Raw genomic sequence first — 57,671 nt, 5'->3', positions numbered from 1 at the left:
GCCAAACGTTGACTACACCACGTGGAAAAAGTTTCTTACTGGTACTGTCCGACGGGACTAAAGTGTGGATAAATGCTGAAAGTAGCCTGCGCTATCCTGTCGCATTCAACGGGAAGGAACGACGGGTAGAGCTGAAAGGAGAAGCCTGTTTTGAAGTGGCAAAGGATGAAAAATGTCCCTTTATCGTAAGTGCCGACGGCATGGATACCCATGTGCTGGGTACTAAATTCAATGTACGTTCATACACAACAGAAGACCGCCACGTGACATTGGTGCAGGGAAAAGTGCAAGTGACCAACACGAACAGCCTTTCATCCGTAGTACTTCAACCCGGACAGGACTTGACTTATACGGAAACCGGAGAAGAGAAAATATCGCGTGTCAACATAGCTACCTATACGGCATGGACAGAAGGAATGTTCTATTTTGAAGATTCGTCACTGGAAGAAATTATGAGTTCTCTGGGCAGATGGTACAACGTGAACGTCGACTTTGAACGGGTGGAACTATACAATATCCGCCTGAACTTTTGGGCGAACCGCAACGCTCATTTGGACGAGGCGGTGGAACTTCTGAATAAACTGGAAAAAGTACGTGTAGAATATCAGGACGGGACTATTACGATTAAACATATATAACTTTACAAATACAACTCTTATGAAAAAGCAACAAATTACATTGTCTCGCAAAAAGGCAATGAGAAAGGTCGTATGGATGAAAGCCGCCTTCTTATTGCTGATGTTTGTAATTGCCCTGCATGGACGGGCACAAAATACGGACAGCAAATTGATTTCTTTGGAACTAAAGGAAGCGCCATTGGGAGAGGCTTTGAAGCAGTTTAGCAATGTGTCCGGCTATAAGGTGAATTTTCCTAGTGAAGATGTCGGAGCGTACCGGGTAAGCGTAAGCATACATCAGTTGGCACCTTTGGCGGCACTCCAGAAAATACTGGAAGGGAAACCTTTTGAATATGAGGTGAAACAACATTTTATCACTGTCCGTAAAGTGAAGCCTGCATCGACTACTCGTAAAGTCAGGAACATCGAAGGGCGGGTAGTGGATGAAAAAGGGGAACCGTTGCCAGGTGCGAATATCCGGGGAATCGACAGCCCGTTTGGAGCTATTTCCGATATCAAAGGAAATTTCACTTGTAAAGTGATGGAGGAAACTCACACATTGGAAGTTTCTTTTGTCGGTATGCAAACTGAAAAGGTATCTATTAAAGGGCGTACTCATGTCAATGTGATTATGCATGAAGATAAACAGCAATTGGGAGATGTTGTAGTGACGGGTTATCAGCGCATTAGCCGTGAACGCTCTACTGCCTCTTTCGGCTTTATAGATTCCGAACAACTGACAAGGCAGATGCATACTGACCTGGCGTCATCTCTGGAAGGACAAATAGCTGGCCTGCGTATGGATATCAATCCGAATAACGGGGATATGAGCCCTATCCTTCGCGGTAGAGGTACGTTCTCGAATGATGTAGGCTCACATCCGCTAATCGTAGTGGATGATATGCCGACTGACTTGACCCTGAGTGAGATAAATCCCTATAATGTAGAGAGTATTACTGTCTTGAAGGATGCGGCGGCAGCCAGTATTTATGGTGCTTTGGCTGCAAACGGCATTATTGTGGTAGTTACCAAACAGGCTAAAGAAGAGGGTGCGCATGTGAATATCAATGCTGATTGGTTCATCACCAGCAAACCGAATTTCAATAGTTTGAACCTGGCTTCTACAAGCGACATTATTGATTATCAAACAGATGTGTTTGATGCGAATGTAGCCGAATCAGGCAGTGCGTCCGGTTTTTTGTCCAGCTATAAGGCAGGCTACTATAATCCGTTGTTCCAACTTTATCTGGATCGGGAGAATGGTACACTAAGTAATAATGAAGTCGAAGCTACATTGAATCAGTGGCGTAATAATGACTATTATAAAGAATATCGTGACAATGCTTGGCGCACGGCTGTAACTCAGCGTTATAATGTGTCCGTATCGCAGAAAGTCGGAAAAAACAATCACTTCCTTTCGTTCAATTATGAAAATGACAAGGGGCGTACGATAAATGATAAAAGGAATAAATTCTCCTTGTATTATAAGTCGAACTATGCCATAACCAGTTGGTTGAATGTGAATGCCGGGGTGGACGCCCGTCTGGGAAGTAGCGATACACCGAATACCCTGTTTACCAGTTACACTATGCAACAACGTTATGAAAGAATAATGGATGCCGATGGTAACCGTTATAATTCTCCTTATGTGAATGTAAGCGGATATTCGGGTGGAGCTTACAATGGCAGTGTCGTGAGCAAGGCGGAAGGTGTTTCACCTTATAAAACATTTGGTTTCAATGTGCTTGACGCATTGGGTGAAGGCGGTACCAAATCACGCAATGTCAGCATCCGCCCGTTTGTCAGTTTGCAGGCACGATTCCTGAAGATGTTTAAATATAACTTCATGTATCAGTATGAATGGAATCATAGCAAGAGTGAAGTGTTTGATGCGGAGGACTCCTATTTGATGCGTATGACGTACAATTCTATGATTGATACGAATGGAAATTCGGCAATGCCGAAAGGCGGACGGTTCTTTCAAAATGAGTTGAGCAGTAACCGTTATACTGTACGTAATCAGATAGACTTTGACAAAAGTTGGAAGAACCATGCAGTAACCGCCATTGCCGGACTTGAATTCAGGGAAAATAAGATTCCGAAACCTACCCGGCAATTAATGTATGGATACGATCCTCAGACACTGACTTCTGACATTATAGATTGGCAGGCATACCGTGACGGTGTAGGAACCAGTGCACTTTCCGGCAATACGATTACTTTGAGTGGCCTGTCGCCTACGTTGCAAGAATCACGCCATCGTTATGCATCTTTTTATGCCAATGCAAGCTATTCTTATCTGTCCCGTTATAATGTATCCGGAAGTATCCGCTGGGATCAGGCGGACTTGTTCGGACTTGATATCCGTAACCAGCGTCATCCCCTGTGGTCTGTCGGTGCGTCCTGGATTATGTCGGAAGAGTCATTTATGAAAGATATTGTTTGGCTCGACTTCCTGAAAGCACGTATGACCTATGGTATCAACGGTAATGTGGATCAGAGTTCGACTACCTATTTTGTAGTAAAGCAGAAGACCCAGAGCAATCCGATCAAGACGACATACCTGACTTATGATGATGATGATCTTCCGAACCCGAAACTCCGTTGGGAGAAAACAGCCACTTATAATGTGGGACTGGATTTCCGTCTTTTCAATAATTTAGTCAATGGTAGCTTGGAGTATTACAACCGCCACTCATCTGATTTGCTTGTACGCCGCTACATGGATCCTACATTGGGAGCTAAATCACGTGTAGTGAACAACGGTGAGATGCGTAACCGGGGTATCGAATTTTCTCTTACTGCCAATCTCATCAGGAAGAAGGACTGGAACTTTGCCGTTGATTTCAACTTTGCCCATAACAAGAACAAGATGTTAAAGGTGGATCATAGTGATTCGGACACTTCGACAAGTTTCATTATGAGCCCGCAGAACTACTTTATGGAAGGAACCAGTTATAATACGCTTTGGGCTTACCGTATCGACCGCATTGAAAATGGATATCCGGTAGCGGTGGACAAAGATGGGAATGACCTGGTGACGTTCAACGAGGATGGTACGGTTGCCAATATTACTACCGGATCGTCACTGAAAGGTACTGAGAATCTTGTAAATCTTGGCTCGCTGACTCCGAAATTCAATGGAGCAGTGTCCTTGAGACTTAGCTACAAGGGAATTGCCTTGAATGCTTTCTTTGTGTATGCAGGCGGTAACAAACTGCGTAATAGTGTGGTAAGTATGAGTGACCAGGTGGGAAGCCAGACGTTGAAAGACATAACCAACCGTTGGAGTGCGGATGCGCCGGATGCAAATGTACGTATGTATATTGATATGCCCACAAAGGTTAAAACTTACGCAAGTACTTTCCAGGATTGGTGGCAATATGGTGATATCAATGTGAAAGATGCTGGTTATGTGAAATTGCGTAGCTTGAGTCTGGGGTATAGTTTGCCGTCTGGTATCTGCCGTCAAATCCGGCTTAATTCATTGAATTTGAAGTTGCAAGTGAACAACCTGTTTACCTGGTGTAAGGCAGGAAGCGACATTGATCCGGAAAGCTACGGATTGAACAGCGGCACACGCGGCATGGCTTCACCCAAGACTTATTCTATCGGATTATCAACAAGTTTCTAATTTATTAAAAAGAATATAGGATATGCGTAAATTGCTTTATATATTGTCGGTTCTGCTTATCTTGGGATTTGCAGCTTGCGAGAATTACGTGGATATTACCCCTACAGGAAAGAAGACTGTGGACTCTACCGAGACTTATTATGAATTGGTGGCTTTGCCGAACCGGAGTTATTATCCGTCGTCTTTTGCTTTGTTGAGTGATAATGTCTGGTCAAAAGAATCGAATATTATCGGCAAGGAATATCTTTCCTCTGATGGAATCAATATGACTTTTAATGAGGATGCCGATCGTAAAGAATTAAGTGATAATAATCTGTATGCCAACTGTTATCAATACATCTTACGCTCTAACATCGTGATTTCATTGGTAGATCATAGTACAGGTGACAAGGATGTGAAGGAACTGGCTAAAGCGGAAGCAAAAATTATGCGTGCGTGGGATCATTTTATTCTGGTGAATACATTCGCTAAAGCCTACAATCCGGAGACAGCAGCCACTGACGGTGGTATTGCTATTGTCAGCGAATATGACTTGGAAGCGACTCCTACCAAAGCTACTGTTGCCCAAGTCTATGACTTTATCATCAAGGATATCGAGGATGCGTTACCTTATCTGCAGGAAGAACCGGTGAATGTATATCATCCGTCGAAAGCATTCGGCTATGCATTGGCGGCACGCGTTTACTTGTTCCACCGTGACTGGAAAAAGGCTAAGGATGCGGCGGAGGAATCTTTGAAACGGAACAATGCCTTGATAGATTATATAGCTTTGGATGCCGTCGGGGGACCGACTAAGGTTTCAACTTATGCCAAAGGTGGCAATCCGGAAGTGTTGAATTATGCTTATATGGGTAGTTATTCTGAAAACCCGTCTATTGCTTATGGTATGATTAGTCCGGAGTTAGTACAACTTTTCGGAGATAATGATGAACGGATGAATTTGTTTTTTAAAACGACTGGTAATTTTGACTATAACTTTGACGAGGGTTCTGGAGCTGCTTTATGGAACACTGCCCTTACCTATTCTAAGTTTCAATACATGGCTGTAGGTATGCGTACAGCCGAAGTTTATTTGATTTTGGCAGAGGCGATGGCACGTTTAAACGATTTGTCCGGATCCGTTGAAGTGTTGAATCAGTTACGTGAAAAACGAATCAAAGGAAGTGAAGCTGTGCTTCCGGAACCGGCTACACAGCGTGAGATGATGCAGGAAATCATTAACGAGCGTCGTAAAGAGTTGCTCTTCGGATTCAGCCGTTTCTGGGATTTGAAACGGTTCAATACGGAAGCCGACTATGCAAAGACGATTACCCGTACTTTTCCGCTGGTAACTACGACCGTAGAACAGAAAATATATACATTGAAACCGGATTCACGTTTGTACATCATCCCGTTCCCAGTAGCTGCCCGTGAGAAGAATCCCAATTTGACACTAAATACTAACGAATAAAATAGATAGAAAAGCGATGCGAAAAATTTTAATGATGGCGGCATACATACTCCTTACACTCCAATGTGTTGGAGTGTATGCCGGTGGTAAACTTCCGCTGGAGTATGGAACCAAAAATCTGGTAGTTCATGAAGATACGGTCAAGAAAGACACTGTCAAGAAGGCTACCGCTTACGAGAAACTGTTGAAAGATGGAGGAAGTGAATGTGAGGGTATGTTCACGATCCGTCACATCAAAGATGACTGGTATTTTGAAGTACCGGATTCTTTATTGGGACGATTGTTATTGGTTGTTACCCGCTTTAAAGCTGTTCCGCAAGGATTTAAAATGCTTAGTGGAGAAGAAGTGAACCGAAGTGTGGTTTACTGGGAACAACATAATGATAAAACTCTCTTCTTACGTGAATATGTACAGTCGCAGTTTGCCCGCCCGGGTGATAAGATAGCAGAGGCGTTGAAGCAGTCTACTGTAGATCCGGTTATCGGTAAGTTTGATGTTATCGGTAGAAATCCGGAGACCCGGGCACAGCTTGTCAACGTCTCCAAGTTCCTTTTAAGTGATAACAAGACCTGTGGCTTTACATCAAGTGACCGTTCTATTCTTGGTATTGGTTCTTTAGTTCAGGATCGTACATTTATGGATACTATAAAGACCTATCCTATTAATGTGGAAGTAGTAACTTTGCGTACTTACAACATAACTTCCGGCAAACTGCCGGCTGCGGCAACAGGATCAGTGACTGTGAAACTGAATACCAGTATGGTAATGTTGCCTAAAGAGCCGATGCAGCCGAGACTGGCAGATGAACGGGTCGGCTTTTTTCAGAATCCGGTGACAGAATTCTCTGATGAACAGCAAGTCACATCGCGTGGAGCTATCATTCAGCGTTATCGGTTGGAACCGAAAGACCCGGAACGTTATCGTCGGGGACAACTCACTGAACCGAAACGCCCTATTGTATACTATATAGACCCGGCGACACCCAAGAAATGGATCCCTTATCTTAAAGCCGGTGTGAACGATTGGAATGTTGCTTTTGAAGCAGCCGGATTTAAAAATGCCATTATCGCCAAAGAGTGGCCGGACGATCCCACAATGAGCTTGGATGATGCACGTTATAGCGTATTGCGTTATTTGCCTTCGGAAACAGAGAATGCCTACGGACCGCGTATTGTAGACCCGCGTAGCGGAGAAATAATGGAAAGTCATATCTGTTGGTATCATAACGTGATGAACCTACTTAAGAAATGGTATATGGTGCAGTGCGGACCTTTGGATAAACGTGCGCAGTCAATGACCTTTGATGACAAATTAATGGGAACTCTGATCCAGTTTGTCTCCTCGCATGAAGTAGGACACACACTCGGTTTGCGTCACAATATGGCTGCCAGTTCAGCTACTCCGGTAGAGAAGTTACGTGATAAAGCCTGGGTGGAAGCCAACGGTCATACGGTATCAATCATGGACTATGCACGATTCAATTATGTGGCACAGCCTGAAGACCGGATTTCAGAAAAAGGACTTTTCCCTCGCATTGGCGATTATGATAAATGGGCTATAAAATGGGGATATCAATATCGTCCGGAATTTAAAGACCCCTTTAAAGAGAAAGCGGCATTACGTGCCGAAGTTACCAAGAAACTGAAAGGAGACCATCGTTTATTGTTTATCGGTGATGAAGGAAAAGGCTCTGACCCGCGCAGCCAAAGCGAAGATTTGGGCGACAATAATATGAAGGCTAATGAATATGGTATCAAGAATCTGAAAAGAGTGATGGAGAATATTCTGACTTGGACGGCGCAACCCGACGGTCAGTATGACGACTTGAATACTATCTATAATTCAGTTCGCGTCCAATACCTGAAGTATACGCTGCAAGTACAGAAAAACCTCGGAGGCCGTTATACCAAAAATGTGCCGGATAGCAAAGGGCGTGATTATGTGCCGCGTAGTATACAAAAAGAGGTTGTTGAATGGTTGGGACGTAACTTGTTCGTAGCTCCCCTCTGGCTCTATCCGGACGAAGTGGTAAGTCGTGTAGGCCTGAAAGCGGTAGATGAAATTAGCGACCGTCAGAGTTCTGCGTTAGCTTTGTTGCTTGCGCCGGGAATGCTTCACAATATCTATTCAACTTCCTTCAGCGTACCCGAACCGTATTCACTGGACGAGTATTTGAATGACGTATTTGTCGCTGTATGGAAACCGTTGAACGATCCTAATGAGTTGGAGAACAATTTCCGTCGTCAAACACACCGGACTTATCTGTCGTTTGTAGGGCGTGTGATTAAACCTAATGAGAAAGATAATACAAGTTTGAATATGACAGTCACCCGTTCTGATATTCAACTCTTTATGGAGAAACATCTGGACAAGATTGAAGAGCATGTAAAGGAACAGTTGGCAGCTTGTAAGGAAGGAGATATGAACTATCGCCACTATTCATCTTTGCTGCGAAACATCAAAAAAACGAAAGAAACCTATTATGGAAAAAATGCTGATGTGTAGACTTCAACAGTGGAACTTTTTAAAAAGAACAGAAAAGTAGAACAGATTTTCTTGTATATATAAACTCTCTCTTTTTTACTTTAACAGACTTACTCTTCTCTAATGATAACCTTGCTTTGATGAATCATCATCCATAATGCAAGCTTAGAATTAGAGGAGGGTATTTTTTTATGTCCCTGATTACTGCATCCCGCTTCTTTGCAGAAAGAATCATTATTTCTAGGTATTGATAACTATTTGTTTTCTAGTGAACTTTGTGAAGAAACAATCTGTTGTATATATAAAAAGAAGAAAGGAGAATTTTAGAAATGAAAAAGATAGTATTACTTCGTCACGGAGAGAGTGCATGGAATAAAGAAAACCGCTTCACGGGCTGGACAGATGTCGATCTGACAGAAAAGGGAGTTGCCGAAGCTGAAAAAGCCGGAGAGACATTGAAAGAATATGGTTTCAATTTCGATAAGGCTTATACTTCCTATTTGAAGCGTGCGGTGAAAACCTTGAACTGTGTTCTCGATAAGATGAATCTGGACTGGATACCTGTAGAGAAAAACTGGCGCCTGAATGAAAAGCATTATGGTGAATTGCAGGGATTGAATAAAGCCGAGACTGCCGAGAAATATGGAGAAGAACAAGTGCTTGTGTGGCGTCGTAGCTATGATATAGCTCCCAATCCGCTTTCGGAGAGTGATTTGAGAAACCCGCGTTTTGATTACCGTTATCACGAAGTGCCCGACGCCGAGTTACCTCGTACCGAATCATTGAAAGATACCATTGAACGTATCATGCCTTACTGGGAAAGTGATATATTCCCCAGCCTGAAAACGGCCCATACTTTATTGGTTGTGGCTCATGGTAATAGCCTGCGGGGTATCATAAAACATTTGAAAAATATCTCCGATGAAGATATCATAAAACTGAATCTGCCTACTGCTGTGCCTTACGTTTTTGAGTTTGATGAAAACCTGAACGTGGCCAACGACTATTTCCTGGGAAACCCGGAAGAGATCAAAAAACTGATGGAAGCAGTAGCCAATCAGGGAAAGAAAAAATAGAAAAGTTACACATTAAAAAATGAAGTTATGAGTAAAGTAGTAGAATTATTAAGAGATAAGGCCTGTTATTACCTGGACCACACTTGCGAAACCATTGATAAATCACTGATTCACGTTCCGTCTCCCGATACAATAGATAAAGTATGGATTGATTCGGACCGGAATATCAGAGTATTGAACAGTCTGCAAACGTTGTTGGGACATGGTCGCCTGGCAAATACCGGTTATGTATCCATACTTCCTGTCGATCAGGACATCGAACATACTGCCGGAGCATCATTTGCTCCCAATCCGATCTATTTCGATCCGGAGAATATCGTGAAACTGGCTATTGAAGGAGGTTGTAATGGAGTCGCTTCTACCTTTGGTATCCTTGGTTCCGTAGCACGTAAATATGCCCATAAAATACCTTTCATCGTCAAGTTAAATCACAATGAACTACTTTCTTATCCCAACACTTTCGACCAAGTACTGTTTGGTACAGTCAAAGAGGCCTGGAATATGGGAGCAGTAGCGGTAGGAGCCACCATCTATTTTGGTTCGGAACAGAGCCGCCGTCAGCTCGTGGAGATTGCCAATGCTTTTGAATATGCTCACGAACTGGGGATGGCAACCATTCTTTGGTGTTACCTGCGTAATAATGATTTCAAGAAAGGTGCTGTCGATTATCATGCGGCTGCCGATTTAACAGGACAGGCCGACCGTCTGGGAGTGACTATTAAAGCTGATATCGTAAAACAGAAACTTCCTACTAACAATGGTGGTTTTAAAGCCATCGGCTTCGGCAAGGTAGACGAACGTATGTATACCGAACTGGCTTCCGAACACCCGATTGACCTTTGCCGTTATCAGGTTGCCAATGGCTATATGGGACGCGTTGGTTTGATTAACTCCGGTGGAGAATCTCACGGAGAATCAGATTTGCGTGATGCTGTCATTACAGCCGTTGTCAACAAACGTGCCGGTGGTATGGGATTGATTAGCGGACGTAAGGCGTTCCAGAAACCAATGAACGAAGGGGTGGAATTATTGAATACCATTCAGGATGTATATCTTGATTCGTCAATTACGATTGCTTAATCAGGGATGAATAAAAATAAATTCTTATCTTTGACTATTAGATCGTTAACCATTAAAAATTAAGAGTATGAAGTTTTTTATTGACACAGCTAATTTGGAGCAAATCCAGGAGGCTTATGACCTCGGAGTACTTGACGGAGTGACTACCAACCCTTCGCTGATGGCGAAAGAAGGTATCAAAGGAACGCAGAATCAGCGTGAGCATTATATTAAAATATGCGAGATCGTCAACGGAGATGTAAGTGCCGAAGTGATAGCAACCGATTATGAAGGAATGATTCGTGAAGGCGAAGAACTTGCCGAGCTCAATCCGCATATTGTAGTAAAAGTTCCCTGTATTGCCGATGGCATTAAAGCTATCAAACATTTCACGGAAAAGGGAATCCGCACGAACTGTACATTAGTCTTTTCAGTAGGGCAGGCATTGCTGGCAGCTAAAGCCGGAGCTACGTATGTTTCACCTTTTGTCGGCCGTCTGGACGATATTTGTGAAGATGGAGTAAGGCTTGTGGGAGATATCGTACGTATGTATCGTACGTATGACTATAAAACACAGGTATTGGCTGCTTCCATCCGTAATACGAAACACATTATCGAATGTGTAGAAGTAGGAGCCGACGTTGCTACTTGCCCGCTGAGCGCTATTAAAGGATTGCTCAATCATCCGCTGACTGACTCGGGATTGAAGAAGTTCCTGGAAGACTATAAAAAAGTCAATGGTTGAGTAAGCAATGAAACTTGCAATATATTAAAATATTAGGCACGAATTACATGGATTTCACGGTTTTTAAAATGATAGTTATCATAAAACAACTATAAAAAGAAGTGAAATCTGTGTAATCCGTGCCTAAAAAATATTTATTTTCCGGGTAGCTTCTTATTGCTCTTTTTTTCTTTCCTGTTTCTGCTTTTCTTTGTATTGAGTCGGCGTTTCTCCGGTATATTGTTTGAAAGCCGTACTGAAATAGCGTGAAGTAGTAAAACCGACCTTCTCGGCAATTTCCGTGAACGACAGGTCAGTACTGGTGATTAAGGTGATCGCTTTCTCCATCCGGAATTTATTAATGTAATCATTGGCTCCCATATCGGTCAGAGCTTTCAGCTTATTGTAAAGGGAGGCTCTGCTCATACCTATCTCTTTACAAATAAAAGTGACATCCAGATGACTGCTATCCAAATGCTCCAGGATAATTTTATTCAGTTTCAACAGGAATGTTTCATCTGCCTGGCTAAAGGTGCTCTCTTCCGGCGCAGGGACTAACCCTGTATTCAAATATCTCTTCTTGATAGATTCGCGGTTCTTCAACCGGTTGCGAATGATTTCCATCAGCATTTCTATCTCAAAAGGTTTAGTCAGATAAGCATCCGCCCCGTTCTTGTAACCACTCAACTGGCTTTGTTTATCATCTCTTGCTGTCAGCAGAACGATAGGAATGTGACTGATCGTAATATCTTCCTTTATATTTTTGCATAGTTCATATCCATTCATTCTCGGCATCATCACGTCGCTGATGATAATATCCGGGGCATGGCTTTTGGTCAGTTGAAGGGCTTCCACACCATCCGAAGCAATCACTACCCGTTTGAAATATTCTCCCAGTGACTTTTTCAGGAAGTCCGTCAAGTCCGGATTATCATCCACTACTAAAACACTGTAAGGACTCGTGTCGAAATTATCTTCCTCCGGTTGTTGTTCTTTACTATCGTCACTCATTAATTCGTTCAAATATGCTTTCGGTTGGCAGATAATCTCTTCCGATTGTTGTCTTAAGGGCAGTTCAAAGAAGAATGTCGCACCGGCATCCTGATTATCTTGTGCACCAATGGAACCTCCGTGTAGTTCTACCAGAATCTTGGAATAAGACAGTCCGATCCCTGTGCCGCTCTGCTCTCCTGTACCCTGATAGAAACGGGTGAAGAGTTTCTGTGTATTTACTTGTTTCAATCCGTTTCCCCGGTCAATGATGGAGATACGTACGCTATTTCTTTCGGAAAGCAACTCCGACATAATTGTTATTTCTGCATCCTGCGGACTGTGTTTCAAGGCATTGATAAGCAGATTACTTAGAATAATCTCACACTTATCTTTATCAAAACTTACAGTATCGATATGTGGATCAAGCTGATAACGGATATGGACGTTCTTTGCTTCCCCTTCACTGATGAAATCTTGGGATACATGTTCAATCCATTGATTGAGAGCATACGGTTGTATCTGTAATTTGCTTTCGCCAACCTCCATCTTGCGTACATCGAGTACCATATTAATAAGGTTTTTCATTCGCTGCGCTTGACGGTAGATCGCTTTTATTGGCAAATACTGTGTATCTTCGGTAGAAAGGGATTTCAACATCCGGTTAAGTGGTGCGTATATTAACGTTAAAGGTGTACGCAACTCATGACTGATATTAATAAGAAAACGTACTTTTTCTTCATATACCTGTTGCTCATGTTCTTTCATTGCCCACTTTAACTTCTCTTCTTTACGTTTCCATGCTCTTCGGAAAGCTTCGATAATAGCGGCAGCAATAAAAACGGCGCAACAAAGAATAAACCACCATGTCCGATACCAGGGAGGAAGGATGGTCAATTCCAGTACTTCCTGACTGGGAATCCAATTACCATCCTTGGCGGTACAGGATGCCATGATTTTATAACTTCCCGGAGGAAGTGAACGTATGGCCAGTTCGGGATTGTATGATTCGATTTGCTGGTCATTCAGCCCCTCTATCTGGTATCTGTACACTTTCTGTCGAAAAATATCTTTCTCTTTCGACATGATTCGAATAGTGATATTACTATTCCAGGGAGCAGAAATCCCTGTTGGATGATTCGTTAATTCGTTATTTACTGACTCTCCATTAATGATGACATCTGATAATTGGAGTTGGGGAAGTTCGGAAGTGGTTAATGGTATTTTGCTGTTAATATGCAGTAACCCTTTCACTCCACCCATGTAGATGTCTCCCCGCATACTTAATAGACGAGGTTTGGAAAGATATTCGTTTTGGATTACACCGTCTGATTCACCGAATAGAACGAATTTTTTCTCTTTGATGAGCCAGGCGAAAAGCATACTGTCGGCTCCTATCCATACTTTTCCTTGCTGGTCGCATGCGATCAATGTGATTTCACTAAATAGAGAGGTCGGGATTGGTGTCTGTATTTTGGTGGCAGGATTGTAGTGTACCAATCCGTAGTTGTTTCCAATCCAGAAATTTCCCTCTTCGTCTCGTGCAACAGAGTTGATCGTTGTATCTTTCCAACATCTGTATAGGGCTTTCAGCCGGTTGGTATGGTTGTCCAGTTCATATATGTGCTTCGTATCATTTAGATAAGTGATATTCTTATAATTGTCGATAGGTAAGAGAGCACCGATAATTTCCTGCTCTTCTTGTTCTATAACGGTACTGAAAGTACGTGTATTCAAATCATATATATAGATATGTTCTCCAAGGAACAGAATATTGTGATGAGTGTTTCGAAGTAGATTTACAGCCTTGCCTCGATTGCACAAGAGTGCTGTCGTTTTAGCGTCAACAATGGTGAAAGGCTGTTTTTCTCCTGTTGCCGGATTGAAAATAAATACTCCCTGTGAGAAAAGAGAAATTAATAATTTGCCGGGAGTAAACTGGCAGATAGAGGCTACTTTGTCTTCCCAGGTGGAAGGGTAATGGATAAATTTCTCTGTGAGTGGGTTAAAGCTGTTGATGCCTCCTCCGTCTGTACCGACCCAAATTTGGTCTTGGGATTCTTGGAAAAGACTTAGAACGGTATTGTTGCTTAGTCCGCGGTCGTTGCCGGGAGGTACATCTGTATACGTTTTCATGGAAACTTCCCGGATGCTGATTAGTCCGTTACGGATGCTACCTGCCCACATATTATTGTTGCAGTCGTTGTATAGACATAAAATAGAGTTAGCGGGGAGTGAGTAGTTGTCACTTCCGGGCATATGCTCCAACAGCGAAAAACGTCTTGTTTCCGGGTCGAGAATATTAATGCCTCCTCCGTCTGTTCCAATCCAGATTTCTCCTTCCCGTTCGGCGAGGCTTAGTATGACATTGTTGCTTAAAGAGGAGTTGTGGGTAGTATATGTAGCCAGTAGTTTACCGTCGCGTGTCAGACAGTTCAGCCCTCCATTGTAGGGAGCTACCCAGATTCTTTTTTGTGAGTCTATGAGTACATTCATAATTTCTTTTCCGCAATCGAAAGGAGGACGTCGGCATTTTCCGGTATTCAGGTCGAGCAGGAGTAGTCCTTGCCACCGGCTGCAACAGAGTAATGTGTGTTTATCCCATAGATTTAGTAGAGTCACATTATAATTGGGTTCTAAGTCAAATGTTTGTAGGAGGCGTAAAGAGGTATCCTGATAATTATAGAAAAAGATTTTATTTTTCGAACCGAATAACACTCCGTTATCAGTCAGGCAGGCGGAGTAGGCGATGATATTATTTCCTGTCTCATCAGTCGGTATAAAAAAGTCATCGCTTTGCCTCTGATAACGTGCCACTCCTTTGTCTGTCAGAATCCAGATATTGTTTTGTTCGTCTTCTATCATCTGGTAGATTAAATTGTGAGGAATGGAATGAGGGTTATTTGCCTGATGAATATATTTTTTAAGTTCGTGTCCGTCATATCTCCCTAATCCGGAACGGGTTCCAATCCATACAAATCCTTGTTTGTCCGTTAAAATACATCTCACGGTAGAGGGAAGACCATCTTTTAGGGAGATTTGCTTATAGTAATAATGACCGGCTTGAAGAGTGGAAACGCCGATAAACAGTGTGATAAATGCAATGCATAGTAGTAAAAAGGTTTTTGTTCTCATGAGATCAGGTCAGTTAAACTGAAACAAAGATAGTCTATTCGGATGAATATTAGTTAAATCCCCTCTCTTATTTTTTAGTTTTTATGCTTATCTTTGCTCGAAAATATACGACTATGATTACCGAAGAACTACAGAAACTTTATCAGTCATATACGGGCGTTCCCGCTGAAAACATAACAGAATTACCGTCTTCCGGTTCCAACCGCCGTTATTTTCGGCTGACGGGTATAGAAACATTGATTGGAGTCTACGGGGCTTCTATTGATGAGAATGAGGCATTTCTTTATATGGCAGGACACTTCCGCAAATGTGGACTGCCTGTTCCCGAAGTGCGCATTGCCTCGGAAGATAAAACCTATTATTTGCAGGAAGATTTGGGCGATACTCTGTTGTTCCATGCCATAGAGAAAGGACGTGCTACCAGTGTTTTTTCAGAAGAGGAAAAAGAGTTGCTTCGCAAAACGATCCGTCTGCTTCCTGCTATTCAATTTGCCGGGGCGGATGGATTTGATTTTTCCCGTTGTTATCCTCAACCGGAGTTCAACCAACGCTCCATTCTGTGGGATTTGAATTACTTCAAATATTGCTTCCTGAAAGCTACCGGTATGGAGTTTCAGGAAGACAAACTGGAAGATGATTTCCAGAAAATGAGCGATGTCCTGCTCCGCAGTTCTTCCGCTACTTTCATGTATCGTGATTTTCAAAGTCGTAATGTGATGATAAAAGACGGGGAACCGTGGTTTATCGACTTTCAGGGCGGACGCAAAGGCCCGTTCTATTATGACATAGCCTCTTTCCTGTGGCAAGCGAAAGCGAAATATCCTGATAGCCTCCGTAAAGAACTGCTGCAAGAATATATGGAAGCTCTTCGCAAATACCAACCGATTGACGAATCCTATTTTTATAGCCAGCTTCGCCACTTTGTCCTTTTCCGTACGCTGCAAGTGCTGGGAGCCTACGGTTTCCGTGGTTACTTTGAAAAGAAACCGCATTTTATCCAAAGCGTTCCTTATGCCATCGAAAACCTGCGTGAACTGTTGAAAGAAGAATATCCGGAATATCCGTATCTCTGTAACGTTTTGCGGGAGCTTACCGGACTGAAACAATTTACGGACGACCTGAAAAAGCGGCAGCTAACCGTCAAAGTAATGAGCTTTGCCTATAAGAAAGGAATTCCTGATGACTCTACCGGCAATGGAGGAGGTTATGTATTCGACTGCCGTGCCGTGAATAATCCCGGCAAGTATGAGCGTTACAAACCTTTCACCGGACTGGATGAACCTGTAATCACTTTCTTGGAAGAAGATGGCGAAATACTTCGTTTCCTCGATCATGTCTATGCTTTGGTAGATGCCTCCGTGAAACGTTATATGGAACGCGGATTCAGCAATTTGTCCGTCTGCTTCGGTTGCACCGGCGGACAGCATCGTTCTGTTTATTCAGCCCAGCACCTGGCAGAGCACCTGAATCAGAAATTTGGTGTGAAAGTCGAACTGGTGCATCGGGAACAGAACATCGAACATACGTTTGAGGCAACAATCTAAGAAGAGTAAATATAAAGAAGAAAGTAACCGAAAGAATGAAAGCAATGATATTTGCAGCCGGTTTGGGTAGCCGGCTGAAGCCACTCACCGATACCATGCCGAAGGCTTTAGTTCCCATAGCCGGACGTCCGATGTTGGAACATGTGATTTTAAAACTGAAAGCTGCCGGATTTACAGAAATAGTGATTAACATCCACCATTTTGGCGAACAGATACTTGACTTCCTGAAAGCCAATGAGAATTTTGGACTCATCATACATATTTCCGACGAACGCGACCTGTTGCTCGACACCGGTGGGGGAGTTAAGAAAGCCCGTTCTTTCTTTGAAAATTCCGATGAGCCTTTCCTGATACACAATGTCGATATTCTTTCAGACGTGAGTCTGAAAGAATTATATGACTACCATTTACGAAGCGGTGCTGTTGCCACTTTACTGGCCAGCCAACGTAAAACCTCCCGCTATCTTCTTTTTGATACAGATAAGAGACTTTGCGGATGGATAAACAAGGATACGGAACAAGTGAAACCGGAAGGTTTTCAGTATGATTCTTCCCTTTATCAAGAATATGCATTCAGTGGCATCCATGTACTTTCGCCCGCCATTTTTCAATGGATGACCTCTCCCTCATGGGATGGAAAATTCTCTATCATGGATTTCTATCTTGCCACTTGCCGGCAAGTAAACTATGGTGGTTACTTGACAGAAAAGTTGCATCTGATTGATATAGGCAAACCGGAAACATTAGCGAAAGCAGAAGGCTTCTTATACCAAAATGCGAAATAAAGATACTGAAAGAGGCTAAAAGGCCTCTTTCTTTCTATGTAACAAAATATTAAAGTAATTCTGGAAGATTTTTATAACCACTTTATTAGCAAGCAGTTCTGAGGATAAGGTAAAAATGAGGTAATGATTTGGCAACCCTGTCTATTTCTACGTTCTGCTGTGAGTTGCTGTCAATGTCTCTCGTCTTGGTACAAAAGTAGCAATAAAAATCGGATACACATCAAAATGTCCCATGATTTTTATCACAGGACGTTTTTTATCTTCGCTGAATAATCCGGTTTAACCGTTACTTCTATTTTCGGCAAGTTGCGGGCTATGATTGCTGAAATTTATACTTTAATCCATACTCTTCCAACTTGCTATACAGCGTTGTACGTCCGATTCCGAGCAATTCGGCGGCAACCTTGCGGTTTCCGTTTGCCTGCTTCAACGCGCGTAAGATGCGTTCCTTGTCCTCCGCATCGTTTCGCAAGGCGAAGATGACAGGTGAGGTCGGTTTCGTTACGGCAAGTTCCAGATGCTCTTTCATGACAACTCCCGTCTGTGCCTGCAACACCGCGCCCATTATCTTCTGCCGAAGCTCACGGACATTACCCGGCCACGGATGGGTCAGCAATGTCTTACGGGCTTCCGCATCGAACCCAGTCACGCTACATTCCAATTCATTGTTGGCAATCTCACGGAAGAACTCCGCCAACGGCATGATGTCCTCCTGACAGTCACGCAAGGGCGGAACAGTTATCTCGAAGTCGTGCAAACGGTACAGCAAATCCTGTCGGAAACGTTTTTCAATGACCGCTTTCTCCAGATCCTCGTTGGTGGCGGCGATGATGCGGACATTGAAGCTCTTGTCCGTCTTGTCACCTATAGGGCGGTATCTCCGTTCCTGTATGGCACGGAGTAACATCTGCTGGGTTTCCAATGCGAGATTGCCTACCTCATCCAAGAACAATGTGCCACCCTCTGCCTCATTGAAGTATCCTTTCTTTGTGCTGTCCGCACCCGTAAACGCGCCTTTGACATGTCCGAAGAATGCCGAGGGCGCAAGGTCTTTGGAGAGTGAACCGCAGTCCACAGGCACAAACGGTTTCCCTGCCCTTTTGCTCTTATCATGCAGATGGTGGGCGATATGCTCCTTGCCCGTGCCGTTCTCTCCGAATATCAGCACGCTCATATCAGTAGGGGCAACTAATCTTATCTGTTGCATGATTTTCTGAAAGGCGGAACTGTCACGGGCAAAAACGGGCATACGATTTCGTCCGATACTCCGTTCTTTCAGGATGGTATGAAGCAGAGGCATAAGTTTATCCTCCACAAGCTGCTTGGGGATATAGTCCAGCGAGCCGAGTTTCATACTTTCGACTGCCGTATGCACTTCGGCATAGTTGGTCATGATGATTAACGGTTGTGTCATGCCTTCCTTGCGCATCCATCGTAATAGGTCGATGCCGTCACCGTCGGGTAGTCGTAGGTCAGAAACCACGATGTCCCCGTCTGAGGCTTGTTGCAGAAGTTTCTTCGCGGTCGAGAGGTGGTAAGCCTGCACGGTACGGAATCCTTCCCGTGCCAGCAGGTTGCAGACAAACTCGCAATACACGATATTGTCCTCCACCACGATGATTCTTGTTTTATCCATTTTCGTATTTTTCCTTTCTTCTTTTGCCTGCCGGATAATTTCAGCACCTTTATCCAGCACAGCCGGTCACCGCTTTGCATATCGCTTCGTCATCTGGAGTGGCACTTCCATGAAGTTGGGCGTAAAGTTCCCTCAATGGCTGGTCGGCACGGAGAATCTGCCATGAACTTCGCAGATGGTGTGTAAGTGTGTCCAGTTCTTGGAGGTCTTTACGCTGTTCTGCATCCTTGACCGCCTGCATTTCCTTTTCGGTTTCCGCTATCAGTTTGTCCAGCATGACGGATTCATTGCCATAAGATAGCAGAGTGGAAAAATCCGGCTTTTCATCCAATATGCTGCTTAATGCGCATTTATCCGTAATCTCCATCAGTTCGGATATGGAGAACGGCTTGAACAGGCATCCGGCAAATCCACGCCCTATAAGTTCCTCCTTGCTGCAACTGCCCGAAGCGGTTGTCACGACTATGGGAATACTCTTCGAGTTGCCTACATTGGATGAGCGCAACAGTTCCAGCAGTTCAAAACCGCTTATCTCAGGCATATTCAGATCCGTCAGAAGCAGGCTGTATTCCTTTTTTCGTATCAGCTCCATCAGTACCGAAACATTGGTACAGGTATCGCAGTGCATCCCTTCATGGGCATACATTTCTTTCAACATAAGGAGAAGTACCTCGTCATTGTCGATGGCAATCACATCATGGCAGATATGATTATGGCGCATTTGCGCTTGAATTGTCTGTTCCGGCAGTTCCTCGGCTGTCTGCATGGGAATTTCCACCGTGAAGCGGCTCCCTTTGCCTTTCTCGCTTTCCAAGCGTATAGTTCCACCGAGCATCGCCACAATACGCTGCACGATGGACAATCCTAATCCGAAGCCGTCTTTTGCGGCGGCATTTGAAAGACGTTCAAATGCACCGAATACTCGTTGTTGCTCATCTTCGGTCATGCCCGTACCGGTATCTTCAACGATAAGTTTCAGCAAACCGTTATCATAATCCGCTGCCAATGATACACTACCGTTATCCGTGAACTTGATGGCGTTTGACAACAAGTTGTTGCCGATTTGCAGGATACGTTCCTTGTCGGTCAAAACCACCGCATCGGTGTGGCTCTCCACTATCAAAGTCAGCCCCTTGTTCATGGCAATGGGCATGAACTCCGTTTCAAGAATATGCGTGATTGCGGAAATCCTGCAAGGGGAAAGGTTGGGTTGCTCCTTGCCGTTGTCCAGACGGAAGAAATCCAGCAGCGTGTTGAGCATCTCCCGCATACGCTCGGAAGATTGCCGGATATTATCCACATACATGGTGCTTTTATCCGCGCTACAACTTTTCTGCATCAGTCCGGCATAGCCTCATTTTGTCAATCGTATTTTTTCGTGGTAGAAGTAGTTTACGATGACAGGTTTGCCTTTTTCCGAGCGTCCGTATGGCAGATCGTTTATACGATACGGGAAGCCCTGCTCCTTGGCGTAATTTGAAATGTCCTGCTCCAATGCCTGCCAGTATTCAAGCCTTTTTTTATTGTAAATTTCCTCGTAAAGCGGTATGAGGTCAGGATACTTCTCACGGATATACGTCATTATCCCGCCTTTGAACTGCCCGCGTAAATTCAGGTTTTCAAGCCAGATTAAATCAGCATAATCTTTTACCTCCTCTATTATTGCCTTTACGTCTGTTATTCTGGGGAATATGGGCGAGACGAAGCATACGGTGCGGATACCTGCCTCGTATGTCTGACGCATCGCTTTCAGACGGCGTTCAATGCTTACGGCGTTGTCCATATCTGCGCAGAACTGCTCGTCGAGCGTATTGACAGACCATGACACAGTCACTTTGGGAAAACTCTTCAACAGGTCGAGATCGCGAAGGACAAGATCGGACTTTGTGCATATCATAATCTCGGCATCGCTTCCTCGCAGCTCTTCGAGCAGCCTTCGGGTACGGTGGAATTCTTCTTCATACGGATTGTAACCGTCCGTCACAGACCCTATTACAACACGTTCACCGTCGTATTTATGAGGATTCGTTATCGGCTTCCAGTTTTTTACATCTAAAAACGTACCCCACGGCTCGGTGTGCCCGGTGAACCGTTTCATGAACGATGCGTAGCAATACCTGCAGGCGTGGGGACACCCTACATAAGGGTTGACCGAATATCCTCCCACCGGCAGAGAGGATTTGGTCATTACACTCTTTACATCTATTTCCTTTATTGTATCCATATTCATTGTATTCGTCTGGTAAATTGTTCCGGCAATTCCTGAATCATTCTTTCGTCGCCCATAATCGGCAGCAAATCCTCTTTCATGAACACCGGTATGCCATGAGCCTTTGCCTGTTCTGCAATGCTAAGCACCCATTCGGGGCGCGAATATGACTTTCCTTTTCGGTTTCCGGTCTCTGTGCCTATGACAATCCAGTCAATTCCCTCGAAATCAATCTCGCCGATATCATCGAAGAGAGGTTCAAACGTGACATGGTAGTGTCGTGCTTTGATATTCTTTTTCAAATCATCAATCCTCCTTTTCTCGGAACTGCGCGTAACGGTCACGCCCATCCATACGTTCTCGTCGTCAGAGGAGAAACTGATTTTGTCAGGGCGCTTCGTCAGAAAGATATAGGCGTGCTGGGGATTGCTGCTGATCCGCTCGAAAATTTCTGCGTTCCATTCAGGCTTCCAATCGGAGAAATCGCTCATTCCTGTCATGAGCCACACATGAGGACGGGACGTATCGATGATGCGCAGTTTTCGTTCCATGTATTCAGGCACGGAAAAGTCGTCGGTAATGTGGAAACGGCGGCAGTTGTTACGGGCATAGCAGTAAGGGCATCCTATAGTGCACCCTACCACTATGTTCATGTTTTTTATCAGGGATTTAATGCAGACACTCATAACACAACTGTTTCTCCGTCCTCCGGGATAATCAGCCGGCTCATGTCGGCTTCGTGATGCGTTGCCTCATTGCGCAGAATTGCACGGGTGGTCTGGCAATGGTCGATGGCATCCATGTGTACGGCTATCAGCTTGATATGCGAAGGCAATTCGTCAAGTATCTGCATCACTTCGTTCTCGTCGGGGATGATAGGACCGTCCGTTTTGGAAAATTCGGGAAAGATTGCACCTCCGGAGTTTACCACGATATAGTCAGGATTGAACCGTTCCACGGTGTCTCGGATACATGCTTCCCATCGGCAGTCACCCATTATATAAACGGTCGGGAAGCCCTCGGCTTTTAGCACATAACCTGATACAGGTCCCATCATCTGCCCGATCTGCCCGAAACCATGATGTCCGGTCGTGCGGTAAATGGATATGCCGTCTATTGTTTTTATTTCTTCGATGGGTATCACATTTGTAAATCCGTCGTTTCTGATGGCGTCCGCGTCCTGGGGCTGAACGTAGAAAGGAATTTCTTTGGGCAAATGTGTGGGGACACTCGGCTCGTAATGGTCGATGTGATTGTGGGTCAGGAGCACCATGTCCACGCCTCCGATAATATCCTGAATAGGAATGGTGAGGTGTACCCTCGGTGTTTTATTCACACCGAGGGCCGATATCAAAGTGCCTTTGTCGGCTAAAACGGGGTCAATTAGCATGGTGTGTCCCGCATACCTGATTTTCAAGGTGGCATTGCGCACCAATTGTACTGTAGATGTCTTTTTCATGACTATATGTCTTGTTATTGATTACGGGTGCAAAGTTCGGAAGAATCCGGCGAAACATCTATGCCTGAAAAAACGGTAATTATGCCATTTTGATAAATGAAATTATTATCTTTGCAAAAACGACAAGGATATGGACGAGATAATCAACCCTGATCGACTGGTCAGCGTACCGTTCAACAAGACACGCTGCGGCGTGGATTTTTACATCAATACTGCCATAAACAAGGACATCGGACTTGTGCTGACAGAAAACAAGCGGTTTAAGACAGACTTCTTCAGCTTCTACTTTTTCCGTAAGGCAAACGGATATTTGCTACTGAACTTCCGCAAGATTGAACTGCGCGACGGCATGGTTCTCCTGCTTTCACCCCATCAGCAACAAGAGTGGCATGTAGATGAGACGGCGTTGGATTACACGTTCCTTATATTCCGCGAAGATTTCATGCGTACTTTTATCGCCGACAAGTTCTTCGTTTTTCGCCTTTTGTATTGTTACCAGACAGATACGCCGCCTTACATCAATGCCACACATGACGAAATGAAGGAATATATGCGGCTGCTCGGAAAGATTAAGTATGAGCTGATGAATCCAGTGTCCGATACGTACAATATCATTGTTTCCTTACTATATTATCTTTTGCTGATTATCAATCGTACATACGCTGCCGCCTATTGCTTGCCCGCTGAAATTGCTAAAAACAATTTCGCTTTTCGGTTCAAGGACTTGTTGGAACAGAATATCCGCACCCACCAGCGGGTGCAGGAATATGCAGACATGCTTCATGTCAGTCGCATCACACTCAATAACTCAGTAAAAGCCCAATTCGGAGTATCAGCTACCCATTTGATAAAACAACGTCTGCTTGAGGAACTGAAGAACGAATTGCTATTCTCCAACCGCACTGTCAGTGAAATGGCGGATGATTTCAATTTCTCTGATCCGAGCCATCTCATGCGCTTCTTCAAACAGCAAACAGGCAAAACATTTACTCAGTACATGACGGATTACAATAAAGGCATATACGAATAACTTCTTAATATAGTCGATAGCGGCTATCGAAATATGGTTGTTGATGTTCAGGCGTTTTTGTACTGCATGAACCATTTTACGATTTCTGGATCTTCGTGCGAGCCGAGTAAGAAAGGCTTGTCGGTATCCAGCGTCTTTATCCGTGCCATGTCGTCGGCCGACAGGGTGAAGTCTAATATGTCGAGATTCTGCTTCATGCGTTCCGGTTTCACAGACTTAGGAATAATTATGCACACTGATATTTATCGCGCCCGGACAGGTGTTCGGTGCGGAAGATGACGGCATGCAGTTCCAACCAGATGGCTACCTGCTTATGTTCCATCCCGACCTGCTGCGGAATACACCTCTCGGGCGGATAATGCGTGAATATTCGTTCTTTTCCTACGAGACAAACGAGGCATTGCACCTTAGTGTGGAAGAACGGCAAATCATCATGGATTGCTTCCACAAGATTCAATATGAATTGAACCATCCGATACACCGTCACAGCAAGAACCTCATCACAGACAGCATCAAGACGTTCCTTGATTACTGCACACGTTTCTATGACCGTCAGTTCATCACACGCGACAACCAAAACCGAGACATCCTCGCAAGATTTGAGCGGTTGCTTGACGAATACTTCCATGATGGGGCTGCTAAACGGATAGGCTTGCCCACTGTACAGTATTGTGCAGACAAGCTCTGCCTCTCGCCCAACTATTTCAGTGATTTATTGAAAAAAGAAACAGGTTCAACCGCCCTGCATTTCATTCATGACAAGTCTATTGAAATAGCCAAGACGGAACTTGCATCTACAGACGACACCGTTAATGAAATCGCCTATAATCTCGGTTTTCAGTACCCGCAACATTTTACCCGACTGTTCAAGAAAGAGGTAGGTTACACTCCGAATGAATATAGAGCGCAAGTGTCGTGAGAATTGGATTAGTACAGAATATTAGAACCCAACACCTCTCTTGCGCTTAACTTTCTTCCTTCTGCGAAGTATATCCACCATTTCCTGATTGGCTTCCGCATCAGCAGCGTTATAAGATGAGCCACTGCTTTTTAGCAATCCCCAAGAGCCGTTGAACAACTCGCTTTGTGCCGTGCCGGACGGTGCGCTTGGTGTAGCCGTTTCATATATTCCGGCTGTTATTCCCATACGTTCCCTGCATCTGTTGTGCTGCAAAGCCGCGTCAATCTTGGAATAACTGAAACGCCTGTCCACTTTGGAGCCGTTGAAATGGTAGCCATTCATGGAGAATACAACACCCTGCACCTCGCTGGTCTGCCCCTTATGCTTGAAATGTACTTCCACTCCCTGCCGTTTCAGGTTGGCGATAAGCACGTTCCAGTTGCCGCATCTGCCGACTTCCATTTTGATGATGTCGTAAAGCGCATATTTCGTCCTGTCTGGCTCTTTCAGGCGGTTGCGTTTGACATTGTCCTTTCCGCCAGCCATATGCAAGCCGTATTTCAAGGTCAATTCCTTGCAGATGCGGGTACTGCGCAGACGCTCGTGCCTGTCCGATATGGTATTGCCGTTGTTGTCTATGCGGTTGAAAGCAATATGCACGTGCGGATGCTCCTTGTCGAAATGCTGGGCGATGAAGAACTGCGTATTCTTGATTCCCATCCGTTCCATATATTCAAGCGCGATGCCTGCCATGATACGGTTCGTCAGCCGTAACTCATCCTCTTTGGAAAAACTCAACGCGATATGTCCGACAGGTTTTGTCACCTTATCGTTCATCCGTGACTGGGCATTGAAACTCATGGCGATAGTTTCCAGATTTTCCATAAACAAGCCTTCGCTTGCTACTATCTGCGTATCCTTCTTCTTGTCGATGATGTAATCCACCACACCCTTGAAGTCGCTTCCTTTTACGATTTTCGCCATCATATCCCTATCTTGGTTATAAGTTCATGAATCCTTGCCACTGCCACCTTGCAGTCCCACCGTTCATCGTGGAAGCCTCCGGCGTTTGCCTTACGCGCAAGCTGGTTGAGATTGTTAGCCATGCCGCAGAGTTGGCGGATGTATCCGGCATGTTCCTCCGACAGCCGTTCTTTCACATGACCGTTACGGAAACATTCCCTCATGTACTCGCTTGGTGATACGCCCGCCTCATGCGATCGTGTCAGCAGGCGGAAGTAGTCGGCTGCCGTCATTTTCACTGCGATACGGTATTTCAGTTTCTCGGTTGCTTCCTTCTTGGGGCGACCTCCCTTGTTGCGTTCCTTGTGTTCCTTTGTCTGTTCCATATTTTATTCCTTTTAATTCGGTTACTGATTCAACTGTATAGACCGACGGGATGCCACCTCCTGCAATTTGGATGGTGGGTGGCAAGCGGTTTCGGTACACCCGAAACACAAACTTGCTACCTCCCAATCCTTAAGGAATGAGTTTCGGGCATCTCCCGTTTTTCTCATTCGGGATGTCATAATCCCAACCCTTTCTTCTTGGGTTTTACGATAGTTCTTGGCGGTGGACTAACGGCTAATTTCTGCCGGATTCCACGCAGGTAATCGTTCAGGTCTTTATGCCCTTTGTAGTTGTCGGAGAAGTCGCGGATGCGTCCGGCGAACTTCCTTTCCAATTCCCGATACGCCTTTCTTCCCGCCTCGTCATTGTCGAGCATGCAGTGGATACGTCCATACCCGTGCAGCACATCTATAGCTTTGGAAACATTGGCGGTCGAATTGAGGATGACGTAATCCTGCCTGTCAAGGTCGGGCAAGTTCGAGCAGTTCCTCTTCCGCAACGTGAGGAATGAAAGATAGTCCATCATGCCCTCGAATACAAGGCATTTCTCTCTCGCTTCTCCCTGTTGCCGAATATGGCTGATGTCTTTGGGTGCGACACAGCCTTTGAAAAAACGGTTACGCACTTCAAATCCTCCCGCCACATTCGGAAAACCGATGGCGAAATAGGGCTTGCCGTTATGGGTGAAGTGGAGCTCTTTACATTGCGCCTTTGCCAAAGCGATGTTTATGCCCCGTTCCTGCAAGTATCGGAGCAATGCCGGATGGGTGAGTTCGCCCACCTCCAAATGTTGGAAACTCGGTTCGGATGCCTGCTGGCGAAAAGAGAAAGATATGGGACGGATGTGTGGTGCCTGTTCCGCTATCTTGCCAAGCAGATAAGGCACATGGTCGGATGCGTACAGTACCCCTGCAAGTGCGATGATGTTACCACCTCTTCCCAGTCCATAATCGAACCACAGGTTGCGGCCGGTGTTCACCTTGAACGAGGCTTCCGTTTCCTGACGGAACGGGGATTTATACCACAGGCAGTTTCCCTGTTGCTTTACGGGCGAATAACCCAAACTTTGCAGATAGTCCGCAATTTTGATTTGTTTTGCTTCTTGGATGTTCATGATATAATTTCTATGGATTTGATGATGACTGTAAAAACGTTGATTTGATGAATGAGATATGTATTGTCCTATACGTTAATGCTTTATATTCTCAACATCTTCTCAACAAACCACTCACAAATAGAGAATCCAACAAACTGATGCTGTTTCCCTCTCAACTTTTCTTTTCGATTGTTGAGAATTTGTTGAGAGTGTATGCTGTTTATTATCAGTATGGTTATATCATTATTCATCAATTCAACAAAAAAAGAATAGTATTACAGGGATTCAAGTTGTTCCCTTGTGACGGTGTAGAAACGACCGACTCTTTTTATCGGCTCATATCGGCACTCCCGATTGTAATTGAATTGGTAAGTGGTATATGTAAGCCCGTTAGAGGCAGGAGTAAGTTTCCAACATTCCTGCAATACCTTTCTGACTTGGTGCTTCTCCACCTTTACCTGCGAATGTACCAGCAAAAGAAGAATGTCGTTGTGGCAGAACGAGAATGTGTCCGTGCCGACACTTTCCATAATGTCAAGGATAAGTTCGCACATCTCTATCTCCAATCGGTTGCGGTTGCTGCGGATAATCTTCTGCAAGGCTTCGGTATGCAGCAAAGAGGGCGCAAACCACATACGGCTTTCCTTTTCGGTGGAAAGTTGTCTGTATTGCAGGTAATACAGAAAGGCAGGTATCTCAGCTTTCAGCTTTTGCAGGAAGTCTGTGTCATCGGATTGCAGACGGTCTATCTTGCGCACCCAATAGCGTGTTTCACCTGCATCAATGATAACAGGCAGATACTCGTTGTTGGAGCATAGCACGAACTTGGCAAAGAACGCTATCTCGTCACGGTCTTTGCCTTTGGCTTCCACCTTGTAGGAAAGTGTGGTGCTGAGGTTCTTCAACCGCTCGCTGTCCTCCCTGCGGTTGAGCAATACCTCGTCCACCACGATGAGCAGTTTTCCTGCCCAGTCGGAATTGAACTGGCTGCGGAAGTCCTCGTTGGTATTGAAAGTGACATTGTTTTGAAACACAGCTTTCAGGAAGTTCAGGAATGTACTCTTGCCCGTGTTGCGTTCTTCTGATACCAACAGCAGGATAGGCAGTTTCTGCACGGGTTGCAGGTAGAGCAATTGAAGATAGTCCATGCCCAATTCATACTGTTCACCGAAGATATGGCGCACCAATGACCGGATACAGGGAAACTCGCCTTGTTGCGGACGGTGTCCTATCGGCTCGTAGAGGTTCAGGAACTTGTCCACCACGGGACGGTAGTCCACATGGTCGGGGACGGTGCAGAAGCCGTCGTACTTCGGCACGGTGGCGAGATAGTCCTTGCCGTAGTCCTGCCGCAGTGTTTCGTTGTTCCACACGATGCGCTTCTTCACATAGCCTCCGTTCAGACGGGGCTGGTTCACTAACTTGTAGAGGGTAGTACCCACACGGATAAACTCCTCATTTTCAAAGTTGCCTTGTTTCATTAGCACTTCATTTTTTTGTTTAATCAGTGCAAAACTCGGCAATTAGCGCAGAACGGATTAACAACTCACGCATACCTCACGTAAGATTTTCTTGGATTTGGCTTTATGACATACAACAAAAGCCCGAAGAAATGCCATTCTAATGGATTTTTCTTCGGGTTTGTCGTAATCGTACGTATGAATGGCAATACACCTATTCACATACTCGTATAAATACATTGTTGGCAATGGGAATACGCATAGGTCTCACTACTTCATGTCGTCATATCATTAGAACTTATGCCTGATAATTAGACATATCCCAACCATTTATACCCAGCGAAAAGAAGATATTTGTTTTCTCTTTTCGCAAGTACAGCCTTTTAAATATGGCATTGCGCACCTGTTCCGCACCGAAGCTGTCAATGCGGAAAGCAAGTGCGACTATCATCGGAAAGCTGAACACATCGGCATGATACCCGTTCTCCTGCCGAACATACTTCTGTACCTCGTATTCTTTTAATGCTCCACTGTTATAGATGTTTCTGATGGCAGAACGAAGTGTCGGAGCAATTACTCCGAACAGTTCCACCAATTCCGGCTCGCTCATCCAAATGTTTGAGACATTCTCCGGCATGATGATATTGCCGGATTCATTCACTGTTATGCTGTTTCTTCTCATACTCATGACATCGTTATTCCGTTAAACGTCTTACTCAGTTTGTCGCCGAACATGGTCAGGTCGTTGTCGAGCTTCTGCGTGGTTATCTTTGCGTAGAGTTGGGTCGTGACTATATTCGTATGTCCCAACACACGGCTTACGCTTTCAATGGGCATCCCCTTGCTCAAAGCTAATGTTGCGAAGCCATGACGACTGCAATGAAATGATATTGACTTGGTTATGCCACATTCCCTTATCATCCGTTTCAACGGTTTGCAGATAGACCAATAGTTCAAGCCGGGGAATATACGATTGTCTTTCTGCATCGGTCGGTAGCGTTCGACTATCTGCAAGGGTATATCCAGCAGCTTCACTTGGAAGGCGACTTTTGTCTTGTGGCGTTTGGACAATATCCACTTCTCGCCGTTCACCTCCACGATGTTGTCATTCGTCAGTTCCTGAATGTCCACGAATGACAAGGCGGTGAAACTGGCAAAGATGAAAATGTCACGGATGTATGCGAGCTTGCTGTCTGCAAACTCATGTGTCATGACCGCTTTCAGTTCATCCTCCGTCAGATATTCCCGTTCTTTCACATTGGGGCTGATATGAAACTGGATGAAAGGATTGCGCGGTATCAACCCGTTATAATGCGCTTTCATGACCACGCCTTTCAGCCACATACAGTTTGCCCATATCGAACCGTTCCGCAATCCGGCTTCAGTCGAGAGGTATGCGGCGAACTCCTTGATGAAATCGGGAGTAAGTTCCAACATGGACATATCGCTGCGTCTGTAAAACGACTTGATAAAGGCGGCTACATGGTTTCTTGCCCGTACACGTGCCCGATAGGTAGCCATTACCCTGTCTTTGCCTACCCGTTTCTTGAACACTTCGTTCTCACGGTCGAATGCTTTTAGCAGCGTCTCATACTCGCTGCCGATTCCCTGATAGGCGTTGCGCACCATCTCAGCCGTAACAAATGCCTCGCGGTCTGAAATGCGCTGGTAATGTTTGATGATTTGCGCCTTGATGTTGTCAAGGGCAAGGTTGATGTCTCGTGCCTCGCGGCTCTTGCCTTTCGCCTTGTTTCCTTTCACGTCCCAAAGCGTTTTCGGGATGTTCTGCTTACAACTGAACTGCGCCACAGTCCCGTTGATTGTCACTCGTCCCATGATGGGGACAATACCGTTTTTCTCCTTGCTGCCGTTCACGTAGAACAGAACCTTGAATGTGCTTCTTGCCATACTCGTTTTTTGTTTGCAAAGTTATTACTCAACGAGTTAGACCTTGATATGCCAACCTGTGCCACAAGCTGCCAAATACAACACGGTGTGTTAAAAATCACCATTCGGCGGGTAATGATTTGGAGACCGTTCTTCTTCATAAATCCGCTTTCCTTTACGTTACCTCGATTTTTCGCCTGTCCTCATTTGTCTTCGCAAACGCCTTATTGACAGGCATTACGAAGACATTTGTCCCTTTTTATTCGTCTTTTCCAGAGATTTAAAGTAACTTTGCTTGGATAAACAATCAATATTGTAATACTATACAAATTTTGCTGCATGGAACAGACTTTGGTAAATGGGATAGCTGATAACTTATTGCATAATATCTTTAATGACTTGTCTGTAGGCTTGGAATTGTATGATAAGGACGGTCTCATGATAGATGTCAATTATTCACGGTTGAGATCAATGGGGATAAAAGACAAAAAGGATATTTTGGGCTATAATCTATTCAACTACACCAGTTTCTCTGATGAAATCAAGGAACAGATCAGAAAAGGAGAAACAGTGCGTTTCATGGCAAAATATGATTTTGATGACTTGTGCCGTCTTTTTCCTACTAATCTGTCCGGTATAAAATTCTTCGAGATTACCGTTTCTTTTGTACATAATGATAAGTCTGAAATTACCAATTATATGGTGATAACTCAAGATATCACCGAACGTGTTTTGTGGCAAAACAAATATGACAATCTTTACGAAGAGGTTGTGCGTTCGAAAAAAGAACTTCTTGAGAGCGAACAAAGAATGATCCATTTGATTCGTCAGAATGAATTGGTATTGAACAATATTAATTCGGGATTGGCATATATTGCGAACGACTATATCGTACAATGGGAGAATATCTCGCTTTGTAGTAAAAGCCTTTCTTATGAGGCTTACAAAAAAGGAGAACCTTGCTATCTGACAGCCCATAATCGCACCACTCCTTGTGAGAATTGTGTGATGCAACGTGCCCGGAAATCCGGTCAGGTAGAGTCTATCTTGTTTAATCTGGATAACAAGCATGTCATAGAAGTCTTTGCTACTCCCATATTTAATGAACAGGGAGATGTTGACGGTGTCGTGATTCGTGTAGATGATGTTACCGAGCGGCAGCACATGATTGGTGAACTTGAAAAGGCAAGGAGCCGCGCTGAACAATCCGATAAGTTGAAATCCGCCTTTCTGGCAAATATGAGCCATGAAATTCGTACACCGTTAAATGCTATCGTTGGTTTTTCCGACTTATTGATGGTGACGGAAGATCAAGAAGAAAAAGAAGAATTTATTCAGATTATCAATGCCAACAATGAGTTGCTTTTGAAACTGATTAACGACATACTGGATCTTTCGAAAATAGAAGCCGGCTCGGTAGAACTGAAATACGAAGATTTTGATTTGGCTGTTTATTTCAACGAATTAGCTGCTTCGATGCATCGTCGTGTAGTAAATCCGCAGGTTCGGTTAGTTCCCGTGAATCCTTATGAAACCTGTACCGTTCGTTTGGATAAAAACCGGTTAGCGCAGATTCTCACTAACTTTGTAACTAATGCTATCAAATATACCTCCAAAGGAACTATTGAAATGGGGTATGAAAAGATAGACGGAGATATTCGTCTTTACGTTCGTGATACAGGTATTGGTATACCGGAAGATAAAAAAGACAAGGTGTTCCATCGTTTTGAGAAACTGGATGAATTTGCACAGGGAACCGGACTGGGACTGTCTATTTGTAAAGCCATCGTTGAGGCTTGCAGGGGAGAGATAGGCTTTGAGTCGGAATTTGATAAAGGATCTTTATTTTGGGCGGTTTTGCCATGCCTGTTTGATTCGGTTGACAGCGAGCCGACTTCTTCACGTCGGAATAATGAGAAGGATGCAGATAATGAAAGCATTCTTGACTCCGAAGAAACAAAGAAAGTACCTAAAAGAGTGCTGGTCGTTGAGGATATTCAAAGTAACTTCTTTTTGGTATCTTCTATTTTGAAAAACAAATGCCAGTTGTTACACGCACCGAATGGACTGGAGGCAGTTGAGATTGTTCGTACCCAACCGGTGGATTTGGTACTGATGGATATGAAGATGCCTGTTATGGACGGGCGTACTGCAACCTCGGAGATCCGGAAGTTTAATGCTGAAATTCCGATTATCGCCCTGACTGCTCATGCCTTTGATGCCGACCGGGTAGCTGCGTTGAAAGCCGGTTGTGATGATTATCTGGTGAAGCCGATCAATGGTGCGAAGTTGATGCAGACTCTGAAAGAGTATGGTTGTTGAAAGGAGGGGATTAAAAATGTGCTGATCTGAAAAAGGGTATATTCTATTCTTTCTGTTTTTAATATATCGGTCACTTGTTTGTGGTGAAGGAAAAAACGCTCTGCATTTTGGATGAAAGAATGTAGGGTTGTTTGTTATCCTGGATAATTCCTGTCTAAAAATAAATAATTTCTCTGTATTGCTATCTATATGCTTACTATTTGCCCGTATGTAGTTTGCTTTATCATTTTTCTTTTGTGCGCTTGTGATGATGAACTAGCCTATAAACGGGCTTTTCCGAGGGCTTTTATAACTTGGTCGGTGAGTATGGAAGGCTTTCTCGGTGAGGAAGGATGTGTTCCTCACCGAGGAATGGCTTATTGCTCACCGAGGAAAATCATTTATTTCTTTAAAGAAAACGCATATCATCTGAAAATATATGCTGTATTGTGGTGGTAATATGCATATATATGTGATAATATGGATGCTTTTAATTCCGGATTACCATCTTCAATAGTTTTGTTTTCTTTCTTAATCTGAAAAATAGAACATTTCTCTTGTTTGTTTGGAGGAATTGAAAGGGAGACAGCTTACTATAAAAGGCTATAAATCCGTAAAGTTTGGGATTGTTTTTTATGTTTATGGATTTAAATAGTTACCTTTGCTAAAAATAGAATATCATGTCCAAATACGTCAATCCTTTTACTGATATAGGATTTAAAATTATTTTTGGTCAACCGGCCAGTAAGAATTTGCTCATCACTTTGTTGAACGAACTACTTGCAGGTGAACATCATATTACAGAACTTACTTTTCTGGATAAGGAAGATCATGCGGACAATGTGAGTGATAAAGGTATCATTTATGATCTTTATTGCCGTACAGCAAGTGGTGAGTATATTATCGTGGAGATGCAGAATCGTTGGCACAGTAATTTTTTAGATCGTACACTTTATTATGTTTGTCGTGCTGTGAGTCGGCAGATAGAATCTCCTTCTTCAAAAGAAGTCCCTGTCCCTGAAGATCCGATGACTGCAAGAGAACCACTTGTCTCTTATGGAAAGCAGTATAGACTACCTACTATATATGGAATTTTCCTGATGAATTTCAAAGAGGAAAATTTAGAGGCTAAATTCCGTACGGATACGGTTCTTTCCGACCGTGATACAGGGAAGATTGTTAATCCGCATCTCCGGCAGATTTATTTGCAATTTCCTTATTTTACAAAGGATTTGTCGGACTGCCATACATTATATGATAAATTAATTTATGCACTGAAGAATATGAGCAATTGGAATAGAATGCCGGATGCTTTGAAAGAACAAGTGTTTGAACATCTGGCGAGATTGGCAGCAGTTGCCGATCTTTCGGAAGAAAACCGTATCGCTTATGATAAGGCATTAGATCGGTATAGGGTCAACCAAATTGTAGAGGAGGATGAACGGCGTAAAAACGAAGAGATGCGGAGAAAAGCGGCTGAAGAAGGGTTAAAGGAAGGGATGAAGGCCGGGTTGGAAAAAGGAGTGAAAAAAGGAAGGCTAGAGGGAATAAAAGAAGGGATGAAAGAAGGGATGAAGGAAGGGTTGGAGAAAGGGTTGGAGAAAGGAGAGCAAAAGAAGCAAATTGAAATTGCTCGGAAGATGAGAGAGGACGGAATATCCATTGATATAATTATCAAATATACGGGTCTTCAATCTTCTGATATAGAAAACCTATAATATATCTTCATAGGAAAATTGTTGTAGTTATATTAGGATAAAATATAAAGGAGGCGGGAATATTCAAGAATGGATACTTCCGCTTTCTTTTTTTGATTCGTAAGATGTCCAACAATGTCTATGATGGTTAGATATATCGATGAAATGGATGATTTTAGACAAAATTGGAAAAATAGTAGCTAAAATAGAACATGCATATTCAGTAACCACGTCTATATTTGCGTATGGATTTCAGCAAAAAATCTGGAATAAGCTTTTTAATCTTTAAATTTAATAATTTATAAAAATGACTTCTATGAAGAACCTATCAAAAGTTTTTCTGCTATGTTTCATCACATTGTTTGCGTTTGCAGCGCAATCTATGGGACAAGGAAAAAACATTACCGGTCAGGTAGTGGATGCTCTAAATGAAAGTATGCCTGGTGTCAATGTACAAGTAAAAGGTACTACTAATGGGACAATTACCAACATTGATGGAAAATTCTCCATTTCCGTTCCAAACTCAAAATCAGTGTTGGTCTTTACTTTTATCGGTTATTCCAAACAAGAAATAGTGGTTGGAAATCAGACTAAAATTAACGTTCAATTAAAAGAGGATGCACAAAATTTGGATGAAGTAGTTGTTGTTGGTTATGGAACGGCTAAAAAGAGCGATTTAACAGGCGCTACAGCCAGTCTTCGTCCTGATGCGAATGATGCTTCAAAAGCTGTATCTATTGACGGGCTATTGCAAGGTAAGATTGCAGGTTTAAATGTAACAGCTTCAATGTCTACTCCGGGTGCTGCTTCTTCTGTCACTATTCGTGGTGCTAACTCATTACGTGGAGATAATCAGCCGTTATATGTGATTGATAATGTGCCGCAAGCATCTACTGGTGAGTTTGCCGAGTCTGCTGTGGGAGGTGGTGACTTCCAAATAGCTCAAGATCCGTTGAGTGCAATAAATCCTAATGATATTGAGGATATTACCGTCTTGAAAGATGCTTCTGCTACTGCGATTTATGGTTCTCGTGGTGCCAATGGCGTAATTCTTATTACAACTAAAAAGGGAAAGGCCGGAAAGGCAAAAGTAAATGTCACAGCGAACTTTACGATAGCTAATGCACGTAACTTGCACGATATGTTAAATTTGGAAGAGTATGCCGATTACACTAATTCTAAATTAGACCAACCGCGATATTATCTGCAACCTAATGGTGAAATGCGTTACGTATTTAGTGGTAATGAATCCGCTTATCAGGCAGATCCGAATAATCCGGAATTATATAAGGTTATTACCTATCGCAACTGGCAAAAAGAAGCATATACATCAGCTTTCTCACAGGTCTACTCGGCTTCTGTCAGTGGAGGAACTGCCGGTATGAAATATTATATCTCCGGTAACTTTAAGGATATTAATGGTATCGTAGAAAATACAGGAATAAAACAGGGTGACTTGCGTGCTAATTTAACTGCTGAATTATCTAAAAAAGTAACTTTAAATTTGATATTGAGCGGTTCATTAAAGCAGAATGATATGATGACGGGCGGTAATACAACCGGAGGCGTTGCCGGATCTTTGGCTCGTACGGTTCTTGATACAGCTCCTTATATTGTTCCTGATGATGATCCGGGTGCTTTGGAATCAAAAATGAATGTATTTAGTTGGGTAAATGATTATGATGATATTACTAATAATAAGACATTTAATGGAAGCTTGAATCTGAATTGGAACATTAATAAATATTTCTCGTATAGTCTGCGTGCAGGGGGGAATATAATTGTCAATGACCGTAAACGTTGGTATGGGATTCAGTTACCTCCGGGAGAAAATGTGAAGGGTTTACTGGCAATCAGTAATGTCAATAAGTCTAATTATACAGTGGAAAACCTGTTAAACTTTAATATGGACTTGACTAAGGATTTTCGTCTGTCGGCAACAGCGGGTATCACTTATGATGAATATCATTTTCTGACAGAGAATGTTTCAGGCAATACTTTTTCTATCTATGACTTACGTACTAAAGGATTGTCTAATGCAGGAAAAGTGGATGTAAAACAGCCTATACAAAAAGATTATCAATTACTTTCATATTTAGGACGTGTTAATTTATCTGCTTATGATAAGTACTTGTTGACGGCTTCATTGCGTGCTGACGGATCCAGTAAATTTAAAAAGGGTAATCGTTGGGCATATTTCCCGTCTTTCTCATTAGCATGGCGTATGGAACAGGAAGCTTATATGAAGAGCATTGATTGGCTAAGTCAGTTGAAGGTACGTGTTGGTTATGGTGAGACAGGTAATCAGGGTATTGATCCATATCAGTCTCTATCTATTTATGAAAATAAGGTGGACTATGCTGATGGAGATGGGAATAAACTGACGTCTATGCAAATCAAAAGTCTGCAAAATGAGGGTTTGAAGTGGGAACGTACTTCTTCGTGGAATGTTGGTCTTGACTTTGGTTTCTTTAATGGTCGCCTGAATGGTGCATTTGATTATTACCGTAAAAACACAAAAGATTTGTTGGTTGAGCGTGCTCTGCCATATTCCAGTGGATTTGCAACAGTGATGATAAATGAAGGCTCGTTGTTGAATAAAGGTTTTGAGTTTAGTTTAAATGCTGATATTATTCGCAGTAACGGGTGGAAGTGGAATGTAGGCGGAAATATTGGTTTCAACAAGACTACGATTGAGAATTTAGGTTTGGAAGTTTCTGATATAGGTTCCTTGAAAGGAGTACGTGGTTATTTAGGTAAGACGATTGGCGATCATTTTGGACCTGCAAATGTTTTTATTGAGGGTGAGGCTCCGGGACTATTTTTCGGTTATAAGACACAGGGAATTATTCAGGAAGAAGATGTTGTTGATGGCAAAGTAGGATATATCTCATCAGATGGTTCTACCAAATATTACACTTCATCTGTTGGAAATGATATGGCAGCTGGTAATATTAAATGTGTGGATGTGAATGAAGATGGTATAGTAGATCCTAATGACATGGTTGTGATAGGTGATCCGAATCCTGATTTCACCTATGGTTTCCAGACACGTTTGGAATGGAAGAATATATCTCTTTCTGCTTCTTTTACAGGTGTTTATGGTAATGATATTCTGAATACAAATATCCGTTACGAACAGACTCCTTCCAGGCAGGCCGGAAACTTGAGAAAAGATGCTTATTATAATGCCTGGACTCCGGAGAATCGTTCTAATTTATATCCGTCGTCTACTTCAAATGTAAAAGGTGTTGTTTATGATCGTTATGTAGAAGATGGAAGTTATTTGCGTTGTTCAGATATTACGCTGAATTATATTTTGCCTAAAGCGTGGATGACTAAGATTGGGTTCCAGAATACCAGTATTTTTGCTTCAGTAAAGAATGCATTTGTTATAACCAATTATAGTGGATATGATCCGGAGGTAAATAGCTTTGCATTTGATGGCCTGCGTCGGGGTATTGATATGAATGCTTTTCCAAATATGCGTTCTTTTGTGTTTGGCTTGAATGTAACCTTTTAATTTACAATAAATGATTATGAAAATGAAGAAATTTACCTATATATTTTTATTAGCAAGCTGCTTATTATTGGCTTCTTGTGAATCGTGGTTAGATGAAGACCCGCAATATACTTTGAATACACAAATTCAGTTTTCTACTTCTGAAAAGGCACGTGCAGCATTATATGGATGCTATGGTTATTTTGCATTGACTAGTGGAGGATATGGTCAGCATTGGCAAGAAATTCCGGTACGATATAGTGGTTTCGGATGGGCACAGACTAATGGGGGTACAAATGATATGTGTGGATGGCTGCAATGTGACTATACAGATGATCTGTTGACAAATGCATGGTATGTAATGTATAAAGTAATTAATGAAACGAATGCATTTATAGCCAACGTAGAAAGTACTTCTTTGGAGGATAAAGACGAAATGGCTGCAGAGGCTCATTTCTTGCGTGCCTTGTCTTATTATAACCTTGCAATATGTTGGGGAGATGTACCCTTGAAGACAACTCCTTCTTCTCATGACGGCGTAGCTGTACCTCGTTCCTCGCGTTTAGAGGTGTTGGATGTTGTACGAAGTGACTTGGAATTTGCTTCAAAATATTTGCCGGAAACGAATTCTGATGGATTTCCAACGAAATGGACTGCAGAAGCATATTTAGGTAAGTTGTATCATACTTTAGGTTGTTTGGGTGATGCTACAGCTTGGGAAAAAGCAAAGACCTATTTTGAAGGAGTGAAAGGTAAATATGATTTGGAATCGAAATTTTCTAATTTATTTGTTGATAAGATTAAAGGTTCTAAAGAATCTATATTTCAACTGGGATTTCAGGTGAATGGTGAGTTGTCTTCTTTTAATAGGGGATCTTGGGTTTTTAATCCTGCTGCATCATCTTATGGTAAAAGTTTCCATAGAGTGAAGTGTACGAAAGCTTTTTATGATTTCTTTGCGGGAACCTATTGGGGAGATCCTCGTATTGAGACTACATTTATGGCAAAATGGAGAAAATGTACAAACAATATCGGACCTGTAGCTCAAGTAGAGCCTGTGCCGTCTGCCCGTGACTCTACCTATGAATATCCTTATTTCACTTATGATAGCGGTATAAAACCTGCCGGTTGGAAAAATAACAAGTTGTTAGTTGGTAGAATTCCTTATGAGTTATTGACTAATAAAGAGAATCCGAGCGCGGATGAAATTTTGGCTATCACGAATGATGAAACCAAATTTGATGAGAAATATCGTAAAGGATTGAAAGATTTTTTGAATGTATGTACTGCGGCGGGTAGGACAGGAGAAAGAGCGGCATGGCCTCATTTTGCAAAAGCTTTTGATATGAATATGGCAGGTATTGCCAGTCATAAAAATCTAATTTTATATCGTTATGCAGATTTATTATTGATGTTGGCTGATGTCTATAATGAATTGGATAGAAAAGACGATGCAATTAATACAGTAGATCTCGTGTTGGCGCGTGCACGTAAGTCGGGAGCTAAGGTTTCGACACAACCAGCCAAATGGGAGTCAACATTAACAAAAGATCAAGTACGTGAAAAGATATTCTTTGAAAGACTTTTTGAAGGTGCCGGTGAAACTGAAATGTATCAAATGATGCGCTTGCGTGGAACTGAATATTTGAAAAAAGCACTTACTGTGAATAATAATCACTCAATAACTAAAAAGTGGCAGGAGAATAATCCCAATGCAACGGGAGTCTGGGGTGAACGTATTTACAATAATGGAAATTTGAATGATGAGACTTTCTTGAAAAAGAATTTGTTGTTCCCTATTCCGCGTGATGAAATGAATACTAATATAGCTATTACAAAAAATAACTTCGGCTATTAAAAATAGTAGTTATAACAAGTTGTTTTTTCCCGAATGCAGAGGAGGAGTGTTTCTGCTTTTCATTCGGGTTTTCTTTATATAAATAGAAATCATTGTATATATTTTCTTGGATTTGCTGGATTGGAAATGAGTTGTAAATAGTGTTTTTGCCATTTTTCCTTCTGAAACAGACAAAAATGGAGAATATTGGAAATTAATTGGTTATTTGTGAACATGGATTTTGTTGACAGGTCTCTACCTTTGTCACTACAATCTAATATAAAGTTGTTTTATGGAAAAACTGCAATCAAACTTATTCTTTCCTTTAGCAGGAATAGCTGCCGTAGCTTCCCTTGCTTCCTGCTCAAACAAGCAAAAGTCTGCGGAGCAACTCCCTTTGAATATCGTCTACATTATGACAGACGACCACACAGCTCAAATGATGAGCTGTTACGACACACGCTACATGGAAACCCCCAACCTCGACCGCATTGCTGCTGACGGTGTACGTTTTACTCAAAGCTTTGTTGCCAATTCTTTAAGCGGCCCCAGCCGTGCCTGCATGATAACGGGCAAACATAGTTGTGCCAATAAATTCTATGATAATACCACTTGCGTATTCGACAGTTCACAACAAACTTTTCCGAAACTGTTGCAGAAAATCGGTTATCAGACAGCATTGGTGGGTAAATGGCATCTTGAAAGTTTGCCTTCCGGCTTTGATTACTGGCAGATTGTTCCCGGACAAGGAGACTACTACAACCCGGATTTCATCACGCAGAACAATGACACTATCCAAAAACATGGATACATCACGAATCTTATTACTGATGACGCCATTGACTGGATAGAAAACAAACGCAATCCGGAAAAACCTTTCTGCCTTTTGATTCACCACAAAGCAATTCACCGTAACTGGTTGGCGGATACTTGCAACCTGGCTTTGTACGAAGATAAAACCTTCCCGCTACCGGATAATTTCTTTGACGATTACGAAGGACGTCCCGCCGCTGCCGCGCAAGAGATGAGCATTGTGAAGGACATGGACATGATTTATGACCTCAAAATGCTTCGTCCTGATAAAAACACCCGTCTGAAATCCTTATATGAGAAGTATATCGGACGTATGGACGAAGGTCAACGTGCTGCATGGGACAAATTCTACACACCGGTTATAGATGATTTCTACAGGCAGAACCTGCAAGGCAAGGAACTTGCCAATTGGAAATTCCAGCGTTACATGCGTGACTATATGAAGACCGTAAAATCACTGGACGACAATGTTGGTCGTGTACTCGACTATCTGAAAGAGAAAGGCTTGCTGGATAACACACTTGTCGTCTATACTTCCGACCAAGGATTCTACATGGGCGAACACGGTTGGTTTGATAAACGCTTCATGTACGAAGAATCCATGCGTACACCGCTTATCATGCGTCTGCCGAAAGGATTCGACCGCAGAGGTGATATCACAGAAATGGTACAGAACATCGACTATGCACCCACCTTCCTCGAACTGGCAGGGGCAGAAATCCCTTCTGATATCCAAGGGATATCCCTCGTTCCTTTACTGAAAGGCGAACATCCGAAAGACTGGCGGAAAGCTCTCTACTATCATTTCTACGAATATCCTGCCGAACACATGGTGAAACGTCATTACGGGGTACGTACAGACCGCTATAAATTGATTCATTTCTATAATGATATCAACTGGTGGGAACTCTACGACTTGCAGGCAGACCCGTCGGAAATGCACAACCTCTACGGGCAACCTGAATACGAACCGGTAGTGAAAGAACTGAAAGAAGAAATGCTGCAACTTCAGGAGCAATACAATGACCCTGTCCGCTTCTCACCGGAAAGAGACAAGGAATAACACCAACGTATATACACCATGAAAAGATACATCTTAATCATTCTCATACTGCTTTCGCCACTGACAGTGTTCTTGCAGGCTGATAACTTAACATCCCCTTTAATTTCAATAGTACCACGCCCGACACAGATTGTGCCGGGTAGTGGTAACTTCACCTTTTCTGCAAAAACGGCATTTGCGGTAGAAAATCAGGAGCAGGCTGCGATTGCCCGCAATTTTATCGACTTGTTTACCCGTGCTGCCGGAATAACTCCGGCTTTGAATGTCGGCAGCAAAGAAGGACAAGTCCGTTTTGTGACAGATTCTTCTTTTAAACCCGAAGCATATCTGTTGGAGATTACACCGCAACAGATACTTATTAAAGCTTCGGATACAAAGGGCTTCTTCTATGCCCTGCAATCTGTCCGTCAACTCCTGCCTGCTACCATAGAATCAGAGCAACCGGTACAGAATATCGCTTGGAGCGTTCCCGCAATGACAGTTCGGGATGAGCCCCGTTTTGGTTTCAGAGGATTACTTCTGGACCCGGTACGTTGCTTTATTCCCAAAGAGAACGTACTGCGAATCATCGACTGTATGGCGATGTTGAAAATAAACAAACTTCATTTTCATCTGACGGACGATAACGGCTGGCGGATTGAAATAAAGAAATATCCTCGTTTGACGGAAGTAGGAGCGTGGAGAGTAGACCGTACGGATGTACCTTTTCACTCACGCCGTAACCCGAAGCGTGGAGAGCTTACTCCAATAGGTGGTTTCTATACACAGGAGGAGATTCGGGAAATTGTAGCTTATGCTGCCGACAGACAAATAGAAGTCATTCCGGAAATAGATGTACCGGCACACAGTAACGCTGCTTTGGCTGCTTATCCCCAGTTTGCTTGTCCGGTTGTGAAAGACTTTATCGGTGTACTTCCCGGCTTGGGAGGACGAAATTCCGAGATTATCTACTGTGCGGGAAATGATAGCGTATTTACATTCTTGCAGGATGTCTTTGACGAAATTCTGGCACTTTTCCCTTCCCGCTATATTCATGTCGGAGGAGATGAAGCGCGAAAGACGAACTGGGAAAAATGTCCGCTTTGTCAGAAACGGATGAGAAAGCAGCATTTAGCCAATGAGGAAGACTTGCAAGGTTATTTCATGAAGCGTATCAGTGATTATCTGCGTAAGAAAGGACGCGAGGTGATTGGCTGGGATGAATTGACAAACAGCTCTTTTCTTCCCGAAGAGTCCATTATTCTCGGTTGGCAGGGAATGGGAACGGCTGCCCTGAAAGCTGCTGAAAAAGGACATCGTTTCATCATGACTCCGGCGCGTATCATGTACCTGATTCGCTATCAGGGACCGCAATGGTTTGAACCGGTAACGTATTTTGGTAACAATACCCTAAAAGATGTTTTTGATTACGAACCTGTACAAAAAGACTGGAAACCGGAATACGAATCATTGCTAATGGGGATACAGGCCTGTATGTGGACGGAATTCTGTAATAAACCGGAAGATGTGGATTATCTTTTGTTCCCTCGTCTGGCTGCCTTGGCAGAAGTGGCTTGGACAGCTGCAGGAACGAAGGACTGGACTGGATTTTTGAAACGAATGGATGTATACAATTCGCATATTGCAGAAAAAGGAATTGTTTATGCCCGCTCAATGTATAACATACAACAGACGGTGACACCAGTGGACGGACATCTGGAAGTGAGTTTGGAATGTATCCGTCCGGATGTGGAAATTTATTATACACTGAATGGGAGTAATCCGGCAATGTCTTCTCATCGTTACGACGGACCTATCTGTGTGACGAAAACGCAAATGGTGAAAGCCGCTACCTTTATGAACGGCAAGCAAATGGGAGAAACCTTAGAGTTGCCACTCACATGGAACAAAGCTACGGCAAAACCTTTGCTTGACAATAAGAAGAACGAAATGTTATTAGTCAATGGATTGCGGGGAAGCTTGAAATATACTGATTCTGAATGGTGTAACTGGAGCCGGAATGATTCTATCTCTTTCACAATAGATTTGCAGAGTCAGGAAAAACTGAATAAATTAGCTATTGGTTGCATTACGAATTATGGAATGGGAGCGCACAAACCGAAAATGATTCGCGTAGAAGTTTCTGATGATAATCGTACCTACCATGCCATAGGAGAATTGAACTTTTCTCCGGAAGAAATCTATCAGGAAGGAACTTTCAGAAATGACTATTCGATAGACATGGGCGGAGTATCTGCTCGTTATGTCCGGGTGACGGCAGAAGGTGCAGGGGTATGTCCTGACGAGCATGTCCGCCCCGGTCAGGAAGCGAGAGTCTATTTTGATGAAGTGATTATAGAATAGTAATCAAGTAGTTAAAAAATAGCAATTAGGTGCTTTGTAAAACAATCTTGTATAAACTAATTATGATGACATGCTTATGAACATTAGCTTTAAGAAACGAACTTCTTTAATCTTATCAGCAGTACTGGCTGCCACTACTTTCACGTTAGCGCAGCAACAACCGTTACCCGAATGGCAGAGCCAGTATGCGGTGGGACTGAACAAACTCGCTCCTCACACATACGTATGGCCTTATGCCAACGCTTCCGACATTGAAAAACCGGGAGGGTATGAACAGTCTCCTTTTTATATGAGCCTGAACGGAAAGTGGAAATTCCATTGGGTGAAGAATCCCGATAACCGTCCGAAGGACTTTTACCAACCTTCTTATTACACAGGAGGATGGGCGGACATCAATGTGCCCGGCAACTGGGAATGTCAGGGTTATGGCACAGCTATCTATGTCAACGAAACGTATGAATTTGACGATAAAATGTTCAACTTCAAGAAGAATCCGCCGTTGGTACCGCATGCAGAAAATGAAGTCGGCTCATACCGCCGTACCTTCAAAGTGCCTGCCGACTGGAAAGGACGCCGGGTAGTACTTTGTTGTGAAGGGGTCATCTCTTTCTATTATGTATGGGTGAATGGAAAATTGCTTGGATACAATCAGGGATCAAAGACAGCTGCCGAATGGGATATTACTGACGTCCTCAATGAAGGCGAAAATGTGGTTGCTTTGGAAGTGTACCGATGGAGTGCGGGGGCTTATCTGGAATGTCAGGATATGTGGCGTTTGAGTGGTATCGAACGCGATGTGTATCTTTACAGCACTCCCAAACAGTACATTGCCGACTACAAACTGAATGCATCTTTGGACAAAGAGAAATACAAAGATGGAATTTTCGGACTTGAAGTGACCGTAGAGGGACCTTCTATTACACTTGGAGCCACTTCTATTGCTTACACCCTGAAAGACGCCGAAGGCAAAGCTGTCCTGCAGGATGCTATCCGGATAAAATCCCGTGGATTGAGCAATCTTATCACGTTTGATAGAAAGAATCTACCTGATGTAAAGGCTTGGAGCGCAGAGCATCCTCATCTTTACACATTGATACTCGAACTGAAAGATGAACAAGGCAAGGTCACCGAACTGACCGGTTGCGAAGTCGGCTTCCGTACCTCGGAAATCAAAGACGGACGTTTCTGCATCAACGGTGTTCCGGTATTGGTGAAAGGAACCAACCGCCACGAACACTCCCAGCTGGGACGTACCGTGAGCAAAGAACTGATGGAACTGGACATCAAACTGATGAAACAGCACAATATCAACATGGTGCGTAACTCGCATTATCCGACTCACCCTTACTGGTATCAGCTTTGCGACCGCTACGGATTGTACATGATTGATGAAGCAAATATCGAATCCCACGGAATGGGATATGGGGCTGCTTCTCTTGCCAAAGACACTACCTGGCTGACCGCGCACATGGACCGCACCCACCGGATGTATGAACGTTCCAAGAATCATCCCGCTATCGTCATCTGGTCGTTGGGAAATGAAGCCGGCAACGGAATCAACTTCGAGCGTACCTACGACTGGCTGAAATCGGTAGAAAACACTCGTCCCGTGCAATACGAACGTGCCGAATTGAACTATAATACGGATATTTACTGCCGTATGTACCGCAGTGTGGACGACATCAAAGCATATCTTGCGAAGAAAGACATCTATCGTCCTTTCATTCTTTGCGAATATCTTCATGCGATGGGCAACAGTTGCGGCGGATTGAAAGAATACTGGGATGTATTTGAAAACAATCCGATGGCACAAGGTGGCTGCGTTTGGGACTGGGTGGACCAGTCATTCCGCGAAATAGATAAAAACGGTAAATGGTATTGGACGTATGGCGGTGATTACGGGCCGGAAGGAATCCCGAGTTTCGGTAACTTCTGCTGTAACGGTTTGGTAGGCGCCAATCGTGAACCGCATCCGCATTTGCTTGAAGTAAAGAAAGTATATCAGAATATAAAAGCGACTTTGGCGGATCAAAAGAATCTGACTATCCGTGTCAAGAACTGGTATGACTTCTCTAATCTGAATGAGTATGTACTGAACTGGAATGTGACGGCAGACAATGGCAAGATCTTGGCAGAAGGTACGAAAACGATTGATTGTGCACCGCACGCTACCGTAGATGTAGCTTTAGGCGCTGTCAAACTTCCGAATACAATTCGTGAGGCTTATCTGAATATCAGCTGGACGCGTCGTGAAGCATCTTCAATGATCGATAAGGACTGGGAAGTGGCATACGATCAGTTCGTGTTTGCCGGTAATAAGAATTACACAGGCTACCGTCCGCAAAAAGCAGGTGAAACGACTTTCACTGTTGACAAGCAAACAGGGGCGCTGACTTCATTGAACCTGAATGGCAAAGAATTATTAGCTGCTCCGCTGACATTGAGCCTTTTCCGCCCGGCAACGGATAATGACAACCGGGATAAGAACGGTGCACGTCTGTGGCGTAATGCAGGATTGGATAATCTGACCCAAAAGGTCGTTTCACTGAAAGAGGGCAAGACTTCGACCACTGCCCGGGTGGAAATTCTAAATGCGAAAGCGCAAAAGATAGGAACTGCCGACTTTGTTTATTCATTGGATAAAAACGGTGCGCTGAAAGTTCTTACTACTTTCCAGCCCGACACGACCATCGTGAAATCAATGGCACGTCTGGGATTGACATTCCGTGTGGCGAACACCTACGATCAGGTTTCTTACCTCGGACGTGGAGAGAATGAAACATACATTGACCGCAATCAGTCCGGCAAAATCGGTGTATATCAGACCACACCGGAACGGATGTTTCATTATTATGTTGCTCCGCAATCTACGGGCAACCGCACCGATGTACGTTGGGCGAAGTTGGCAAATACTTCCGGCGAAGGCCTCTTTGTAGAATCAAATCGTGCTTTCCAGTTTAGTATGATTCCTTTCTCGGATGTATTATTGGAGAAGGCCCGCCATATCAATGAACTGGAACGTGATGGATTGCTGACAGTGCATCTGGATGCCGAACAGGCAGGCGTGGGAACGGCTACTTGTGGTCCCGGAGTGTTACCGCAATACTTGGTTCCATTAAAGAAACAGAGTTTTGAATTTACCCTTTATCCGGTGAAATAGATACTAAATCAATAGGTTATTTAGATTATATATAAAGGTGGGGGGTACACTGATTGAATGGAATATCATAAGAAAGTATTCCATGAGAATCGTGAAATCCGTACCTTTATTTTATTTTTGTAAAACTGCAATAATTTATAGGCTATGAATAAACTACTAATCTCTCTCTTATTGTCTTCTACCCTCATCGGTGGAGTGCAGGCACAGAAAAAAGAAAACTACTACGTGAAGCATGTTGAATTTCCTCAAGATGCAACGCTCGAACAGAAAGTCGATATGGCAGCGCGGTTGGTACCCACTCCGCAACAATATGCCTGGCAACAAATGGAACTGACCGCTTTTTTTCATTTTGGCATCAACACTTTTACCGGACGTGAATGGGGAGACGGAAAAGAAGATCCTGCACTCTTTAATCCTTCAGAACTCGATGCTGAACAATGGGTGAAGAGTTTGAAAAATGCAGGTTTCAAAATGGTTATTCTGACCGCAAAGCATCACGACGGTTTCTGCCTGTGGCCTACAGCTACAACGAAACATTCTGTAGCCTCTTCTCCTTGGAAGAACGGACAGGGGGATGTCGTAAAAGAACTTCGGAAAGCCTGCGATAAATATGATATGAAGTTCGGCGTCTATCTTTCTCCGTGGGATCGGAATGCGGAATGTTATGGAGACTCTCCCCGTTACAATGAATTTTTTGTCCGTCAATTGACAGAATTGCTCACCAATTATGGTGAAGTGCACGAAGTATGGTTCGACGGAGCGAATGGGGAAGGCCCGAACGGAAAGAAACAAATATATGACTGGGACGCTTTCTATAAAACCATTCAACGCCTTCAACCGAAAGCTGTGATGGCGATTATGGGAGACGATGTCCGTTGGGTAGGAAACGAGAAAGGGATAGGCCGTGAAACGGAATGGACTGCAACTGTGCTTACTCCCGGTATATACACCCGTTCGCAAGAGAATAACAAACGCTTGGGTGTTTTCGGTAAAGCAGAGGATTTGGGAAGTCGTAAGATCTTGGAGAAAGCTACGGAATTATTCTGGTATCCTTCTGAAGTGGATGTATCTATCCGTCCGGGATGGTTCTATCATGCGGAGGAAGATGGTAAAGTGAAATCTTTGAAACATTTATCGGATATTTATTTCCAGTCGGTAGGATATAATTCAGTGCTTCTATTGAATATTCCGCCTGACCGGAGAGGGCTGATTCATGAAGCTGATATCAAGCGGTTAAAAGAGTTTGCCGACTATCGGCAGCAAACGTTTGCTGACAACCGTGTGAAAAACGGAAGGAAATGCTGGTGCGCTACTTCGGGTAGTGAGATTGTTTATACCTTGAAGGCCAAATCGGAAATCAATTTGGTTATGTTGCAGGAAGATATAACGAAAGGGCAGCGGGTAGAGCTTTTCACTGTGGAAGCCTTGACTGATAAGGGCTGGAAAGAAGTTGGAAAAGGTACGACAATAGGATATAAACGTATGTTGCGTTTTCCCGCGGTTAACGCCAGTAAGCTCCGGGTGAAAATAGGCGAATGTCGGTTGACTGCTTACGTTAGTCAGGTTGCCGCTTACTATGCAGAACCTTTGCAGGAAGAAACAAAGAAAGAAGACTGGAATAACTTGCCGCGCTCCGGATGGAAACAAGTGGCTATCTCTCCGTTGACTATTGATTTAGGTAAGACAGTGACGTTGGGTAGCTTCACGTATGCTCCTGCAAAGGCAGAGGCAAAACCGACGATGGCATTCCGTTACAAATTCTTTGTGAGTGAGGACGGTAGGATGTGGAAAGAAGTTCCGACTAATGGAGAGTTTAGTAATATTATGCACAATCCGTTGCCGCAGACGGTCACTCTCGGACAGAAAATACAGGCACGTTTTATTAAACTGGAAGCTACTACGCCAACTGCAACCACCGCAAAAATAGAAATGAATGAAATAGGAGTGATGGTAACTCCCTGATGGAGCCCTCATTGAAAGATATGCTTAGAGAGTAGCAATGGAGACTGGCGTCTTGGTTCTTGATGAATCAGATACCGGTCTCTTTTTTTTCTAAACCAAATGAATATTTTACTGTTATTTATTAAAAAAGACAGAAGTTATGTTAGTAGTAGATTTAGGAAAATGGATGAATAAAACCCTTATTGACTGGGGAATAGATCCGGCAGTTGCCGATCGTTTTGATGAGACTATTATGGCTTTACTGATGATAGTGATTGCTATCGTGCTGAATTACCTCTGCCAGGCGATTCTTATCGGAGGTATGAAACAGTATACGAGGCGGAGACCTCATCAATGGAACACGTTGTTAATGAAACGCAAGGTCTTTCATCATTTGATTCATACCATCCCGGCTTTTCTGGTTTATTCGTTGTTGCCAATGGCTTTTATCCGTGGAAAAGAGTTGTTACTGATTTCCCAGAAAGCGTGTGTCATTTATATTATTTTCTCCTTGCTATTGGCTATTAATGGAATTCTGTTGATGATAATGGATATCTATGACGGAAGAGAGTCGATGAAAGACCGCCCGATGAAAGGATTTATCCAAGTGTTGCAGGTGCTTCTTTTCTTTGTAGGCGGGATTGTAATCATCGCTATTATCGTGAATAAGTCTCCGGCCACTTTGTTTGCGGGCCTGGGCGCTTCGGCGGCTATTTTGATGTTAGTGTTCAAAGACTCCATACTAGGTTTTGTGGCAGGTATCCAGCTTTCTGCCAACGATATGGTTCGTCCGGGGGACTGGGTGACGCTTCCTTCCGGTGACGCAAACGGTATTGTACAGGAGATAACGCTGAATACAGTCAAGATTCAGAATTTTGATAATACCATTTCCACCATTCCTCCTTATACATTAGTGAGCAGCCCTTTTCAGAATTGGCGGGGAATGACACAGTCGGGAGGACGACGGGTGATGAAGAGTATAACATTGGACTTGACTACACTTCAATTCTGTACGCCGGAAATGCTGGACCGTTATCGGAAAGAAATTCCACTAATGGCAGATTACCAGCCGGAAGAAGGAGTGGTTCCTACCAATTCTCAAGTGTATAGGGTATATATTGAACGCTATTTGTGTAGCCTGCCCGTAGTCAATCAGGAGTTGGATTTGATTATCAGTCAGAAAGAAGCTACGATGTACGGAGTACCTATTCAGGTTTATTTCTTCTCCCGCAATAAGGTATGGAAAGAATACGAGCGTATTCAGTCGGATATCTTCGATCATTTGTTGGCAATGGTACCGAAGTTCGATTTGAAAGTTTATCAGTATTCGGACTAATTAATGGAGCTACGATGAGGCGTTATATTTCTCAACGATACTTATCCCTATGAGAAAAAATACTCATGCCAATGAGAATATATTCCCATTACTATGAGAATCTTTTCTCATTACGGTGAGAATACTCCCTTGTCAGAGCATACTGTAACGGCGTTTGTACTTCCCTGATAATGGTTGACTTTCTTTCTTTGTAATAACCGGATATTATTAGCTGCTACCGTTTCTTATAATTAATGTAGAATCAGCTCGAAGTCTGCATAGATAGGAAGATGGTCACTGATGCCTCCTTGATATTTCATTCCCTTATAAGTGCGGAAAGGTTCTTTATCACCATATTTTTCGTCATCTTTCAGTAAAAAGGGGAGAAGGCACACATTTGCTTTTTCTTCGCTGGTGAAAAAGTGATTTGATTGATTTAATAGAGTGCCTGATACAATCAAGTGATCGAGTAATCCCCATTCACCACGATATTTGTAAGAACCGAAGTCTTTTGATTTAGCTTTCCGGGCGAGTAGGTGATATAGTTTTAATGAGGAGGGGGCAACTGTTGAGAAGTTGGTGGAGCCGGTTGTTGAGGCTAGGTCATTGGTAGTAACAGGAGGTGCTTCGGCTTCCAGTATTTTCTGAATAGATTGATTGGTCGGGTAATCGTTGAAATCCCCCATAATAATGACTTGCGGAAGAGAACGAATGTTCATGATGCTATCAACTTCCATACGCAGAGTGTGAGCTGCATATAAGCGATAGGGTTCCGATTCTTTGGCTCCACCCGAGCGGCTGGGGAGGTGGCAGACAAATACGTCGAGGGTATCTCCCGTCAGTAGAAGTCCGCTGACGTGTAGCAAATCTCTTGTCGGGCGGTATTGCTTCAACGGAGGGATGGAAATGGAACGGGAAGATAATAGTTTGAATAAATCCCGTTGATAAAGCAAGGCTACGTCAATTCCTCTTAAATCAGGGGAGTTGGTCATTACATAACGATAACTAAGCTCTTTTAAAGGAGAACGGCGGGTCAGGTCACGAAGCACTGTATCATTTTCTACTTCACATAATCCGACTAATGCAGGCGGACTCCATTCGCCAATAGCAGTTATTACACGGGCAACGTCAACCAGCTTTTTTTTATATCTGCTATAATTCCAATGACGCATCGCGTCGGGAAGAAATTCGTGATCGTTCTTTAAACTATCATGACGAGTGTCGAACAGGTTTTCTATGTTCCAACTTACAACGCGGAAAGGGATTCTTTCTTGTTGAGAGGGGACTTGTGTGTCGTGATAGCCTTGTCCTTCGTGAGAATCTTGTGCGATAGCATAAGAAGGAGCAAAGAAACTTACAGCTATTAAATTCATTGCAAAAAAGAGCATGGCAACAGCTACTCTCTTTTCACTGTTACCATACTCTTCTTTATGTTGACTTATCTGTCTGTTACTTCTTGGCAGGAACATGTGCCAAGATATCCAATAGATGTTTCCAGAATTTCTCAACGGTAGGAATAAGCATTCGTTCGTCAGGAGAGTGAACACCTGTCAGTGTTGGTCCGAAAGAGATCATATCCAGCGTTGGATATTTATCAAGGAACAGGCCACATTCCAATCCTGCATGGATGGCTTTAACTTTCGCGTCTACACCAAACAGACGCTTGTAAGATTCAACAGCCACTTCGAGGATAGCCGAGTGGGGATTCGGTTTCCATCCCGGATAACCTTCGCCAAACGTAACATTGGCTCCCGCCAGTTGGAATACGGCACGAACCGTGTTCGCCATATCGTTGCGTGCGGATAGTATCGAGCTCCGCTGACTAGTTTCAATGCGGATGACATGATTCGGCTTCATCTTGACAGATGCCAGATTGGTAGAAGTTTCCACCAGTCCGGGAATATCCTGGCTCATGGCGTATACACCGTGAGGAGCTGCATACAGAACTTTTAATAAACGGGTAGTGGTATCCTGGTCGATAGCCGTCTTGCGGGGAGTTTCCGATTCGAGAACCAACTTTAAGTCGGGCTCTACAACGGATAATTCGTCTTCCATTTCGCTGGTGAAGATATTTAGTTCGGTGCGGACATCATGTTTGGCATCTTCGGGAACAGCACAGATAGCGTATGCCTCGCGGGGAATAGCGTTGCGCAGGTTACCACCGTTGATTTCACAAAGATACAGATCATGCCTGCCAGCCATGCGTGAAAGGAAACGGTTCAGTATTTTGTTGGCATTTCCCCGTCCCAAATGAATATCACCACCGGAGTGACCGCCTTTTAAACCTTTCACTTCCACCTTGAAGAAGAAATATCCGGCAGGAACTTCCACTTCCTTATAAGTAAATTCTGCAACGGAGTCAATACCTCCGGCACAGCCGATAAAGATTTCCCCTTCATCTTCCGAATCGAGGTTCAGAAGAATATCACCGCTCATAAAGCCTTCCTGCAGGGCGAAAGCTCCGGTAAGCCCCGTTTCTTCGTCTACTGTAAACAGACATTCCAACGGACCATGTTCAATGCTGTCGTCAGCCAGAATAGCCAGTTCGGTAGCTACACCGATACCGTTGTCGGCTCCGAGGGTAGTGCCTTTGGCTTTCAGCCATTCACCGTCAATTTCCGTTTCGATGGGGTCGGTGAGGAAGTCATGTTGAACGTCATTGTTCTTTTCGCACACCATGTCGATATGTGATTGCAATACGACGGTTTGAAGATTTTCCTTTCCCGGAGTAGCGGGTTTTTTAATCAATACGTTGCCGGCTTCGTCTACCTTGGTTTCCAGGTTATGTTTTGCTCCGAATGCCTTTAGGTAGGCAATCATTTTCTCTTCCTTCTTCGAAGGGCGTGGCACTTGGCAGATTTCTTCGAAATACTTGAATACGCCAGCCGGCTTTAAGTCTTTTTTTTCCATGCTGTTTTTATTTTATAATTAGGAATAGAAGGGCTGTTTTCGCTTCTTCTATTGCTAAATATGGTTAATTTGATTGACTTATCTGAACTCATATCTCATTAAAGCCTATCTTTGCACTCACAAAATTAATAGAAATGGTTGAGACTATACTGATAACTTTGTTAATAGTTGCTATTTCCCTGGTATTATTAGGGGTGAAAGTATTCTTTACGAAGGGTGGAAAATTCCCGAATGGTCATGTGAGCGGGAATAAAACGTTGCGTCAGAAAGGAATCGGATGCGCACAGTCGCAGGATCGCGAAGCACAAAAGAAACCGCGTTTTTCTATTGATGAGTTGGAAAAAGCCTTGAACGATAGTATGAATTAAATTTATTAAAAACAATACTTATTAATTATGAATAGAATGAACTACCTCATGAACGGTTTGGCTGCTCTTGCGTTTATCGTTTTATTTTCACAATGTGCTGGCAAAACTGACAATCAAACTACAAGTACTCCGGCACAGGCTAATGCCGAACTGTCAGGAATGAAAATTGCCTATGTTGAAATAGATACGCTGCTTGCCAAATACAATTTCTGTATTGACTTGAATGAGGCGATGGTAAAGAAGAGCGAGAACGTTCGTATGACATTGAATCAGAAGGCTACCTCTTTGAACAAGGAAAAACAAGACTTCCAGAAGAAAGTAGAAAACAATGCTTTCCTGTCACAAGATAGAGCGCAGCAAGAATACAACCGTCTGGTGAAGTTGGAACAAGATTTGCAAGAGTTGAGTAACAAACTTCAGAATGGTTTGATGGAAGAGAACAACAAGAACAGCTTGCAGTTCCGCGATTCTATCAACGCTTTCCTGAAAGAATATAATAAGACTCACGGATATAGCCTGATTTTCAGCAACACAGGTTTTGATAACCTGCTTTATGCTGACAGCACTTTTAATATCACAAAAGAAATTGTTGATGGGTTGAATGCAAGATATTCACCTGTGAAGAAATAATAGTGAAGGATAAAAAATAAACGTTCCGTTTCCTGATAAAAAGGACGGAACGTTATTCAATATTTTTTTCGATTTCTGCCTGTTCAAGACTGTAAAGCTATGAACAGGCTTTTTTTATGCCCTTTCTTTTTCTTCTTCCTGCGGAATACGGAAAGCGGTGTAAAGTTCGAGGATAGCAGCAACCGTGAGGCAGGCAATCCATTCATTGCCTCGGGTGGTAAACATAAAGGCTCCGGTCAGGATCAGCGCCAATGCTCCGAATATCTGCTGAACGCGTAGGCGTTTTAGTGTTTTGCCTTTTCCTTTGACGGGCGTGTTCACTTGTGCCAATGCGAAAAATCCGGCTCCGATAGTATATATGTAAGGAGCATAGATCCATCCGGTGATAAATACAGCTGCTCCGGTGAGAGCCATGATAGCGCCTACAACGAAAAGGGCGGGTACTAATTGTTTCATTCTTTAATCTTCAAAAACGTAAATATCTTCGTTGGGTTTCTTCATCAGATACTTTTCACGGGCGATCTGCTCGATGGCGTCCGGATTGGTCGTTATTTCGTTGAGACGTTTGGTATTCTCTTCGTAATCTGCCCGGTACTTTTCTATCTCTTCTTTCAACTGGCTGATCTCCCGTTCATATCCGAAACGACGGACCAGGCTGTTCTCGTCCAGAAAGCCAATGATAACAGCAAACGCAACGACCGTAATGAGATACTTTCGTCTGCGTATGAAACTCCAGATACTGATTAGTTTACCCATAACTTCTCCTTTTAATATCCGCAAAGATAAAACTAATAACTTAAAAACTTATCGCTTTAGCTTCAAAACTTCTCTCTTTATCCCTTATTACATCTCACTTTTTTTGTGTACATTTGCAGAGTAAGCGAAAACAGGCTTCACTCGGCATAGTTCAAGCTAGCTTGACTCTGCTCTCATTTGCACTGTTTTTGCAGAGTAAGCGAAAATTCAAAAAAAACAGAGAGAATCCCGGATATGGAAAACTATATTGTTTCAGCCCGTAAGTACCGTCCGTCCACGTTCGAATCGGTGGTAGGACAGCGGGCGTTGACTACTACGCTGAAAAATGCAATTGCTACCCAAAAACTGGCTCATGCTTATTTGTTTTGCGGACCACGTGGGGTAGGAAAGACCACTTGTGCGCGTATCTTTGCCAAAACCATCAATTGTATGACGCCTACTGCCGACGGAGAGGCTTGTAATCAGTGTGAGTCATGTGTAGCTTTCAACGAACAGCGATCATACAATATTCACGAACTCGATGCTGCTTCCAACAACTCGGTAGATGACATTCGCCAGTTGGTGGAGCAAGTACGCATCCCGCCGCAGATTGGTAAATATAAGGTATATATCATCGACGAGGTGCACATGCTTTCGGCATCTGCTTTCAATGCGTTCCTGAAAACGCTGGAAGAACCTCCCCGTCATGCTATCTTTATCCTGGCTACGACGGAGAAGCATAAGATTCTCCCTACCATTCTTTCCCGTTGTCAGATTTATGACTTTAACCGGATAAGCGTGGAAGATACGGTGAATCATCTGTCGTATGTTGCTTCGAAAGAAGGAATTACGGCGGAGCCGGAAGCACTGAACGTGATAGCTATGAAGGCAGACGGTGGTATGCGTGATGCTTTGTCTATCTTCGATCAGGTTGTAAGTTTTACCGGAGGAAATATCACCTATAAGAGTGTGATTGATAATCTGAACGTTCTTGATTATGAATATTATTTCCGTCTGACGGATTGTTTCCTCGAAAACAAGGTAAGTGATGCTTTGTTGCTTTTCAATGATATATTGAATAAAGGCTTTGACGGAAGTCATTTTATTACCGGATTATCGTCTCATTTCCGTGACCTGTTGGTGGGGAAAGACCCGGTGACACTGCCTCTACTGGAAGTGGGAGCGAGCATACGCCAACGCTATCAGGAGCAGGCGCAGAAATGTCCGTTACCTTTCTTGTACCGGGCCATGAAGCTTTGTAATGAGTGTGATTTGAATTACCGCATCAGCAAAAATAAGCGTTTGCTGGTAGAACTGACCTTGATACAGGTTGCACAGCTTACCACCGAGGGGGATGACGTGAGTGGTGGGCGTGGCCCTACGAAGACCATAAAACCCATATTCACACAGCCTGCCGCAGCTCAGCAGCCGCAGGTCGCTTCTGCAACCCAGGTTCAGCAGGCTTCCCTTCATACGTCTCCGTCTTCAGTAACAACACAGGCTGTTAATGGCACTACTGCCCGGCATCCGCAAGCATCTGCAGCAGTGCAACCGGGAGCATCGGCTTCTTCCGGTGCGGCTTCGTCTGCTCCGTCGCAAGGAGCGGGAGTTGCCCCGACTGTCAAGGAAGAACGGAAAATTCCGGTGATGAAGATGTCTAGTTTGGGCGTGTCTATCAAGAATCCGCAGCGCGATCAGACAACGCAGAATACAGTTACCACTCATGTTCCCAGAGTACAGCAACCGGAAGAAGATTTTATTTTCAATGACCGGGATTTGAATTATTACTGGCAGGAATATGCCGGTCAGTTGCCGAAAGAACAGGATGCTCTTACTAAACGTATGCAGATGCTCCGTCCGGTATTGCTTAATAACTCAACGACTTTTGAAGTGGTGGTTGATAATGAGTTTGCTGCAAAGGATTTTACAGCTTTGATTCCTGAATTGCAGAGTTATCTTCGTGGTAGGCTGAAAAACAGCAAAGTGGTGATGACAGTGCGGGTAAGTGAGGCAACGGAAACAATACGTCCTGTGGGACGTGTCGAGAAATTCCAGATGATGGCTCAAAAGAATCAGGCGTTGATGCAGCTGAAAGATGAGTTCGGACTGGAGCTATACTAATGTACTTACTTCTATCGGATTATCATCTTCCAGGAACGAAGGCTTTTATCTATATCGGATACTGGTATGAAAATATGGTCTATACTTTTAATTTAATGTAAACGTTGATTCATACGGTCTTCGTATCCGTCTGAAGGTCTTTTTCCCGGCATGACAATCCACAGGATTATATATATGATTACTCCGGCGAAAGCAGTGAAGAATGTAGCCAGTATATACACTATTCTTAATAAGGTAGGATCCCATCCGAAATATTCGGCTATTCCGGCGCATACGCCTGCGATCATTCGGTTGGAAGAACGGGTTAATTTCTTTTCATTTTCCATGATGTACTTTGTTTTAGTGCGAATACTATACAAAGGTATATAAAAAAACAGATTTTTTACGCCCGGTAAATAAGAAAGTCAA

Annotated in this window: 40 protein-coding genes and 1 pseudogene (1 of these 41 running past the window's edge); 23 read left to right on the top strand and 18 right to left on the bottom strand. The window is 43.5% G+C overall.

Annotation, left to right across the window (positions count from 1 at the left end; translation table 11 throughout):
- The 7 genes from DW173_RS06160 to fsa form a co-directional block, all read left to right on the top strand.
- Positions 1–638: the 3' portion of a FecR family protein gene (locus DW173_RS06160; RefSeq protein ID WP_120144026.1), read on the top strand. 430 nt of this gene lie to the left of the window's left edge; the window shows 638 of its 1,068 coding nt (coding positions 431–1,068); its start codon lies beyond the left edge, outside the window; the stop codon is at positions 636–638.
- Between the two features lie 19 nt (positions 639–657).
- Positions 658–4,251 carry a SusC/RagA family TonB-linked outer membrane protein gene (locus tag DW173_RS06155; RefSeq protein WP_120144024.1) on the top strand — a complete coding sequence of 1,198 codons (3,594 nt, stop codon included), beginning with the start codon at positions 658–660 and terminating at the stop codon, positions 4,249–4,251.
- A gap of 22 nt (positions 4,252–4,273) precedes the next feature.
- Positions 4,274–5,701, top strand: coding sequence for a RagB/SusD family nutrient uptake outer membrane protein (locus tag DW173_RS06150; protein ID WP_008026052.1), 1,428 nt, complete (start codon positions 4,274–4,276; stop codon positions 5,699–5,701).
- Positions 5,702–5,717: 16 nt separating this feature from the next.
- Complete coding sequence (locus DW173_RS06145) at positions 5,718–8,207, top strand: zinc-dependent metalloprotease (protein WP_120144023.1); 2,490 nt, start codon at positions 5,718–5,720, stop codon at positions 8,205–8,207.
- A 308-nt stretch (positions 8,208–8,515) separates the two neighbouring features.
- On the top strand, positions 8,516–9,262 hold the full coding sequence (gene gpmA / locus DW173_RS06140) for a 2,3-diphosphoglycerate-dependent phosphoglycerate mutase (protein WP_008026056.1): 747 nt from the start codon (positions 8,516–8,518) through the stop codon (positions 9,260–9,262).
- A gap of 27 nt (positions 9,263–9,289) precedes the next feature.
- A complete protein-coding gene (locus DW173_RS06135; RefSeq protein ID WP_004312676.1) occupies positions 9,290–10,342 on the top strand; it encodes a class I fructose-bisphosphate aldolase in 1,053 nt (350 codons plus the stop codon).
- A gap of 67 nt (positions 10,343–10,409) precedes the next feature.
- A complete protein-coding gene (gene fsa / locus DW173_RS06130) occupies positions 10,410–11,066 on the top strand; it encodes a fructose-6-phosphate aldolase (RefSeq protein ID WP_120144021.1) in 657 nt (218 codons plus the stop codon).
- 153 nt (positions 11,067–11,219) lie between these two features.
- On the opposite strand, the gene DW173_RS06125 is transcribed toward fsa, so the two are convergent.
- Positions 11,220–15,170, bottom strand: a complete 3,951-nt coding sequence (locus tag DW173_RS06125) for a two-component regulator propeller domain-containing protein (RefSeq protein WP_120144019.1) — start codon at positions 15,168–15,170, stop codon at positions 11,220–11,222.
- A 113-nt stretch (positions 15,171–15,283) separates the two neighbouring features.
- Here DW173_RS06125 and DW173_RS06120 point away from each other — a divergent pair, with 113 nt between their 5' ends.
- Positions 15,284–16,714 carry a phosphotransferase gene (locus DW173_RS06120; protein ID WP_008026060.1) on the top strand — a complete coding sequence of 477 codons (1,431 nt, stop codon included), beginning with the start codon at positions 15,284–15,286 and terminating at the stop codon, positions 16,712–16,714.
- A gap of 35 nt (positions 16,715–16,749) precedes the next feature.
- Positions 16,750–17,499 carry a nucleotidyltransferase family protein gene (locus DW173_RS06115; RefSeq protein WP_199722820.1) on the top strand — a complete coding sequence of 250 codons (750 nt, stop codon included), beginning with the start codon at positions 16,750–16,752 and terminating at the stop codon, positions 17,497–17,499.
- Between the two features lie 313 nt (positions 17,500–17,812).
- On the opposite strand, the gene DW173_RS06110 is transcribed toward DW173_RS06115, so the two are convergent.
- From DW173_RS06110 to DW173_RS06090, 5 genes and pseudogenes are all read right to left on the bottom strand, one after another.
- Positions 17,813–19,135 carry a sigma-54-dependent transcriptional regulator gene (locus DW173_RS06110; RefSeq protein ID WP_120144017.1) on the bottom strand — a complete coding sequence of 441 codons (1,323 nt, stop codon included), beginning with the start codon at positions 19,133–19,135 and terminating at the stop codon, positions 17,813–17,815.
- Positions 19,128–20,489 (bottom strand): annotated as a pseudogene (locus tag DW173_RS06105) (hybrid sensor histidine kinase/response regulator); the annotation flags it as partial. The gene DW173_RS06110 and the pseudogene DW173_RS06105, both read right to left, overlap by 8 nt.
- Positions 20,490–21,365, bottom strand: coding sequence for a radical SAM mobile pair protein B (locus DW173_RS06100; RefSeq protein WP_004329298.1), 876 nt, complete (start codon positions 21,363–21,365; stop codon positions 20,490–20,492). It abuts the pseudogene before it with no gap.
- Positions 21,362–22,030 carry a radical SAM mobile pair protein A gene (locus DW173_RS06095; protein WP_004329299.1) on the bottom strand — a complete coding sequence of 223 codons (669 nt, stop codon included), beginning with the start codon at positions 22,028–22,030 and terminating at the stop codon, positions 21,362–21,364. The genes DW173_RS06100 and DW173_RS06095 overlap by 4 nt, the downstream gene beginning before the upstream one ends.
- A complete protein-coding gene (locus DW173_RS06090) occupies positions 22,027–22,803 on the bottom strand; it encodes an MBL fold metallo-hydrolase (protein WP_004329300.1) in 777 nt (258 codons plus the stop codon). Before DW173_RS06090 ends, DW173_RS06095 begins: the two co-directional genes overlap by 4 nt.
- 130 nt (positions 22,804–22,933) lie before the next feature.
- Here DW173_RS06090 and DW173_RS06085 point away from each other — a divergent pair, with 130 nt between their 5' ends.
- Positions 22,934–23,833, top strand: coding sequence for a helix-turn-helix domain-containing protein (locus tag DW173_RS06085; protein ID WP_004329302.1), 900 nt, complete (start codon positions 22,934–22,936; stop codon positions 23,831–23,833).
- A 47-nt stretch (positions 23,834–23,880) separates the two neighbouring features.
- Here DW173_RS06085 and DW173_RS23740 read toward each other — a convergent pair whose 3' ends face one another.
- On the bottom strand, positions 23,881–24,069 hold the full coding sequence (locus tag DW173_RS23740; protein ID WP_005775886.1) for a hypothetical protein: 189 nt from the start codon (positions 24,067–24,069) through the stop codon (positions 23,881–23,883).
- Positions 24,070–24,092: 23 nt separating this feature from the next.
- On the opposite strand from DW173_RS23740, the gene DW173_RS06080 reads away from it, so the two are divergent.
- The gene (locus tag DW173_RS06080; protein ID WP_004329304.1) at positions 24,093–24,752 is read left to right on the top strand and encodes a helix-turn-helix domain-containing protein; all 660 of its coding nucleotides are present in this window, start codon (positions 24,093–24,095) and stop codon (positions 24,750–24,752) included.
- A 21-nt stretch (positions 24,753–24,773) separates the two neighbouring features.
- Here DW173_RS06080 and DW173_RS06075 read toward each other — a convergent pair whose 3' ends face one another.
- The 6 genes from DW173_RS06075 to DW173_RS06050 all read right to left on the bottom strand — a co-directional run bounded on the left by DW173_RS06075 (position 24,774) and on the right by DW173_RS06050 (position 30,548).
- Entirely contained in the window at positions 24,774–25,721 is a 948-nt protein-coding gene (locus DW173_RS06075; protein WP_007560543.1) for a relaxase/mobilization nuclease domain-containing protein, read from the bottom strand.
- A complete protein-coding gene (locus DW173_RS06070) occupies positions 25,718–26,083 on the bottom strand; it encodes a MobC family plasmid mobilization relaxosome protein (RefSeq protein WP_004329306.1) in 366 nt (121 codons plus the stop codon). Before DW173_RS06070 ends, DW173_RS06075 begins: the two co-directional genes overlap by 4 nt.
- A 176-nt stretch (positions 26,084–26,259) precedes the next feature.
- The gene (locus DW173_RS06065; RefSeq protein ID WP_120144015.1) at positions 26,260–27,198 is read right to left on the bottom strand and encodes a toprim domain-containing protein; all 939 of its coding nucleotides are present in this window, start codon (positions 27,196–27,198) and stop codon (positions 26,260–26,262) included.
- A 257-nt stretch (positions 27,199–27,455) separates the two neighbouring features.
- Positions 27,456–28,661 carry a primase-helicase family protein gene (locus tag DW173_RS06060; protein ID WP_004328112.1) on the bottom strand — a complete coding sequence of 402 codons (1,206 nt, stop codon included), beginning with the start codon at positions 28,659–28,661 and terminating at the stop codon, positions 27,456–27,458.
- Between the two features lie 277 nt (positions 28,662–28,938).
- Positions 28,939–29,328 carry a hypothetical protein gene (locus tag DW173_RS06055; RefSeq protein ID WP_004328110.1) on the bottom strand — a complete coding sequence of 130 codons (390 nt, stop codon included), beginning with the start codon at positions 29,326–29,328 and terminating at the stop codon, positions 28,939–28,941.
- Positions 29,325–30,548 (bottom strand): site-specific integrase, encoded by a 1,224-nt coding sequence (locus DW173_RS06050; protein WP_005775881.1) that lies wholly within the window; start codon positions 30,546–30,548, stop codon positions 29,325–29,327. Before DW173_RS06050 ends, DW173_RS06055 begins: the two co-directional genes overlap by 4 nt.
- A gap of 318 nt (positions 30,549–30,866) precedes the next feature.
- On the opposite strand from DW173_RS06050, the gene DW173_RS06045 reads away from it, so the two are divergent.
- The 9 genes from DW173_RS06045 (at position 30,867) to DW173_RS06000 (ending at position 50,520) form a co-directional block, all read left to right on the top strand.
- A complete protein-coding gene (locus DW173_RS06045) occupies positions 30,867–32,849 on the top strand; it encodes a response regulator (RefSeq protein WP_120144013.1) in 1,983 nt (660 codons plus the stop codon).
- A gap of 659 nt (positions 32,850–33,508) precedes the next feature.
- Positions 33,509–34,546, top strand: a complete 1,038-nt coding sequence (locus DW173_RS06035) for a PD-(D/E)XK nuclease family transposase (protein ID WP_087317811.1) — start codon at positions 33,509–33,511, stop codon at positions 34,544–34,546.
- A 295-nt stretch (positions 34,547–34,841) separates the two neighbouring features.
- Positions 34,842–38,048, top strand: a complete 3,207-nt coding sequence (locus DW173_RS06030) for a SusC/RagA family TonB-linked outer membrane protein (RefSeq protein ID WP_032851522.1) — start codon at positions 34,842–34,844, stop codon at positions 38,046–38,048.
- A gap of 22 nt (positions 38,049–38,070) precedes the next feature.
- Positions 38,071–39,885, top strand: coding sequence for a RagB/SusD family nutrient uptake outer membrane protein (locus DW173_RS06025; protein ID WP_008026069.1), 1,815 nt, complete (start codon positions 38,071–38,073; stop codon positions 39,883–39,885).
- A gap of 271 nt (positions 39,886–40,156) precedes the next feature.
- Positions 40,157–41,740: a sulfatase gene (locus DW173_RS06020; protein ID WP_120144012.1), complete on the top strand. Its 1,584-nt coding sequence runs from the start codon at positions 40,157–40,159 to the stop codon at positions 41,738–41,740.
- 18 nt (positions 41,741–41,758) lie between these two features.
- A complete protein-coding gene (locus DW173_RS06015) occupies positions 41,759–44,083 on the top strand; it encodes a glycoside hydrolase family 20 protein (protein ID WP_120144010.1) in 2,325 nt (774 codons plus the stop codon).
- Between the two features lie 70 nt (positions 44,084–44,153).
- Complete coding sequence (locus DW173_RS06010; RefSeq protein WP_199722819.1) at positions 44,154–47,243, top strand: glycoside hydrolase family 2 TIM barrel-domain containing protein; 3,090 nt, start codon at positions 44,154–44,156, stop codon at positions 47,241–47,243.
- Between the two features lie 144 nt (positions 47,244–47,387).
- Positions 47,388–49,205 carry an alpha-L-fucosidase gene (locus DW173_RS06005; protein WP_120144008.1) on the top strand — a complete coding sequence of 606 codons (1,818 nt, stop codon included), beginning with the start codon at positions 47,388–47,390 and terminating at the stop codon, positions 49,203–49,205.
- Between the two features lie 139 nt (positions 49,206–49,344).
- Complete coding sequence (locus DW173_RS06000; protein ID WP_117685169.1) at positions 49,345–50,520, top strand: mechanosensitive ion channel family protein; 1,176 nt, start codon at positions 49,345–49,347, stop codon at positions 50,518–50,520.
- A 230-nt stretch (positions 50,521–50,750) separates the two neighbouring features.
- On the opposite strand, the gene DW173_RS05995 is transcribed toward DW173_RS06000, so the two are convergent.
- Together DW173_RS05995 and DW173_RS05990 are read right to left on the bottom strand one after the other, a co-directional pair.
- Entirely contained in the window at positions 50,751–51,968 is a 1,218-nt protein-coding gene (locus DW173_RS05995; protein WP_120144007.1) for an endonuclease, read from the bottom strand.
- Positions 51,949–53,409 (bottom strand): aminoacyl-histidine dipeptidase, encoded by a 1,461-nt coding sequence (locus DW173_RS05990; RefSeq protein WP_087322395.1) that lies wholly within the window; start codon positions 53,407–53,409, stop codon positions 51,949–51,951. The genes DW173_RS05995 and DW173_RS05990 overlap by 20 nt, the downstream gene beginning before the upstream one ends.
- A gap of 134 nt (positions 53,410–53,543) precedes the next feature.
- Between DW173_RS05990 and DW173_RS05985 the strand changes: the two genes are divergently transcribed.
- Positions 53,544–53,777: a hypothetical protein gene (locus tag DW173_RS05985; RefSeq protein ID WP_008026083.1), complete on the top strand. Its 234-nt coding sequence runs from the start codon at positions 53,544–53,546 to the stop codon at positions 53,775–53,777.
- A gap of 27 nt (positions 53,778–53,804) precedes the next feature.
- Positions 53,805–54,407 (top strand): OmpH family outer membrane protein, encoded by a 603-nt coding sequence (locus DW173_RS05980; protein WP_032812121.1) that lies wholly within the window; start codon positions 53,805–53,807, stop codon positions 54,405–54,407.
- A gap of 114 nt (positions 54,408–54,521) precedes the next feature.
- On the opposite strand, the gene DW173_RS05975 is transcribed toward DW173_RS05980, so the two are convergent.
- Positions 54,522–54,863, bottom strand: a complete 342-nt coding sequence (locus DW173_RS05975; protein ID WP_120144005.1) for a hypothetical protein — start codon at positions 54,861–54,863, stop codon at positions 54,522–54,524.
- Between the two features lie 3 nt (positions 54,864–54,866).
- Entirely contained in the window at positions 54,867–55,163 is a 297-nt protein-coding gene (locus DW173_RS05970) for an FtsB family cell division protein (RefSeq protein WP_004316220.1), read from the bottom strand.
- A gap of 234 nt (positions 55,164–55,397) precedes the next feature.
- Between DW173_RS05970 and DW173_RS05965 the strand changes: the two genes are divergently transcribed.
- Positions 55,398–57,263 carry a DNA polymerase III subunit gamma/tau gene (locus DW173_RS05965; protein ID WP_008026087.1) on the top strand — a complete coding sequence of 622 codons (1,866 nt, stop codon included), beginning with the start codon at positions 55,398–55,400 and terminating at the stop codon, positions 57,261–57,263.
- A 92-nt stretch (positions 57,264–57,355) separates the two neighbouring features.
- Here the strand turns inward: DW173_RS05965 and DW173_RS05960 are convergent, their stop codons facing one another.
- A complete protein-coding gene (locus tag DW173_RS05960; RefSeq protein ID WP_004316218.1) occupies positions 57,356–57,589 on the bottom strand; it encodes a PspC domain-containing protein in 234 nt (77 codons plus the stop codon).
- Between the last annotated feature and the right edge of the window lie 82 nt (positions 57,590–57,671).

It is taken from the genome of Bacteroides sp. AM16-13 (genome assembly GCF_003602705.1).
GTDB lineage: Bacteria > Bacteroidota > Bacteroidia > Bacteroidales > Bacteroidaceae > Bacteroides > Bacteroides xylanisolvens.
Note: the sequence above shows the minus strand (reverse complement) of the source record. Positions and strands in the feature narration are given on the sequence as shown.

Bases quoted from the DNA above. Each gene is read 5' to 3' on its own strand.
- DW173_RS06100 (WP_004329298.1), bottom strand. From the start codon at position 21,365: ATGAATATGGATACAATAAAGGAAATAGATGTAAAGAGTGTAATGACC.
- DW173_RS05990 (WP_087322395.1), bottom strand. From the start codon at position 53,409: ATGGAAAAAAAAGACTTAAAGCCGGCTGGCGTATTCAAGTATTTCGAA.
- DW173_RS06055 (WP_004328110.1), bottom strand. From the start codon at position 29,328: ATGAGTATGAGAAGAAACAGCATAACAGTGAATGAATCCGGCAATATC.
- DW173_RS06030 (WP_032851522.1), top strand. From the start codon at position 34,842: ATGAAGAACCTATCAAAAGTTTTTCTGCTATGTTTCATCACATTGTTT.
- DW173_RS06120 (WP_008026060.1), top strand. From the start codon at position 15,284: ATGATTACCGAAGAACTACAGAAACTTTATCAGTCATATACGGGCGTT.
- DW173_RS06065 (WP_120144015.1), bottom strand. From the start codon at position 27,198: ATGAACATCCAAGAAGCAAAACAAATCAAAATTGCGGACTATCTGCAA.
- DW173_RS06145 (WP_120144023.1), top strand. From the start codon at position 5,718: ATGCGAAAAATTTTAATGATGGCGGCATACATACTCCTTACACTCCAA.
- DW173_RS06035 (WP_087317811.1), top strand. From the start codon at position 33,509: ATGTCCAAATACGTCAATCCTTTTACTGATATAGGATTTAAAATTATT.
- DW173_RS06125 (WP_120144019.1), bottom strand. From the start codon at position 15,170: ATGAGAACAAAAACCTTTTTACTACTATGCATTGCATTTATCACACTG.
- DW173_RS06060 (WP_004328112.1), bottom strand. From the start codon at position 28,661: ATGAAACAAGGCAACTTTGAAAATGAGGAGTTTATCCGTGTGGGTACT.
- DW173_RS06075 (WP_007560543.1), bottom strand. From the start codon at position 25,721: ATGATGGCGAAAATCGTAAAAGGAAGCGACTTCAAGGGTGTGGTGGAT.
- DW173_RS05960 (WP_004316218.1), bottom strand. From the start codon at position 57,589: ATGGAAAATGAAAAGAAATTAACCCGTTCTTCCAACCGAATGATCGCA.
- DW173_RS06155 (WP_120144024.1), top strand. From the start codon at position 658: ATGAAAAAGCAACAAATTACATTGTCTCGCAAAAAGGCAATGAGAAAG.
- DW173_RS06025 (WP_008026069.1), top strand. From the start codon at position 38,071: ATGAAGAAATTTACCTATATATTTTTATTAGCAAGCTGCTTATTATTG.
- DW173_RS05995 (WP_120144007.1), bottom strand. From the start codon at position 51,968: ATGTTCCTGCCAAGAAGTAACAGACAGATAAGTCAACATAAAGAAGAG.
- DW173_RS06115 (WP_199722820.1), top strand. From the start codon at position 16,750: ATGAAAGCAATGATATTTGCAGCCGGTTTGGGTAGCCGGCTGAAGCCA.
- DW173_RS05985 (WP_008026083.1), top strand. From the start codon at position 53,544: ATGGTTGAGACTATACTGATAACTTTGTTAATAGTTGCTATTTCCCTG.
- gpmA (WP_008026056.1), top strand. From the start codon at position 8,516: ATGAAAAAGATAGTATTACTTCGTCACGGAGAGAGTGCATGGAATAAA.
- DW173_RS06110 (WP_120144017.1), bottom strand. From the start codon at position 19,135: ATGGATAAAACAAGAATCATCGTGGTGGAGGACAATATCGTGTATTGC.
- DW173_RS06005 (WP_120144008.1), top strand. From the start codon at position 47,388: ATGAATAAACTACTAATCTCTCTCTTATTGTCTTCTACCCTCATCGGT.
- DW173_RS06015 (WP_120144010.1), top strand. From the start codon at position 41,759: ATGAAAAGATACATCTTAATCATTCTCATACTGCTTTCGCCACTGACA.
- DW173_RS06000 (WP_117685169.1), top strand. From the start codon at position 49,345: ATGTTAGTAGTAGATTTAGGAAAATGGATGAATAAAACCCTTATTGAC.
- DW173_RS06070 (WP_004329306.1), bottom strand. From the start codon at position 26,083: ATGGAACAGACAAAGGAACACAAGGAACGCAACAAGGGAGGTCGCCCC.
- DW173_RS05975 (WP_120144005.1), bottom strand. From the start codon at position 54,863: ATGAAACAATTAGTACCCGCCCTTTTCGTTGTAGGCGCTATCATGGCT.
- fsa (WP_120144021.1), top strand. From the start codon at position 10,410: ATGAAGTTTTTTATTGACACAGCTAATTTGGAGCAAATCCAGGAGGCT.
- DW173_RS06135 (WP_004312676.1), top strand. From the start codon at position 9,290: ATGAGTAAAGTAGTAGAATTATTAAGAGATAAGGCCTGTTATTACCTG.
- DW173_RS06150 (WP_008026052.1), top strand. From the start codon at position 4,274: ATGCGTAAATTGCTTTATATATTGTCGGTTCTGCTTATCTTGGGATTT.
- DW173_RS06045 (WP_120144013.1), top strand. From the start codon at position 30,867: ATGGAACAGACTTTGGTAAATGGGATAGCTGATAACTTATTGCATAAT.
- DW173_RS06085 (WP_004329302.1), top strand. From the start codon at position 22,934: ATGGACGAGATAATCAACCCTGATCGACTGGTCAGCGTACCGTTCAAC.
- DW173_RS05965 (WP_008026087.1), top strand. From the start codon at position 55,398: ATGGAAAACTATATTGTTTCAGCCCGTAAGTACCGTCCGTCCACGTTC.
- DW173_RS06090 (WP_004329300.1), bottom strand. From the start codon at position 22,803: ATGAAAAAGACATCTACAGTACAATTGGTGCGCAATGCCACCTTGAAA.
- DW173_RS06020 (WP_120144012.1), top strand. From the start codon at position 40,157: ATGGAAAAACTGCAATCAAACTTATTCTTTCCTTTAGCAGGAATAGCT.
- DW173_RS05980 (WP_032812121.1), top strand. From the start codon at position 53,805: ATGAATAGAATGAACTACCTCATGAACGGTTTGGCTGCTCTTGCGTTT.
- DW173_RS06010 (WP_199722819.1), top strand. From the start codon at position 44,154: ATGCTTATGAACATTAGCTTTAAGAAACGAACTTCTTTAATCTTATCA.
- DW173_RS06095 (WP_004329299.1), bottom strand. From the start codon at position 22,030: ATGAGTGTCTGCATTAAATCCCTGATAAAAAACATGAACATAGTGGTA.
- DW173_RS06050 (WP_005775881.1), bottom strand. From the start codon at position 30,548: ATGGCAAGAAGCACATTCAAGGTTCTGTTCTACGTGAACGGCAGCAAG.
- DW173_RS05970 (WP_004316220.1), bottom strand. From the start codon at position 55,163: ATGGGTAAACTAATCAGTATCTGGAGTTTCATACGCAGACGAAAGTAT.